Source organism: Shewanella sp. A22 (assembly GCF_053850585.1).
The window spans coordinates 1-47610 of sequence record NZ_JBSQBN010000016.1; the positions used below are offsets into that span (position 1 = coordinate 1).

A 47610-nucleotide genomic window follows, 5' to 3' on the forward strand; every position below is an offset into this window, starting at 1 on the left:
CTACATTGCTGTAGTGTCATATTACTATGAACATTCTCATCATCGAGTTAAATTTTTGATTGCCTACATTCCGAAGAACAGAAGACAATTTCGAATAACTCAATACCTGTGAATGTCCACACAGATTACTTGATAAATTGTTAAAGAGCGTTGACCGTTTCAGTTGGTCAGGGCTGCGTATTCTACGCATTCCCTTTATGGCGTCAAGTGTTTTTTCAAACTTCTTTTTGCCCGTTATCAACACCACTTAAGTGACTGTTAATAACACTAACCGGTTTTCGCTTTCGCTGTATGCCGTGTCAGTGGATGCGCATTATAGGCAGCTCAAGATTTAGTGCAAGTGATTTTAGATAAAAATATGCTCTTTTTATCATTTAACCACTTAACTACATGATACACACCATTTACCCCCATACTTATCCACAACAAACCTGTTCTATTTGGTTTTTTGCAATATTAGAAATCAAAAAGGCAGCGTATAAACGCTGCCTTTTTGATCAAGGAATAATTAGTTAACTTAATTTTCCATGACATTGTTTGTATTTTTGACCTGAACCACATGGACAAGGATCATTACGGCCAATTTTTTCACCTTCACGAATGACTGTACGTGGTGCTTCTGGTACTTTCTCGCTAGAATCAGTTAATGATTCTGCGATGCCGTGTTGGTAAGCATGCTGGATCTTTGCTTCTTCCTCACGTCGACGCTGTTCCATTTCATCAACATCTGATTGTGCTTGCACTTGCACTTTAGACAATACACTGATGACATCATTCTTTAATGATTCGAGCATTTGCTGAAATAGTTCGAATGATTCACGTTTGTATTCTTGCTTTGGATTTTTTTGCGCATAGCCACGTAAGTGAATGCCTTGACGTAAATGATCCATTGCCGCTAAATGCTCTTTCCAGAGTCCATCGAGTGTTTGCAACATTACAGCTTTCTCGAATTGGCGTAAGACTTGAGCACCAACCATTTCTTCTTTAGCTTTGTATGCTTCACTCCATGACGTGACAATTCGCTCACGTAAAGTCTCTTCATGCAAATTATCATCTTTATCTAACCATTCTTGAATAGTTAAGTTTAAGCCAAACTCATTACCCAATCGCTGTTCAAGCCCCGGAATATCCCAGAGTTCTTCAAGAGATTGTGGCGGAATATATTGGTCGACAATACCGCTTATGACGTCTTGCTCGATATTCTGAATAGTGTCTTGAATACTTTCAGCATCCATTAACTCATTACGCTGTGCATAAACAACTTGGCGTTGATCGTTAGCAACATCATCGTATTCGAGTAATTGCTTACGGATATCAAAGTTACGCGCTTCAACTTTACGTTGAGCATTTTCAATTGCACGTGACACCCAAGGGTGTTCGATAGCCTCACCATGTTCCATGCCTAGCTTTTTCATCATGCTTGACACACGGTCTGACGCGAAGATACGCATCAAGCTATCTTCCATTGATAGATAAAAACGTGAAGACCCCGCATCCCCTTGACGACCAGCACGCCCACGTAACTGATTATCGATACGACGTGATTCATGACGTTCTGTGCCTAAAATATGTAAGCCACCGGCTTCTAGGACTTTATCATGTTGAATTTGCCAATCTGCACGAATTTTAGCGATTTGCTCAGCAGTTGGATTTGCCAGAGCTTCAACTTCAACTTTCCAATTGCCACCCAATACGATATCGGTACCACGACCTGCCATGTTGGTCGCAATGGTTACTGCGCCAATGCGGCCTGCCTGAGCAATAATCTCGGCCTCTCTCTCGTGGAACTTGGCATTCAAGACGTTATGTGGGATTTTAGCTTTTTTCAATAACGATGCTAATATTTCAGATTGCTCAATAGATACTGTACCTACAAGTACTGGCTGACCACGCTCACGGCAACCTTCTATGTCTTTTATAATGGCGGCGTATTTTTCTGGAGCCGTCAGATAGACTAAATCAGCCATATCGTTACGAACCATCGGACGGTTAGTAGGAACTACAACGGTATCCAAACCATAAATATGTTGGAATTCGAATGCTTCAGTGTCTGCTGTACCAGTCATACCGGCAAGTTTTTCGTATTGACGGAAATAGTTTTGGAACGTAATTGAAGCCAGAGTCTGGTTTTCATTCTGGATCTTTGCACCTTCTTTAGCTTCAACAGCTTGATGCAAGCCTTCAGACCAGCGACGGCCAGGCATAGTACGACCTGTATGTTCGTCGACAATAATGACTTCGTCGTCTTGTACGATGTAGTCAATATCTTTCTCGAATAAGGTATGAGCACGTAAAGCAGCATTTACGTGGTGCAATAAAGAGATATTAGTAGCGGAATACAGTGAGTCGCCTTCAGCTAACATGCCTTTTTCAATAAGAAGCAATTCAACCTTTTCTTGTCCACGTTCTGTTAGGTGAACCTGCTTACCTTTTTCATCAATACTATAATCACCTTCACCTACATAATCTTCAGTGTCTTCTTTGTCTTGACGGATCAAGCTAGGGATTAATAAATTGATTTTAGCGTACAGCTCTGAACTGTCTTCAGCAGCACCAGAAATAATCAACGGAGTACGGGCTTCATCAATTAAAATTGAATCGACTTCATCGATAAGAGCATAGTGCAATGGACGTTGGACGCGTTCTTGTGGTGAAAAAGCCATGTTGTCACGTAGATAATCAAAACCAAACTCGTTGTTCGTTCCGTAGGTGATATCTGCATCGTAAGCTTGTTTCTTTTCGAATTGGCCTAGACCGGCAATATTAATTCCGACACTTAATCCTAAGAATTCAAACAACGGACGGTTATTTTCCGCATCTCGTGTTGCTAAATAATCATTGACGGTAATAATGTGAACACCTTTACCTGTTATCCCATTAAGGTAAGCAGGTAGTGTTGCTGTCAATGTTTTACCTTCACCAGTTCGCATTTCTGCAATACGATTGCTATCAAGTACCATGCCGCCGAGAAGCTGGACATCAAATGGGCGCATGTCAAACACACGCTTTGATGCTTCACGCACCACAGCAAATGCTTCGGCCATGATATCATCGAGTGTTTCGCCATTTTCTAAGCGTGTACGAAACTCCGCAGTTTTTGCTTTAAGATCTTCATCGGAAAGCTTTTCATAATCAGCTTCTAATGCATTAATTTGAATGACTATTTTTCCAAGACTTTTCAGGGTGCGGTCGTTGCGACTTCCGAATACTTTTGTCAGTAGTTTGCCTAACATTTTCATCACTTATCTGTTGTAGGTTTGGCTCATTTGAGCGCATTAACCGTTAATATTATTAACCTGCTTTGCGGTAGACGTATTTCTGTGGATCTATTTGTTGTTTACCACGCAGCACTTCGTAATGCACATGGGGGCCAGTTGAACGGCCTGTGCTTCCCATACTGGCAATTTTATCGCCTTTGGCAACGACGTCACCTACGTTTACTGACAGAGATTTATTATGTCCATACCGAGTGTGTAGACCATTTCCATGATCTATTTCAACTAGCTCGCCATATCCAAACATGCTTCCTGACCATGTTACTACGCCTGCTGCGGTCGCAATAACATCTGCCCCCTCTTTACCTGCAAAATCAATACCTTTATGCATTGTTCGGCGGCCATTAAAAGGGTCATTTCGTAAACCATAGGGCGAAGATAACCAACCTTTATCGATTGGCCGCCCTGATATATAACGCTCTTCATCTATATGGAGATTAGATGCTACCGTTTCAAGTAGTGATAGCTGAACATTATTATTATCAATTCTAGATGCCAGCTTATTCATATCATCAATAAGCTGACTTAATTCGACACCATTGCCGATTTCGCTTAACCCACCGATACCGACTTCTGTAGAAAAGTCGAACTGCTCATCGAGGAGGTTATTTTGCGCTACTTGCTGCCCAAGAGCTTCAAGTCGGGTGATTTTGGCTTGCATTTTTGCGACATGAGCAACCAGAGTTGCCAATTGGGTTTCTGTTGCCGCTTTGAGTTCTATCACTTGTTGCTTTTGCTGTTGGCGCAGTTGTTTATTTTCATCAACTTTCGCTTGTTGGTTAGCAAAACGCTCAGTGCTATATTGATATATTCCTGTGCCAGTGGCCATTAGGATAATAGGTAGGAGTAACCAACGCTTACTAGGTTGCCAGCGCGTTACACCATTTCGACCTTGGATAAAAACTGTTACACTCATAGCCTAATTCAGCCATCTTATTATCATATGAAAAAGCCCCCTCAAGATCTCAGCAACTTAGTCCATTTGTCTGGAAGACTGCCTGAACTGGCCGAGAAAGCAGAACTACTTAATAATCTGAATCATTATGTAAAACAGATGCTAAATGGTCCTGTGGCTGAGCAGCTAAAAGTCGCTAACCTCCGCCAGGGTGTTCTTGTTATTGAAACCACGTCAGCAGCATGGGCTGCGAGAATAAACTTTCAAAAGCAGAAATTATTAAAACAGCTTCAAACTGAAACTATCCCAATGCTTACCGCCATTGAGGTAAAAGTTAATCCTGGGCTTGCCTTAGCAAAAGCTCAACCTCAAGCTAATCAAAATGTGCTCAGTACCACTGCGGCACAACATATTGAAGCATTAGCTGAGCATGTCGATGGTTCTTTAGGTGAAAAACTAAAACGGCTGGCTGCATTAGCCAGCCGTAATAGGCAATCTTAACCAGTTAAGCGTGTGTTAACGCTCCTGGAACCATAAAGCTGACAGGTACATCAGCTTCTTTGTCAAAGCTAACTAACTCCCACGCATCTTGCTGAGCCAGTAATGCTCGAACAAGTTGATTATTTAATGCATGACCGGTTTTGTAAGCTGAAAACTCACCAACAATTGCATGACCAGCGACATATAAGTCCCCAAATGCATCGAGGATCTTATGCTTAACGAATTCGTCTTCATAACGCAGACCATCAGGGTTTAATACACGATACTCGTCAAGTACAACTGCATTTTCCATGCTGCCACCCAGTGCAAGATTATTCGCACGTAGGTATTCAATATCCCGCATAAAACCAAATGTTCTGGCACGACTAATGTCTTTCACAAATGCTGACGTCGAAAAATCCATAACCATGTGCTGTTGACTACGGGCAATCTCTGGGTGAGCAAAGTCAATTTTAAAATCAACTCTAAACCCTTTAAAAGGTTTTAACTCGGCCCATTTATCACCATCTTCAACTCGCACAGGCTTGGTAATTTTCAGGTATTTTTTTGCCGCGGCCTGTTCTTTAATACCTGCACTTTGCAGTAAGAACACAAATGGACTTGCACTGCCATCCATAATCGGGATTTCTGGCGCATCAACTTCGATAATGGCATTATCAATACCTAAGCCAGCAAGTGCCGCAAACAAATGCTCAATGGTTGATATTCTAATACCAGCATCATTTACTAGGGCGGTACACATAGTAGTTTCGCGCACTAAATCTGCCTTTGCTGGAATAGACACAACTGGGCTAAGATCGGTACGTTTGAGTACAATCCCTGTATTTACTGGTGCGGGCATAATGCATAGAGTCACTTTATTGCCGGAATGTAATCCAACGCCAGTGCTCTTCACCATTTTTTGAACAGTTCTTTGAAAAATCATTCAGTAACCCGTAAATATCAATATTAAACAAATAGTTGCAAAAAAACCTAAGGTTATCATGCATAACTGGTTCATCATGCTACCATAAGTTTGGCTTTTCACAAAAAAAACACCAAACTGTATTGTGCAGATCCGTGAACCCGCTTACAAAAAACCATCACTGAACTATATCGTTCATTAGTCACACAAAAACATAGCGGTTTATCCGTAGATTAATCAGCCTGTTTACGTAAAAATGCTGGAATATCAAGATAGTCTGCATCGGTACGCGGTGTTGGTTGTGGCTGTGGTACAGCATTCCCTTTTGGCACAGCATAACTTTGTTGCACAACGTCATCAACTGGCTCAGGACGAGGCTCAATGGCAACGGGTTCTGGGCGTGCCACAGGTTTGGACACCAATTGGATGTCTGGCTTTTTCTCTGCACCTATACCCGTAGCAACAACGGTCACACGTAACTCGTCGCTCATTTCAGGATCGATCACGGCACCAACAACAACGGTTGCATTATCAGATGCGTACGCTTTAACATGGTTACCCACAGTTTCAAGCTCTTCAATGGTGATGTCCATACCAGCTGTAATGTTAACTAACACACCGCGAGCTCCGGCTAGGTCGATATCTTCAAGTAATGGACTCGCAACAGCCGCTTCTGCAGCTTCTTCAGCACGGTCGTCACCACGAGCAACACCTGTCCCCATCATGGCATTACCCATTTCAGACATAACGGTTTTCACATCGGCGAAATCGACGTTAATTAAACCTGGGCGAGTAATTAGCTCAGCAATACCTTGAACAGCACCCAATAATACATTGTTAGCTGCAGCAAAGGCATCAAGCAATGAAGTGCCGCGACCCAATACTTTTAATAACTTTTCGTTGGGGATGGTAATTAATGAATCCACATGCTTGGCTAACTCGGCAATACCAACCTCGGCATATGCCATACGCTTTTTGCCTTCAAATGGAAACGGTTTTGTGACTACAGCAACGGTCAGAATACCTTCTTCACGGGCAATTTCCGCCACGACAGGCGCTGCACCAGTACCTGTTCCACCGCCCATACCTGCAGCGATAAAGATCATGTCTGATCCTTTAATTGCTGCGCGAATATTCTCGCGGTCTTCTTCAGCGGCTTGGCGACCTACATCTGGATTTGCTCCTGCTCCTAGGCCTTTGGTCACGTCGCGACCAAGTTGAATAGTTGAACCGGCACCTGATTTACGTAGTGCCTGTGCATCTGTATTTGTGACGATAAATTCAACACCTTCGATGCTGTGCTTTACCATGTGTTCGACAGCATTTCCGCCACCGCCACCGACGCCGATGACTTTAATCACCGCTTCGTCTGAATGAGTATCCATGATCTCAAACATTGTCTGATCTCCGTTTGTCTGCGTTATTAAAATTCACCTTTAAACCAACTTTTGACCCGATTCAAAAAGCTGGTAACCCCTTGACGCTCAGGTCGTTCGAACTGACGTTCGATTACTCGCCTTGCGCCATAATGAAGCAACCCTATTCCTGTAGAATAAACAGGTTGATCCACGTATTCGTATAATCCTTTTACAGGCAACGGTGATGCCACACGAACAGGCATACCAAAAGTTGCCTCTGCAATGTCTACTGCACCCGATATTGAAGACGTACCTCCAGTGAGTACAATCCCTGCTGCAATTTGATCTTCTAGACCGCTATCTTGTAACTGTTTGAGAACAAGCTCAAACAATTCTTGGTATCTTGGCTCTACCACTTCAGCCAGTGTATGTCGTGACATACTCCGTGATGGGCGCCCTCCCACCGATGGTACTTCAATACTATCTTCACGGCTTACCGTTGAACTTCTGGCGCTGGCAAACTGCACTTTAATTTGCTCGGCATGGGTTAACGGTGTTCTGAATATTTTGGCAATATCACTGGTAACTTGGTTACCCGCTACCGGAATAACTGCACAATGACGTAATGCGCCGTTGGTATATACAGCAATATCGGTCGTTCCACCACCAATATCGACGATACATACACCTAAATCTTTCTCATCATTGGTTAATACTGAGTCGGCAGAGGCAATGCCTGAAAACACTAAGTCATCAACTTTTAAACCACAGCGCTCAACACTTTTAGTAATATTTTTGGCCATGTCGTTAGCACAAGTCACAATATGCGCTTTGGCTTCCATGCGCATACCAGACATACCAATCGGGCTTTTAATACCGTCTTGCACGTCGATAGAGTATTCTTGTGGCAATACATGCAAAATACGGCGTTCAGTCGGGATCTTCACCGAGCGAGCGGTATGTATGACATTATCTACGTCTTCTTGGGTGACTTCTTCATCGTTAATGGACACCATGCCATTTTCGTTTTGACAAGCAATGTGCTTACCCGAAATGCTCAAATAAACAGATGACACTTGGCAATCAGCCATTAATTCTGCTTGATCTAGCGCTCTTTGCACGCTGCGCACAATAGAGTCAAGATCATTCACGCCGCCTTTATCCATACCGCGAGAAGGATGATTACCTAAACCAATAACACTAATTTCACCATCAGGTAATACTTCACCAATGATCACTGCGACCTTTGATGTCCCTATATCCAACCCCACGATGAGGTTTCTTTCCTGATTTTTGGTCATTTATTGTCGACTCTCTTTTTTGAATCATCCCAACCTACAGCGAACCCGGTATCGTAACGTAAATCAACGGTCGCAATTGGTTTTTCACTTTGCTTCAAAGTAGGATACACATTAATAAAACGTTGTATCCGTGACATTTTATCTTCTCGTCCAAGCTCAATCTCAATCCCGTTTGCTAGTATTGCATGCCAAGCATGGCGCGGGCTTAAACGTAAACTGGCTAACTTAAATTCATTTATTGTTAATAAATCATCTAACTGTTTATAACTTGTTAATACTTCCATTTCAGTCCCTTCTGGACCATAAAGCTGGGGCAAGGCATCATGTTCAGCATGTGCTAATGCATCAAAAATATCACCGTTTACATTGAGCCAAGACACTTGATTCCAGTGAGCGACTGCTTGCTGTTCTTGCAAAGTAACTTTAAACTTTGCCGGCCATTCTCGTCTTACTGACGCATGATAAACCCAGGGCAATGCTTCTAATGCTTTTTGTACATCCACAACATCGGCATTAAAAAAACTGTTCTGCATCATGGACTGTAATGCATTTTTGATTTCATCATCGGTGGTATAAATTCGCTCGCCTTTAATGGCAACGGCTTTTATTGGTAATGCATCGGCGTCATTGAGCAAATTGTGTAATTGCACACCACTCCACACTACGGTGCCAAGCACACAGCTTAAGAACAGTAAACCAGTACAAAAATACCAATTAACACGAGCCAGTTTATGTTTTAATTGCCGTCCTTTATCGCTCCACGACACCTTAAATCCGCCTCTGACATTGTTCCTGAGTTAACCCCCAAAAGATGGGTCATTATATCGACCTACCAAATAGGATTAAAGCTCGTTTTAAAAACAAAATAACACTATAAATCAATTGCTTTATTGTTACTCTGCCACTAAATTACAACCCAAATTATTTTGAGCTAACTCTTTCGATAAAGCACCTATGTTGCCTGCGCCCTGAGTCATAAATAAATCACCTTGTTGCAATACATCAGGTAATACTGCGGCAAGTTGATCTGGACTGGCAATAAAAATAGGGTCTAATTGACCACGCAATCTAATTGAACGACACAAAGCCCGTCCATCGGCTCCAGGTATTGGCGCTTCACCTGCGGCATAAACATCTAACAGTAGCAGGCAGTCAACTTGTGACAATACATCAACAAAGTCTTCATATAAGTCACGAGTACGGCTGTACCTGTGTGGCTGGTATGCCATGACTAAGCGTTTATCCGGCCAACCTGCTCGTGCAGCTTTTATCGTCGCTAACACTTCACTTGGGTGATGGCCATAATCATCCACTAACATCACACTGCCATTAGGTGTCTCAAATTCACCTAAATGTTGAAAGCGACGACCAATACCTTCAAATTCTGCTAATGCCTGCACAATCGCACTATCATCAATGTCATCTTCGCTGGCGACGGCTATCGCTGCCAATGCATTTAACACGTTATGCTGGCCAGGTAAATTTAACACAATGTCTAAATCATCTTTACCATGACGTTTAACAGAAAAGCTTGACTGATGACCATTTTGAGCAAAATTGATTGCCTGCACGTCGGCATCATCACTAAAACCATAGGTCACAACATGGCGACCAATACGTGGCATAATTTCGCGGATCACATCATCATCAATACACATTACCGCTACACCATAAAATGGCAGGTTATGTAAAAAATCGACAAAAGTGGTTTTCAATTTCTCAAAATCACCACCATAAGTGTCCATATGATCGGCTTCGATATTTGTGATGACACTGACCATAGGTTGCAAATGTAAAAAGCTTGCATCACTTTCATCAGCTTCTGCAATTAGGTAACGACTAGTGCCTAAACGTGCATTGGTGCCAGCGCTATTTAATAATCCGCCAATGACAAATGTTGGGTCGCGATCAGCTTGACCATATACACTGGCAATCAAACTTGTAGTCGTTGTTTTACCATGAGTGCCCGCAATGGCTACACCATGGCGATAACGCATTAACTCAGCGAGCATTTCTGCACGGCGCACAATCGGAATGCGCAATTCTTTAGCAGCAAGTATCTCTGGATTTTGTGGGTTAATGGCGGTTGACACTACAACCACATCTACCTGCTCAACGCTTTGGGCCTGATGGCCGATAATGATTTTTGCCCCTAAGCGATTTAGACGTTCAGTTACACTATTTACAGCGATATCCGAACCACTCACTTGATAACCTTCATTCACAAGCACTTCCGCAATACCACCCATGCCAGCACCACCGATGCCAACAAAATGAATGCGCTTAATTCGTCTCATTTCAGGGATCATGCTACGAAGTTGTGCATATCTTTCTGTTTTTGTCATTTCAACCCTTTCTCGCAAATGAGGCACAAATATCAGCTACTCGTTGAGTTGCATCTAATACTGCTACACCTCTTGCTTTGTGGCCCATTTGAGCCAGTTCATGTCTATTTTCAGCAAATAATTGCAGTTTTTCCGCGAGATTATCTGCATTTAAAATGGTTTGAGGCAATAAAAAACCTGCGCCAGCATCCACTAAAACGGATGCATTTACGGTTTGATGATCATCAACTGCATAGGGGTACGGTACTAAAATACTCGGCAGTCCCACTGCAGCAAGCTCTGATACAGTAAGCGCTCCAGAGCGACATACAACAACATCTGCCCAACGGTAAGCCGCTTCCATATCATCAATAAATTCAGCAACATTTACACTGTCTGATTGTCCAAGTTGTTGATAACTTGCTTTCACCGTGGCATGGTTATTCTTACCCACTTGGTGCCAAACGGTCAAAGAGTGATGCTTGCATAAATGAGCAACGACAGAAGGCATCACATCATTCAACACTTTTGCGCCTAAACTGCCACCAACAACCAGCACGCGTAATGCATCAGCTTGTGACGCTTTAATTTGAGCACCTAAGTCAATTAATTCTTGTCGAATAGGATTGCCCACAACCTCAACATTAGCCACGCTATCAGCAAAAGTATTAGGAAATGCGCACAATACCTTTTTAGCGATTTTTGATAACAGTTTGTTGGTTAACCCTGGAATCGCATTTTGCTCATGCAATACCAGCGGTACGCCGGACAACCTACCGGCAACACCACCGGGGCCGCTAGCAAATCCACCCATGCCTAAAATCACATCAGGCTGAAAATCGTCAATAACAGCTTTAGCTTGGATAATTGATCGTATAATTTTAAATAGCGCAGCTAATTTACGAATGAGTCCATTACCACGCACGCCTTTAATATCAATAAATTCAATATCAAACCCATGTTGAGGCACTAAGCGCGACTCCATACGATCGGCAGTACCTAACCAACGAACTTGCCAGCCTTTTTCAGTTAAATACTTCGCTACTGCAAGTGCAGGAAAAACATGTCCACCCGTACCACCAGCCATAATCAATATCTTAGGAGAACTGCTAATATTACTATTCATTAATGTGTTCTCCCTTGTACTGCCTGCACCAAACTCACACGACGTTCATGGTCAATCCTAACAAGTAACATCACCGCCGCGGTCATGATCCACAAACTACTGCCACCATAGCTAATAAACGGTAGAGTTAACCCTTTAGTGGGTAACATACCAATACTGGCCCCTACATTAACTACGGTCTGAAAACAAACCCAAATACCCACACCATAAGCTACATAACTTTCAAAAGGACGTTGCATTTTTAAACATAAATTACCTAGTCTAATTGCACGTATCGCAATAAAAAATAATGTACATAACACCAAAATAATCCCGATAAAACCAAGCTCCTCACCGATCACCGCGAAGATAAAATCAGTGTGTGCTTCGGGTAAATACGCTAACTTTTGAATACTGTTACCTAGCCCTTGCCCAAACCAATCACCTCGACCATAAGCCATTAAGGATTGTGTTAATTGGTAGCCGCTGCCAAATGGGTCTTCCCATGGGTCGATAAATGATATCACTCGTCGCATACGATAAGGCTCAAACAGCACCAGCAATACAAACGTTGCCACACCAAGTAATATCAACACCATAAAGTCAGTTATACGCGCACCAGCTAAAAACAGTAAGCTGACGGTACACACAAACAGCACAACAACAGTACCAAGATCTGGCTGTAACAAAATCAGCACAGCAAACAATCCGTAAACCACAATAGGTTTATAAAAACCTTTGCGGTTTTCGCGTAACTCACCATGGCGACGCACTAAATAACCGGCCATATAGACAATAAATACAAATTTCGCCATTTCAGCGACTTGGATCCTAATGGGACCGATAGACAACCAACGCCTTGCCCCGTTAACAGATGTACCGATAAACAAAACCGCTATTAATAATATCAACACAGCTAACATCAACATGCCGCTGTTTTTTTCCCAATAACTAACCTCGAACCGCAATACCACGAATGCTATCAACACGCAGCCAACAAGATAAAGCGCATGGCGGTACATAAAATAAAATGGATCACCTGTTAGCTTTGTCGCTTCGGGCATCGAAGCAGACATTACCATCACAAAGCCAAAACACATCAAGCCAACAATCGCGACTAAAAAACTACGATCATATAACTGCATACCTGGAGCATGATTATCTGATAACAACGAGGGTAAAGACCAATTAAGACCTCGCTTAAACAAGCTTAATTGCTGCTCGTTATTCGCCATCGGCTAACAACTCCACGCACTGTTTAAAATCATCACCGCGGGCCATAAAGTTTTTATACATATCTAAACTGGCACAAGCTGGAGACAACAACACTATGTCACCAGAAGTTGCTAATTCAGCGGCTTTTGTCACTGCTTCGGCCATACTAGCCACTTGCAATGAATCCGCTTTCAATTTCGCTATTTTAGGTCCATCTCGGCCCAGAGTTATCAATTGAGTAATATTGTCTAATGGTCCTGCAAGCGGGCTAAAATCGCCGCCTTTACCATCGCCACCAGCAATTAAATACAAATCACCTAAATGCGAATTGAGTCCTTCAAGTGCAGCAACTGTCGCACCAACATTGGTCGCTTTAGAGTCATTGATATAAGAAACACCTTGTTTAATCGCAATCAACTCACAACGATGACTTAAGCCAACAAAGCTTTTCGCCACTGCAATCATGGCATCTTTAGCTACACCACAAGCGTCAGCTAATGCCATAGCGGCTAATAAATTTGCATGGTTATGGCTACCAATTAACCTGACATCACTTAAATTAATAATCTCACTGTCACCATGAAAAATTTTGCCATCGCTTAATCCCCACTCATCTCCTTCAGGAACGCCTAAACCAAAATTATTTTGATTCATTGGTTCTAAGGGATAAGTCAACCGATCGTCACGGTTATACATAACAAAACGACTTTGTGTATATAAACGTAATTTGGCTTCGCGATAGGAGTTTAAGTCACTATAACGATCCATGTGGTCTTCGCTAACATTGAGACATGTTGCCGCAATACAGTTTAATGAATGAGTGGTTTCGAGTTGAAAGCTCGACAGTTCCAGTACATAAAAATCAATATTATCAGCAAGTAAATCCAAAGCAGGAGTACCAATGTTGCCACCAATCGCTACAGACATGCCGGCTGCACGCAACATGTCGTAAACCAATGTTGTCACAGTAGACTTGCCATTTGACCCCGTAATACCCACCACACAAGGTTTACGCTCGGCAAGTTCACGAGCAAATAGTTCAACATCGCCTATGACCTCAATGCCCATATCAACCGCTGCCCGAACTTCAGGAGTATCGATCGGTACACCCGGACTAATGATAATCTGCTTGGCCTGAACTAAATAACGGCAATCAAAACCGCCCGCAAGTAACTCTATATCAGCAAACTCTTGTGCCAACGCCACCGCACCAGGCGGATTACGACGGCTGTCCATCACTAAAGGCTTAATACCTTTAGCCACTAAAAAACGCACGGCTGAGAGCCCTGTTGCCCCTAAGCCTAAAACGATGTGCGTGTATTGAGTTTGCATAATACTGACCTTTATTGATTGTTTAGCGTAATTTAAGAGTCGCTAGGCCCAGTAACACTAAAAACAACGAGATAATCCAAAAGCGCACAATTACACGCGGTTCTGGCCATCCTTTTAACTCATAATGATGATGGATAGGTGCCATACGGAAAATACGTTGGCCACGCAATTTATACGAGCCCACCTGTAAGATCACCGATACGGTTTCCATTACAAATACGCCCCCCATAATCACCAATAAAATTTCTTGACGAACTAAAATGGCAATGACACCCAACGCAGCGCCTAATGCTAATGACCCCACATCACCCATAAAGACCTGTGCTGGGTATGTGTTAAACCACAAAAAGCCTAAACCAGCACCAACCATCGCCGTACACACAATCACTAACTCACCTGCCAATGGTAAATGAGGGATATGCAAATAACTGGCAAATTGTGCATGACCAGACAAATATGCAATCAATGCAAAAGCTGCCGCAACCATCACCGTTGGCATAATAGCCAAACCATCTAAACCATCGGTTAGGTTTACCGCATTACTCGCACCAACGATGGTGAAATAAGCCAATAAAATAAACATAAACCCAAGTTGTGGCATAACGTCTTTGAAAAATGGCACCACAAGTTGTGTTTCGCCGCCCATGGTTGATGAACTATATAAAAACACCGCAACCATAATCGCAGCAATAGATTGCAGCGCGTATTTCCAGCGAGCAATAAGACCCTTAGTATCTTTTTTGACGACTTTACGGTAATCATCAATAAAACCAATGGCACCAAAACTGGCTAATACAAATAAAGTGACTAATACGTAACGATTAGATAAATCGCCCCACAGCAACACACTGATAAAAATACCTGCGAGGATTAGTATTCCGCCCATGGTAGGCGTACCACGTTTGCTAAAATGCGACTCAGGGCCGTCATCGCGAACCACTTGACCAATTTGCAACATTTGCAAACGTTTGATCAAAATTGGTCCCCACCACAAACTAAATACCAATGCCGTTAACAAACCTAAAATAGCCCGAAACGTTACATATGAAAAAACGTTAAACCCAGAGTAAAATTGGGTTAAATACTCGGCTAGATAAACCAGCATCTACACTAACTCCCCACGCCCATAGGCATTTAATAAACTGTCCACAACCCGCTCCATTGCGGCGCTGCGGGAACCTTTAACTAAAACGGTAACATTACCGTTAATACTGGCTAACTGTTTTTGTAATGCCGCGATTAATGCATTCTGATCATAAAAATGTTCACTACCATAAGCCTGACTGGTATGAGACGAAAGCTGTCCACAACAAAATAAAGCCTCTATCGCTGAATCTTTAACCTGCAATCCAACACGGGTATGCAAAGGGGCAGCATTGTCGCCTAATTCACCCAAATCTCCCAGTACTAAACAACGATATCCATCACGTTGTTGCAACCAATTTATTGCTGCCGTTACCGATGTTGGATTCGCATTATAACTATCATCAATTAACAGAACACGACCAAGAACATATGGTTGCATACGTCCTTTTACTGGTTGGAGTAATACTAAGCCTTGCGCAATAACATTAAGCGGAATAGTTAATGCTATACATATCGATGCAGCGGCAAGCGCATTGCTTACTTGATGCAGACCCGCCAAAGGCAATTGCACCACGCTATGCTGTTCACCAAAGGTTAATGTGAATTGATAACACCCATTGGTATCGGTCACAATATCTGTCGCAGTCACATCTGCAACGGCATTCATTTCACGGGAAAAAAGCAGCTGTTTTCGCCCTTGCGACCGTTGCACCATAAAATCTGCATACTTATCGTCAGCATTAATCACCGCGGTGCCGTCTTTGCCCAAATGATTGAAAATTTCTGATTTAGCTTCGGCCACACCATCGAGTGAACCAAAACCTTCAAGGTGGGCACTGCCGACGTTATTAACTAACGCCACTTGGGGTTGAACTAACGAAGAGGTGTAATCAATCTCACCTCGATGATTTGCCCCTAGTTCAAATACTCCATATTCATCACCTTCACTTAAACGCAGTAAAGTTAATGGCACACCAATTTCATTGTTAAAATTACCGGCAGTAAACAACACCTGATGATGCTGCGATAAAATGGTAGCCAGCATTTCTTTAACGCTAGTTTTGCCATTAGAGCCAGTAAGGGCAACACAAATTGGGTCAATCTGTTGACGTACAAGTGCGCCAATGTTGCCCATGGATTTTTGTGTGTCGACTACAATAATTTGCGCCACATCAAAAGGCAGTAGATGATCAACTAAGAGGGCTTGTGCGCCATTTTTTATTGCGGTTTCAGCAAAATCATGGCCATCAAAACGCTCGCCTTTTAAGGCGATGAATAAACATTGAGGATCAATTTTTCGACTATCAGTGCTAACAGCACTAATCACCTGATCATCACCCGTTAAGGTACCATTGAGATGTAGCGCTAAAGCAGATAAAGATAAACGGATCATAACGCCTCCTTAGACAGCCTAAGGGCTAGAGCTCGTTCATCATAATCTATACGTTGACCAGCTATTTCTTGATAGGTTTCATGGCCTTTACCTGCAAGTAATACAATGTCATCCGCCTTGGCTAATGCTGCAACATGAGTAATAGCTTGAATACGGTCGACCTGGGTAAGCACACCTTGTGGTTGACTAATACCCTGCAAAATATCATTAATAATGGTTTGTGGATCTTCACTGCGAGCATTATCACTAGTGATCATCACTTTATCCGCATATTGCTCAGCAGCTTGTGCCATTAATGGTCGCTTGCCTTTATCACGATCGCCACCACAACCAAATACGCACCAAAGAGTACCTTTACAATGTACTCGCAATGCTCTTAATGCTTGCTCAATGGCATCTGGTGTATGGGCATAATCGACGACTAAAGTGGCTTTATTAAGTGATGAAAATCGTTCCATACGACCTGCAACTGGCACTAAATTAGGCACAACCGTTAATATTGAAGCCATTGCAGTGCCTTGCAAATACAAAGCTGCAATAACGGCAACCAGATTGGATAAATTAAATGCCCCTAATAATGGTGACTCAATTTGTGCTGATAACTGTCCATGTCCATTTAAAGATGGATAGTGTAATTTCGCAGTCACACCTGCGTCATGATACTCAATAGCATCACAATAAAAATCGGCTAAAGTATTACCTTCAATACTGAAAGATTTATTTTTTCCATCTGCCAATTCGGTCAACCATTTGGATCCGATAGCATCATCAATATTAATAACACCATGTTTTAGGCTAGGAAATTTAAATAAACGTTTTTTGGCGGCAGCGTAAGAATCCATATCGCCATGGTAATCAAGATGATCGCGGCTTAAATTGGTAAAGACCGCAATCTCAAATGGGGCTGCCTCAACACGCCCTTGTACTAAGCCATGGCTTGAGACTTCCATGGCACACAACTCTGCGCCTTGGGCAGAAAACTCGCCAAGTTGACGCATCACAGTCACAGCATCAGCCGTGGTGTTACCACTATCAACAAGTTGTCCCCATAAACCATTACCTAATGTCCCCATCACAGCGGCTTTATGCCCGAGTAAATGTACAATTTGAGCAATAATTTGGCTTACTGAGGTTTTGCCGTTGGTACCAGTTATTCCAATCAAAGATAAGGATTTGTTGTTTGATAAATAAAACTGCGCCGCAACTGCGGATAATTGGCGGCCTAATTGGAAAAAATAGACTAACGGGATAGCATATTGAATTCGATCGACTATACCGTGCTCATCAGGATTATCGGTATGCACCAGTAGTGCCGTCGCCCCCGCGTTAATCGCTTGAGGAATAAATGTTCGGCCATCCACTTTATGTCCAGGCAACGCCACAAATAAACCGCCAGATCCAACTTCACGGCTGTCTAGTGTCAGTCCGCTAATTGATTCGCGACCTGAATAATGAAACCACGGCGCTAATAGGTCATTTAATAACATCATTTTGCGCTCCCTGCGCAGCGACCAAATGAACGGCCTCCCGCTCTGAAATCGGTTCAACATTAAGCATTTGCAAAGCACCTGACATTATTTTAGCAAAAGCAGGGCCAGCGACATCGCCACCATAATATTTGTCACCTTTTGGCTCGTTAATGACAACAGAAATAGCCAAACGCGGATTATGAACAGGGGCAACACCAGCAAACAAGGCAACATAGTCATCACCATATCCCCCAGCAATTGCTTTACGGCTAGTGCCCGTTTTACCCGCAACGGGGTAACCATCAATATGTGCTTTGGTCGCCGTGCCTCCCGATTCTGTCACACCCACTAACATTTTCATCACGTCATGAGCAACTTGAGTTGAAATGACTTGTTCACCTTTAGGGGCTTGTCTTAGCTTCAAAATTGATACTGGATACAAAACGCCTCCGCTGCCAAGCGTGGCATACATGCGGGCAATTTGTAGCGGCGTCGCCGTAAAACCATAACCGAACGATAATGTGGCGCGCTCAAAATCAGACCAACGATTACGATCATGAATTAACCCAGCACTTTCACCCGTTAAATTAATGCCCGAATAATTACCTAACCCCATCGACTGATACGTGCCCAACAATTGCTGTACTGGAATAGACAACGCCAACTTACTGATACCAACGTTACTCGATTTAACTAAAATTTTAGCCAGTGACATGTCACCATAATTATGGGAATCGCGAACTTGACGACCGCCGATCCGCATCCACCCAGGAGATGTTGCTATCAATTCATTGGCTTTAACTGTGCCAGCTTCTAGCGCTGCAGCAACAACAAAGGGTTTAATGGTTGAACCAGGTTCAAATGTGTCCGTTAATGCGCGATTGCGCATTCTATGTGGTTGAAGGTTATCTCGGGCATTGGGGTTATATGAAGGAGTATTAGCCATCGCTAGCACTTCACCAGTAAGGACATCAATAACCACCACAGAGCCTGAAGTAGCCTGATAGACTTCGGTGGCACGCTTCAGTTCGCGATAAGCAAGCTGCTGAATACGTTGGTCAATGCTTAGCACGATATCGTTCGAACTTTCGCCTTCTTGAACTATATCTAAGCGTTCAACGACACTACCATCACGGGACTTACGTACTTTTTGTTTAGAGGGAGTTCCTGTTAACCAAGTATTATAAGTGTTCTCAATACCTTCAATTCCCACATCATCAATATTAGTAATACCAATTAATTGTGCTGCAATTTCACCTGAGGGGTAATAACGGCGAGATTCTGATTTAAGGTAAATCCCCCCAATTTTCAGCTGCTCAATATAATCTGCTACAGCTGATGTCACTTGGCGTTTAAGGTATACAAAGCGTTTTTTAGGATTGTTCTTAACTTTATTGACAAGTTCATTAACAGGTTCTTGCAATACATCTGCTAATGCTTGCCAACGGCGCATATCTTTAAATGCGTCTTGATCATGGGCATGTTTAGGATCGGCCCACACAGCACGAACAGGAACACTCACCGCTAACATATCGCCATTACGATCGGTTATTAACCCTCGTTGCACTTGATTGCTGGTTGTGCGCAAAGTGCGCATATCACTTTCATGCCGCAGTTTATCCGGCTCAATAATTTGAATATAAGCCGCTCGTGCAATTAGACTGCAAAATAACAACAACACGAAGCCCACCACAACGTATAAACGCCATGGAATAAGTTCGTGAGTTAATTTTTGCTTTGCTTGTCTAGCCATTATCCCTATGCTCATCGGGCTCGAATGATAACTTCCTCTTTTGGAAGCGGCCGAGCCATATTTAATTCTTTGGTTGCCATCCGCGTAACACGGCTGTGTTCAGATTGCGATTGTTCTTCTAGTAATAAATTTCGCCATTCAATATCTAAGCGATCTTGCTCTTGTAATAGTTGATCCCATTGGGTAATCAACTGACGTGTAACGTGACTGGTATAAACGACAGACACACCGCTTAACACAATTAGTACACTTAACAGCAGCACCCATTTGTGATGCCAAATATCATGTAGCACAATCCGAGGTAAATTTAATGATGATTGACTCACATTAGCCTCAGTATTTTTAATAATTTAGACGCTCGGCAACTCGTAACACCGAGCTACGTGCACGTGGATTTTGCTCTAATTCTGCATCAGAAGGTTTCATTGCTTTACCGACTGCTTTTAACTTACGTGATTTATTAATTTCGGCTTCGGTGATAGGCAGTCCGTGTGGCACGCTTTCACCTTGGCTGTGACGACGAATAAAACGCTTTACCATGCGATCTTCTAGCGAGTGAAAACTGATCACAGATAAACGTCCTTGAGGTGCTAACACCGTTAAAGCCCCCTCAAGAGCTTGATCAATTTGCTCTAGTTCACTATTGATATAAATACGAATAGCTTGGAACACTCGTGTTGCTGGGTGCTTATTACGCTCTTTATTTTTAGTAATCCGCGCAATTAAATCTGCTAAATCTTTAGTGCGTAAAAATGGCGTTTTTTCACGATCTGCGGCAATACAACGAGCAATATGGCGCGAGTTTTTTTCTTCACCGTAAGTTTTAAATACCCAAGCCATATCTTCAATCTCAGCACGGGCAATCCATTGTGCTGCAGTTTGTCCTTGGCTATTGTCCATACGCATATCAAGCGGCCCATCGCGTAAGAAACTAAAACCACGTTCAGCATCATCTAACTGTGGAGACGACACGCCAAGGTCAAGTAACACGCCATTAATTTGTCCAGTTAATCCAAGATCTTCGACATACTCAGCTAATTGGCCAAAGCCCCCATGTACGATTTGAAATCGAGGATCATCAGCAAACTGCTTTGCTGCTTCAATAGCTTGTGGATCACGATCGATTGCAATTAAACGACCCTTTTCACCCAAATGGCTTAAAACATGACGTGAATGTCCACCACGGCCAAACGTGCCATCAATGTAGATGCCATCAGTTTGGATATTGAGTCCGTCAACGGTCTCACTCAGTAATACAGATAAATGGGCAAACTCTTGGCTCATTGGGTTCATCTAACCTTTTTGGTCACTACAGTGAAAAGTTGGCCAAGCGATCATTGCTGGCTAAATCTTGGCTTTGAATGAGCACATTGCCATCATCCATTTGCTGTTGCCAAGCTGACTCTTCCCATAATTCAAATTTATTCAGTAAGCCCACCAGCATGGTTTTCTTTTCTAAACTGGCGAAACTGCGTAAAGCCGGCGGAATCACAATACGTCCGTGGCTATCTAGTTCACAATCTTGTGCGTGACCTAGTAATTTTCGTTTAAAGGAGCGTTCAAGCGGATCGGTATCAGAAAGCAATCTCAGCTTTGCCTCAACTTGCTCCCATTCATGTAATGGATAAATCAGCAAACAGGCGGCTTCAATGTCAACGGTCATAATTACGGTGCCGCCATGATCGACACGTAATGCTTCACGGTATCGCGCTGGAATAGCGATCCGTCCTTTAGCATCCATGTTGATTGCACTAGCGCCACGAAACACGTTATTACACCTCTTTTTTTAGCATTTGATCCACAATGATCCACTTTCTCCCACCAATGCTAAGTTTAGGGACTCTATGCAAGTCTTGTCAAGGGATGGATAGATATATTAAATCCAGACCCCAAGCGGGTTAGCAGCATATTAATATTAAGCAGGATTAATGATAGGGTCGCCTGTAAAAAACAGCCGAAAATCAGGGTAAATGAGTAAAACCAGAGACATAACGATCACTTTATCGACTATGACTGACACGCAAGCGTTTAAATTAATCTTATTTAATCGTTAAAACACTTCATCCTTGACTTGCCACTTTGATCAATCACCCAAGCTTGTCTTCATTAAAAACCTAAAAATGGTTAACTAAGTCAACTTTACACCGTTAAAAAGCCGCGCCATATTATGCTCATTGCCGTTATCCGGCCTAGGCTCGATGTTAATCGTCATCATATTAAAGCTTTAATGTATTCAAGATTACCTCTAACGCCATCATCATGAGGGTGTTGTATTTTATCAATGCATCTTGCAATCACAGTTAATTATTCTTAATCCCTTGAGTAAACAATTATTAACAGCTTTCAATAATGGCAGTGAATTACACAACACAAAAATAAACACTGTATTTATAAAGGTGTAGAGGAGCCACATTACTGTGCTCATGGGTGTTAATGGTCACTCATATACTAATTCCAGAAAATAATATGGTTCATATTAATCAAGAGTATCCAGTGTCAACAAAGCCATTCCCATTTAAAAAAGATTAAATTTTAATCAAACTGTGTCGATAAACAGTTATGATGATCAGCATTAACAATGGTTTCACCACGACAGGAGCACAACATGAGTATTGACAGCATATATGCCATGCTAGCTAGGCCTGTAAAAGCGGTGAGTGAGCGAAAGAGGATTGTTGAGCAAGTTAAGAATGTTAGCGCTATTAGCGCTGATAGCCATGAAGCACCTCAGTCACAATTGCCACCGAGTCATCTTCATAAAACACCCATTTTACGTCAAGAAACTCCGCGCCAAGAAAGACGCGCAAAACCGCGCACCATAGATGAAAAGAAAAATTTTGGTAGCCGAATTAAACGAATGAAAACAGACAAGCGATTCTCAACCCGTGGAGAAACCGCCAGCCACCTTATAGACATTGAAGTGTAGAAAACAGTTAAACAAGATTACACATTGGGACTGACTTGCGACACAGCCTGCTTCCATCCCTGATACAACTTAACACGAGTCTCAATGTCCATTGTCGATGTAAATTCCCGCTCAGTTGATAACATTGCTTGCAATTCATCAGTCGATTTCCACACCCCAACAGCCAAACCCGCTAAAAAAGCAGCCCCCATTGCAGTCGTTTCAGTGACTAAAGGACGGATGACTTTGGCGTCTGTAATATCAGCTTGGAATTGCATTAAAAAATCATTAGCAACCGCACCGCCATCTACACGGATTTCGGTTAATGGCACATTAGAATCTTTGCTCATGGCATCAAGCACGTCACGTGACTGATAAGCAATGGCCTCTAACGCTGCACGAATAATATGATTGCGATTAGCGCCACGAGTTAATCCTATAATGGCACCACGAGCATCGGCATCCCAATATGGTGCACCTAAGCCCACAAATGCTGGCACCAAGTAAACCCCATTTGTGTCATCCACTTTGTCGGCAAAATATTGAGTGTCACAAGCATCTGCAATAAGGCCTAACTCATCGCGCAACCACTGAATCACTGCGCCCCCCATAAATACCGAGCCTTCTAAGGCATAATTCACCTTTGTATCAGCACCAATAGCAATGGTCGTTAACAAACCATGGGTTGACTCTACAGCTTTATCGCCCGTATTCATCAACAAAAAGCATCCAGTACCATAGGTATTTTTAGCCATCCCAGGCTCAATGCACAATTGGCCAAATAACGCCGATTGTTGATCGCCTGCCATCCCAGCAACGGGCACATGATTACCTGCAAGTTCCGTATAACCGTATATTGCGCAAGAGGGTTTTACTTCAGGTAACATTGCCCTAGGTATATTAAACAGATCGAGCAGCTCTTGATCCCATTGTAGATCATGAATATTAAATAACATGGTCCGAGAAGCATTAGTCGGTTCGGTCACATGCACTTCACCTTGAGTCAACTTCCACACTAGCCAGGTATCAACAGTACCAAACAATAGATCACCTGCTTCAGCAAGTTCTCGAGCGCCTTCAACATGATCTAAAATCCACTCAATTTTTGATGCTGAAAAATACGGATCAAGTACTAGCCCGGTTTTTTGACGAACCATATCTTCCACACCTTGGGCTTTATGGCGCTGGCAAATCACTTGACTGCGACGACATTGCCAAACAATGGCGTTATAAATAGGTTTACCTGTATGCTTATTCCAGACAATCGTCGTTTCGCGCTGATTCGTAATGCCAATCGCGGCAACATCATGACGACTAATCCCCGCACGAGTCAGTACCTCAACAAGTACTGAACTTTGTGAAGACCATATCTCCATAGGGTCATGCTCTACCCAACCTGCCTGCGGATAATGTTGAGTAAATTCACGATGCGCAACGGCAACAATATTCGCTTGGTGATCAAACACAATGGCACGAGAACTTGTGGTGCCTTGATCTAATGCGACAATGTATTTTTTAGCAACCATTTGATTTCCTATACCATTTCTATATGATTATTTTTATATGATTTATCTGTTTAATAAAGAATCTCACATCGTACATCGACAGCTAGAAGTAATGCAAGCAAGTATCTACTGCAAATCTCCCCCCTCCAACATAATGAATAATACTTATCACGTTAATCATCTGATCATGTGGCTAAACCTCAAATGTAGAGACAACACAGATGCTCATTAAGCCACAATCAATAACTGTGCATAGAATAAAGTATTTCTTTAATGTCCATATGAATAGATATCACACAAAAAAGCCCCGTAAATACGAGGCCCTTTATGAGTTAAATCAAATAAAGCAATTACATTTTATAGTTTAACTGCACACCCGTTAACCACACATGACCAGTGGCTTCGCCAGCAAATTCTATAGATGCTAAGTTTACTAAATCTTGTGTTTCAGTAATTGGCGCATCACCATGAGTACGAATATAAGTCACTCCAACATCAATATTCAAATTTTTGGAGACTTGATAACCAGTACCAACACTAAACCATAAACGGTCAGAGTCAGGGATAGTTGTGGTACGATGTTTATCGTCAACGGCGGTTTTATCTAATGCCATACCCGCACGTAATGTCCACTGATCATTTAGTGTATATGTTGTACCAAGTGCATAACGCCAATTATCTTCAAAGTTCTCTTCTTTAACAACATTGGACTCTACATCACCAACAGGTTTAACGTCACCAGGAAAATAAGCAACTAACTGTTCAAACACATTCCATTCAGTCCAATTTACACTAGCATGCATCGCCCAGTTTTCGGTTAATTGATGGTAAGAAGCTAGCTCTGCAAATGCAGGTAATTCAATTGGCAAGTAGCCTTCTATTTCGATATCTTGGCCACCGTTATATATAACGCCAGCAACATGACCATCCAACTTAAGGTCTACACTGCTGTGATAAGCTAAACCAATACGGTTTGCTGAGTTAATTTGCCAGCTAGCGCCCGCTTTCCAACCGTACCCAACATCATCACCTTCCATTGATTTAAGGTCTGTCCCACCTGAGGGTAAACCAGTACTAATACTGGTAGGTAAATTAGCTTTAAGCGCATCAATCCAACCCGGCGCAGTCGCCCCCACTTCACCCTCACCGTAGACAATACGCAAGCCAGCACCTACCGAGAATGAGTCATCAAAACGATAAGCAAGACTTGGGTTAAATTCGACTGTGGTAATTGAGGTTTTACTGCCAAAAATAGCTGCGGCATCCGCCACTGGAATATCGGTAGCCAAACCATAATTTGAATTAACCGCAAGGCCCCAAGTCCACTGTTCATTCAGTTGGTTTGAATAATAAAAGTTGGGAACAAGTGCATTATCCGCAACATCGTATGCATCGGCATTTATCATTAAAGGGTCTGCGCCAAACAGCGACGACGAAATACCGATATCACCAACCACATCAACATTGGGCATAACATAAATACCACCAGCAGACACTTGGCGGCCTTCAAGGTATGACAACATCGCCGGATTACGCGCTTGAGTTGACGCATTGTCAGCGATGGCTGCTTCACCAGCAAATGCACGGCCTAAACCTGTTGCAGAATATTCTGCTAGTTGAAAACCAGCTGCGTATACTTGAGTCGTTGTCCCGAATACAATGGCGCTAATAGCCAGTGTTAACACTGTTTTTTTCATTATGATTCTCTGTGTTGTAGATTCAAACTGCATAAATCGGCCTACATAGAGTAAAAGCTCGATTTAAATGAAGCGGCCAGTTTACTGATCCGAAGAAGCTTTGCAACAACATAAAGACACACAAAAACAAGTACATCATTGGATTTAAAGTGTGATCGGGAACAAACTTTAGAATTTATCATGCGAACGATAAAGCGAAAAACGGTATAGCTGTAAACTTAATAATGAGTCAAATGATAAATAGAATATTTTTACTATTAATAACAACAATATAAATTCATTACACCGATACACGAGTAAGCTTAACGGGGTAACACATACATGTAACATTTAACTCGATTAATTCGAGAGATAAAAATAGCTGCGTAAAAATTATTACCATATAAAATAAAAAAACCTCTTCATGAGAACATAAAGAGGTTTAATACAACGCTATAATTTAGTGCTTGTCACACACGAAAGCGCTTTAATTACGCTATGTTAAGCAAACCAAGCTGGTATTTTTTCTTCATAATCACTGATCTGTTGCTCAAATGACAAGGTCAAACCGATAGCATCAAGACCATTTAGTAATTTATGTCTCGCAGACTCCACAATGGTGAAATCGAACACGCTTCCAGAAGGCGAGATTACCGTTAGCGCTTGTAAATCTACTGTAATCTGGGCACCTTCTTTGGCCGCAACTTCATCGATCAATTGCTGCACTTGAGCAGCTGTCAGCTTGACGGGTAACAAGCCATTATTAATCGAGTTGCCGTAAAAAATATCGGCGAACGTCGGCGCAATAACCACTCGAAAGCCAAAATCAGCTAATGCCCATGGAGCATGCTCTCGCGACGACCCACAGCCAAAGTTTTCTTGTGCGAGTAAAATAGATGCGCCTTTATAACGCGGCTGATTAAGTGCAAAATCAGGATTAGGCTCATCGCCTGCATCATCCAAGTAACGCCAATCATGGAATAAGTGCACTCCAAAACCGTCACGGGTGACTTTAGACAAAAATTGCTTTGGAATAATCTGATCGGTATCGATATTAGCACTATCAATGGCTACCGCTAAACCAGTATGGGCAGTAAATGCTTGCATGTATATCTCCTATCTCGGTTTAGTATGGTTTGCGAATATCAACAAAATGACCAGCCACTGCGGCAGCTGCTGCCATAGCAGGGCTAACCAAATGGGTCCGACTGCCACGACCTTGACGGCCTTCAAAATTACGGTTACTGGTTGATGCACAACGATCGCCCGCTTCTAATCGATCATCATTCATGGCAAGGCACATCGAGCAGCCTGGTAAGCGCCATTCAAAACCCGCTTCGATAAAAATTTTGTCTAACCCTTCCGCTTCCGCTTGTAACTTCACTTGGCCAGAACCAGGCACCACAATAGCGACGACACCATCAGCAACTTTACGATTTTTAGCATGTACCGCAGCAGATCGTAAATCTTCAATACGCGAGTTAGTACAAGAACCAATAAACACTTTATTAATACTAATGTCAGTCATCTTAGTGCCCGCCGAAAGGCCGATATACTCTAATGCTTTAATCATACTAGTGCGATTAGTGCTGTTGGTTTCGGCTTCTGGGTTAGGTACAACACCATCAATCGCAACCACTTGGCCAGGGTTAGTCCCCCAAGTTAACTGCGGCGCGATATCATTAGCATCTAATACCACTTCGGCATCAAAAATGGCGTCAGTATCAGTTTTAAGCTCAGACCATGCGGCAACCGCTTGCTCCCACACGTCATCTTTCGGGGCAAACTCACGACCTTTTAAATAATTAAAGGTGGTTTGGTCAGGCGCAACCATGCCGGCTTTAGCGCCCATTTCAATGGCCATGTTGCATAACGTCATTCTGCCTTCCATGGTTAGTGCCTCAATGGCTTCACCACAAAACTCAACCACGTAACCTGTGCCACCATCCATACCAAGCTTACCGATAATCGCCAGCACAATATCTTTAGCCGTAACGCCATCGGTGACTTTACCACGCACTTCCACTTTCATGGTTTTAGCTTTTAATTGGCGTAGGGTTTGCGTAGCCAATACGTGCTCAACTTCGGATGTACCAATACCAAATGCTAACGCACCAAATGCACCATGAGTTGCCGTATGCGAATCTCCACACACAATAACAGTCCCTGGTAAGGTAATGCCTAATTCTGGCCCCATCACATGGACAATACCTTGATTAGGATGATGAATGTCGTACAGGAGCACGCCAAATTCTTTACAGTTTTGCGCTAGGGTTTCTACTTGCGTTCGCGCCATTGGGCTTAACGCATCTAAACTCGCGCTACGTGTAGAGGTATTGTGATCCATCGTGGCAAAGGTTTTCTGTGGCGCACGTAGTTTACGTCCAGCCACTTTTAAACCACTAAAGGCTTGTGGTGATGTCACCTCATGCACCAAATGACGATCAACATACACAACTGGCGCTTCGCCTTCTGGGCTGGCAACAATGTGTGAGTCCCACACTTTTTCGTATAAGGTTTTACCTGTCACTTTAGCCATTACACACCTTCCTTTACTGCTTGAGCGATAAAATCACCCATTTGTGCTGTCGATTTAGCCTCACTGCGTTTGTTTGCAGCAAGTAACTCACCGGTTAGGTAACCACTTGCCAATGCTTTTGTTACAGCACGTTCAATAGCACTTGCCGCCTCTTCTTGCTTTAGACTGTGGCGTAGCATTAATGCAGCAGACAAAATCTGCGCTACCGGGTTAGCAATACCTTGGCCAGCAATATCTGGCGCACTGCCACCTGCGGGTTCAAATAAACCAAAACCGGTGCTGTTCATACTTGCCGACGATAATAGCCCCATAGAGCCTGTTAACATGGCAATCTCATCCGACAAAATATCACCAAATAAGTTTGAACATAGCATTACGTCAAACTCATCAGGACGACGTAATAGCTGCATAGTCGCGTTATCAATATAGATGTGTTCTAAAGTGACATCAGGAAAGTCTTTTGCGACCTCTTCCACCACTTGGCGCCATAATACTGAACAGGCCAATACGTTAGCCTTATCTACTGAAGTGACCTTATTTTTACGCCCACGCGCCGCTTCAAAAGCGATACGCGCGATACGGCTAATTTCGCGGCGACTATAACGCATGGTATCAAAGGCTTCTTCATCGTTGCCTTCACCTTGGCGCCCTTTCGGCTTGCCAAAGTAAATACCACCGGTTAATTCACGCACACACAATACGTCAAAACCACGGGCTGATATATCACTACGAAGCGGTGACATATGTTCTAAGCCGTCATGTAATTTTGCTGGGCGTAAATTACAAAATAGCTCAAAGTGACCGCGCAACGGCAATAATGCGCCGCGTTCAGGTTGATCATTGGGTGGTAAATGCTCCCACTTAGGGCCACCCACACTACCAAATAAAATCGCATCAGCTGCTTCGCAGCCTTTTAAGGTCACGTCAGGTAAAGGACAGCCATGGTTATCAATGGCAATACCGCCGACATCAAATTCGGTGTATTGAATATCCAGTCCAAAACGTATTTCAACAGCATTAAGCACTTTACGCGCTTCAGCCATCACTTCAGGACCAATACCATCACCCGACAAAACTGCTATTTGATAACTCATACGCCACCTAACTCCCTTTCTTTATAGATCTGTTGTTTAAAATCAGCCACTTTATCTGCGCGGTACACTAAGTTCATCACATGCACTAACGCTTGAGCTGATGCTTCAACGACGTCTGTTGCTAAACCAACACCGTGGAACATTTGTTCATGATATTTTGCAGTAATATCAACTTGTCCAAGCGCATTTTGACCTTCGCCTTTCGCGCTTAACTTATAATTAGTAATATTAATTTTACGGTTCGTCGCACGAGCGATGGCATTATATGCCGCATCCACTGGACCATTACCTGTTGCCGCCTCAGTAATATCTTTGCCATCAACAGCAATACGTACCGTTGCGGTTGCCACACCTTCAGTTGAATCAGAATGCACCATCATGTGCTGAAGCTGGTACTTATCGTCATCTTGCGCCTGCGACTCCATAAACACCAATGCTTCTAAGTCATAATCAAACACTTGGCCTTTTTTATCGGCCAGAGTCAAAAACTGCTCGTAAAGGCTGTCCATGTCATAATCGCTTGACTGGTAACCCATTTCTTCCATGCGATGCTTAATCACATGGCGACCAGAGCGGGACGTCATGTTCAAGTTATTACGATTTAAGCCAATGCTTTCTGGCGTCATAATCTCGTAAGTATTTTTGGCTTTTAGCATGCCGTCTTGATGAATGCCCGATGAGTGAGAGAATGCATTGGTCCCCACAATCGCCTTATTGGCTTGGATCGGCATGTTACATAACTGGCTAACTAACGATGACGTACGGTGAATTTCTTTAGCGTTAATACCACAGTCTAAATCCAACAAACCTTTACGAGTAGCAAGGATCATCGCGATTTCTTCTAACGAACAGTTACCTGCACGTTCGCCAATACCATTAATGGTACATTCAATTTGACGCGCCCCCATTTCAACGGCGGCGATAGAGTTAGCAACCGACAAACCTAGATCGTCATGACAATGAACCGAGATCACTGCTTGATCAATATTGGGCACTCGGTTAAATAAGGTTTGAATAATGCCACCAAACTCACTTGGCACTGTATAACCCACAGTGTCAGGAATATTAATGGTTCGAGCACCCGCTTTAATTGCCTCTTCTACCATACGACATAAATTATCGATTGGGGTACGGCCAGCATCTTCACACGAAAATTCGACATCATCAGTAAAACGTCTGGCGTATTTAACCGCATTAACGGCCATTTCTAACACATCGTCGAAAGAACGCTTTAATTTACTTTCTACATGAATGGTCGAGGTAGAAATAAAGGTATGAATTCGAAACTGATCAGCTACAGACAAAGCTTGGGCTGCAGCATCAATATCTTTTTCAAGTGCACGAGATAACGCACACACTCGACTATTTTTAATGGTTTTTGCAATCGTCTGCACTGACTGAAAATCCCCTGGAGATGAAACAGGAAAACCGACTTCCATAACATCTACACCCAAACGTTCAAGAGCTAAGGCAATTTGTAGCTTTTCTTTAACGGTTAAACTGGCTGCAAGCGCTTGTTCACCATCACGTAAGGTAGTATCAAAAATTATGACTCTATTGGACATCGAATTTCTCCATCGACCATTATGTTTATTTAAACGAGCTGCAGACTCACAACTGATTCATTTTAAAAGGGCTAAAAAAAACCCCGCGGCTGTTAGCGCGGGGTTTGTGTATGCTTAATGAATTATTTTGCATGTAACACAAAGGACTCCGCGCAGGATATGCGAGAGAGGAGAAGGAGTCCGAGTAATAGTGTCTGTGTATTCATAACAATAATATTCACTTAATGTAACTAACTATGCTAAATGTACGACGTGTAAATATGTCAGTGCTTAATAAATAACGCGACCAGCCCTCTGTGTCAACCCTAATTTGGTCAAGGTGAAAAAGTTGATGGCGTACTAGTGCTTCATTACAGCAAAACTAGCATTTAATTAGCTTGTGCTAAACGACTCACTACCCCATGTAAATCATGTCAATAAATACAACGAAACTCAGACCTAAGTCACTGCGCCAGTTATATTATTATATCTCTCGATATAAATAATCGTATAATGTTACCCCCCATGTTAAGTAGATGTATGACGATGATGTTATCAAAAAAGAATATTACGTATCACTTTAGTCGTATTGTTACATTAATCTTGGGTCTAACTCTGTATTTAGTCGTATCCCCTGCTTTCGCTCAACCATCACAACGTTTATTACTCTCCGACGACATCATCGACCAAACTCAACAACTGAGCATTCTTGAACAACTTAATGTGATAAACAATATCAATTCTCAACGATCAGACGAGGCAAAAGCACTCATTGATTCACTGGAACAACAACATGCTAACCGGCCATTATCAGACATAAATATATTGCGATTAAGCTTGTTACGTTGTTTTAATTTATTAGAGTTTGGTGAGTTTAATCAAGCGATAATCTTAGCGAAACAAGGAGAAATGAATGCAAGAGAATTTAAATACGACACAGCTCGCCCATATTTTCTACAATGTGAAGCTTCAGCACATCAAAGTCTTGGTAATACACTTCAAGAGCAACAACTCACAGAAGAAGCTCTTCGCTTAGCAAAGCGTTATTCTGAAAAGCAAGCTATTGTAAATAGTCTTTATGCCAGAAGTAGGCAAAATACTAGCTTAGAAAATTTTAATTCTGCCATTGAAGATTTACGTTATGCGCTAGATATTTTTGATGCGTCACAGACACAATTTCAGAATTGGTATTTATTGCCCAAATCGTATCTACAAGCAGAAATAGCCAACGTATTTTTCTCTATGGGCGATGTTGAAGAAGCATTACACTTTGCAGAACTCGCTTATAAAAACTCATCAACCTTTGGTAAACTTAGTTTTGCATTTGCGATTAATTTAGCGCGAATTAATATGGTGAAAACAGATAAAGCTCAAGTGTTATATTTCCTCAACAAAGCAGAAGCTGAAAATAACAAAAATACATCAGAAAGAGACCTCGCAACCGGTAATGCCTTATTGGCAAGTATTCGTCTATACGTTGGCGACCATGACATCGCCGAACAACTCTCACTATCAAGCATTGAGCTCTTCACTAAATATCAAGAACCCATTTATGTCATGCGCATCAAGCGTACATTGGCTAAGGTGTATTTTGCACAGCATAAAGATAACCAAGCCTTGTCTCTGTTAAATGACATCATTACACAAGCCACTGAGCTTAAGCAGTTTTCAGATTTAGAAGAGTTTAATCAAATACTCAGCCAATATTACGCAGAGCAGAATCAATTTGAAGAGGCTTATCAATTTCAAGTACAGCGTTTTGAAGCCGCTAAACAAGCTACTGCCAAGTTAAATAATGCCCACTTCATGCAATATAAAGCCAGAATAACTGCACAAAGCGAAGCTAGCATACCAGCAGAAAAACCACTGAGTCCTACCAATCAAAACTTGATTATGACAGCCCTTATTATCTTGTTACTGTCAATTGGATTGATACTCTTTTTGATACGAAAACCTAGGCCATCAGCTGTGGAACATGAGGAAGACAATCAACAACAACAGATTAATAGCATGCTCGATAATGCTAAACGCGGACATTACCAGCTAAGTATGTTACTCATCGACACAAGCCATATTCATCAAGCAGACATGCCATTTATTACGCCGCAACTGAAAAATACACTTAGAGAACAAGATCAGTTATTTCGCCATAGCGAAAATGAACTCATTATCATTCTGCCGCATACATCTTCAATTGGCGCAGAGAAAGTCGCTAATCAAATATCGCAAGTTCTCGGAACATGGCGAACCGAAGGAAGAGTCAATATAGGTGTAGCCAGTTTACAACAACTTGACAGCTTTGAGGTTTTGTTAAAAAAAGCGGTGTTAAATCAATTAAGCAAAATCAAATCCCAAGACCATAACAATCAGTTGTGATTGGAAAACAATTGTTAACCCTGCGTAAGATAATCGGATATTTCATCTAAAAAATCACCACCAAACCGATCAAGTTTAATCTGCCCAACGCCGTTTACAGCTAACATTTCGCTAGGGCTTGTGGGCAACATGACTGACATTTCTGCTAAAGTTGCATCGTTAAAGACTAAATAAGGTGGAATATCATTTTTCTCTGCCAGTTCACGACGCAATAGCTTTAAACGTGCAAACAATTTACGGTCATATTGCTGTGGCGTACGGGAGTTAGGCTTACGTTTAATATCAATTAATTGTATCCGAGGTTCAGCCAGCATGAGTGACACTTCTGCTTTCAATACTGGCCTTGCTGCTGGATTTAGTTTAATCGCTGAACCACGGGTAATATCCTGACTCATCAATCCTAAATGGATTAACTGGCGGATAACACTGAGCCAAAACTCAGTTGACTTATCTTTGCCTATTCCCCATGTAGATAACTTATCATGACCTCTTTCGACGATATTAGCCGCTTTGGAGCCACGTAATACTTCAATGACATGGTGGATCCCAAAGCGTTGCTGCAAACGATAAATACAAGACAATACCTTTTGCGCATCTTCAGTGCCATCATATCGCTTAGGTGGATCAAGACAGATATCACAGTTACCACATGGTTCAGATGCCACTTCATCAAAATAATTTAACAATACTTGACGTCGGCAGGTCTGCGCTTCAGCAAATGCAGCCATAGTATGTAATTTATGAAATTCGACTTGTTGTTGAGGTCCAGGTTCAGATTGCTCAATCAAATGCCTAACACGGCCAATATCCGCAGGATCAAACAACATATAGGCTTCTGCCTCTAGGCCATCTCGCCCCGCTCGACCCGTTTCTTGATAATAGGCTTCTATACTTTTAGGGATATCATAGTGCACAACAAAACGTACATTTGACTTGTTAATCCCCATGCCAAAAGCAACCGTCGCTACCACGATGTCAATTTGATCTTTTAAAAACTTGTCTTGAACGTTAGCACGCTCTTCTTGGCTCAAACCAGCATGATACGCCTGAGCATTAAATCCTTGTAAACGTAAACGCTCAGCGACCTCGTCAACTCGACGCCGGCTACTGCAATACACAATGCCGCTGGCCCCATTTTGTATCGTCAGAAACTGTCGTAGTTGATTAGTTGCATTAAGCTTTTCTGCCACAGTATAACGAATATTGGGTCGATCAAAACTCGACAATAAAGTATATGGTGTTACGCCTAAGCGTTCGCATATACTTAAACGCGTCGCATGATCAGCCGTTGCTGTTAAGGCCATTAAAGGTAAATAAGGAAAATACTGTTTTAACTGCCCTAATGCTGCATATTCCGGCCTAAAGTCATGTCCCCATTGGCTAATACAATGCGCTTCATCAACAGCAAACATCGAAAGTTCAACTGATTGCAGGCGTTCAATAAAATCCGGACGCAATAAACGTTCTGGAGATACATACAACAACTTAATCTCGCCAGCGTGAAGCTTACGAAGTACCTCAGCACTTTGCTCCCGCAGCAAAGAAGAATTGAGATAAGCAGCCGATACACCACTTTGTAATAAGCTATCGACTTGATCTTTCATCAATGAAATCAATGGCGACACCACTACTGTCACCCCTGGCAGGACAATAGCTGGCAATTGATAACACATACTTTTACCGCCGCCGGTAGGCATAATGACTAATGTATCTTGGCCTTGCAAACTTTGCTCAATGACTTCTCGCTGCCCTTCACGAAAGGCACGATAACCAAAAACTTGCTGTAAGCTTACCGATAATACATCTTGCTCGGTCGCGGCAGCATCAAGGGTTGAAATAGGTGTAGAAGTCAGAATATCCATTCACACTATGATGTCATATGGGGGACCGTCATTTTAAAGCACTCAGCCACAGATGTCTTGAAGCAAAATACGATTACTCGTAATTAGCAAACCAATGATGATTGAGTCTCACGCACTTTAGGGTTAGATTAATTACTCTATGTCAGTGATGACAACACCCTAAAACAAACACAATAATAAAAACTCGACAAGGATTGCTCATGACCTCATCTATTCAAACTCAAGTTTTACAACATGTTGCAGAAATATTCGATCAACAAGTTCCATTTCATAATTTACTCGGATTAGATATTAAACATTACGACATCGACGGGGTTGAGGTTGTCATAAAAATGAAACCTGAACTCATCGGCAATATTCATCAAAATATTCTTCATGGCGGTGTCACCGCTACATTACTTGATGTCGTCGGCGGATTAACGGTATTTGCAGGATTAGTTGCCAGTAAAGATGACTGGACAATAGAAGAACTACAACAACGCCTTACTACGCTCGGTACGATTGATATGCGGGTAGACTTTTTACGCCCTGGTCGTGGTGACATTTTCACTGGTACAGGCAGTGTTATTCGGTCAGGTAATCGTGTATCTGTATGTCGAATGGAATTACATAATGAACAAGGCGTTCACATTGCATTCGGTACAGGAACTTATATGGTGGGATAAAATAAGTACAGTGCCAATAAACCTGACATGCGCCCTATAAAAGAATTCGCTTAATCACTTGTGTCATCCAAAGTGGCGACCTACAATCGCCCTCTCTTTTCGTTTTACACATAATTGACTCACTATGCCTGATTTAGAATACCGTAAAGGGGTTTTTCTGGCAGTTTGCGCTTACGTTATTTGGGGTGTTGCGCCACTGTACTTTAAACTTTTACATGATGTCCCTGCGACAGATATATTAATGCACCGAGTCATTTGGTCATTTTTATTTATGATAATCATGATGCAGTTTATTGGTGGATTTGGTCGTCTGCGTCTTATCCTTAAGCAACCCAAACAACTTTTAGTATTGTTTGTCACATCGGTGCTAATTGCCGCCAATTGGCTTATTTTCATTTGGGCGGTCAACAACGACCATATGCTTGATGCAAGCCTTGGTTACTTTATAAACCCTCTGTTTAACGTACTCCTTGGCATGTTATTTTTAGGTGAGCGCTTGCGCAAGCTCCAATGGCTTGCGGTAAGTTTAGCAAGTGCAGGAGTACTGGTTCAATTGATCTCTTTTGGTTCAATTCCATTAGTATCGTTGGCACTAGCCGCCAGTTTTGGGTTTTATGGCTTATTGCGTAAAAAGGTAAACATTGATGCTAAATCTGGCTTATTGGTCGAAACTGCCATTTTATTACCCGTTGCACTCGGCTACTTATTGATAACGATAGACAGTTCACCTGTTAGCATGCTAACCAATAACCTCGATCTCAATTTACTCCTAGTGGCCGCGGGCATTGTTACCACCATTCCCCTTTTATGTTTTGCGGGGTCAGCAGTCAGAATTCCATTTTCGATTTTGGGGTTCTTTCAATACATTGGCCCGAGTATCATGTTTATCTTAGCGGTCAAATTGTTTGATGAGCCTTTCGACATAGAGAAAGGCATTACCTTTTGCTTTATCTGGGGAGCACTGGTGATATTTATTAGCGACATGGTACTGCAACGCCAGCGTCAACATGTTGCCACGAAAAAAGCCGCCGCAAAGGCTTAATCAATAGGCTTTTGATGCAGAAGCGCTGGCACGCAACTTTACTAGCGCTTTATCTGCATCGATTACGCTAACCATAATCATTTTATCTTGGCGAATGGGTAACATAATCACCTGGGCAGGCTTCGTTACCGACAATAAGGCTTTATCGCCATTATTTAATGAAAACCATCCCAAAGAATATCCTGGCATGCCCAAACCATTTGTGCGCCACTTAGCCGCGTATTCAGGCTCTTTAAGCAGGTTAACGACGCGAGCTTGTGCAAAGCCCACTTGATTAATCTCAATGGTATTTGAATACAGTGGAATATTAACCTGCAACTGTTTGTCATCCCACGAAATTGTACTACTAAACGACTGATAAAACGTAAATACAAATAAGCCCATTAAAGGTAACATTATCCCCAACGTTAAATACTTAGCGTTACTGGGAATGGGTTTGAAAAAAATAAATACCGTTAAACCAAGTAACCCTAACAACAGTGCAATAAAACTATATATCGCTCCAGAATCAAGAGGAGCCAGCTCGATAGCATTCATATAACCTCTTTATACTAATCCTTATTATACCAATCCTATTAAATATGTGATCTTTCAGCGGGAGTTCAAAGTGCTGTAGGCAAGGCAGATGATTGAAGCGAATAGTGGTTCTCGGTAACAAGCTCCTGCGTTACTCTACCTCCAGCATCTGACCGCCATGGATGGTGGGAATGTCTTATTTTTTATGGAAAAAAATAGACCATGCCGTCGTATTTTGAAAGCATCTAACGAAGCATAAAGGACTTTGAAACCCGCCAGAATGGAGTCTCTCAGGTATTCCACTTCTGTGTTACATCGATTTAAAAGGGAACAATTTCTACATCAATGTGCCTTGAATTGAAAAACCTGAGAGACTCTGAACTGACCAGATATTTAATGAGATTGGTATAATTGTAAGTGAATACTCACTATAACAATAAAGGCTCGCTCATGTAGCGGGCTTTTGCTGTTAACTCATAGGCAAGTTTTGGCTTGTTAGTTATTACTCACTTAATTTGTCGGCCAATAGTTCAAGTCGGTCTTGTCCCCAAAACTGTTCGTTATTAAATACATAAGCGGGAACCCCCAGAATACCGTTTTCGATAGCCGCCGCAGTATTAGCTTCGTATATGGCCTCTACATCGGCAGAATGTGCTTGTTGCAGTACGTTACTGGCATCAATATTAAGCGAGGTGAGTATTTGTTGAATAACGGCATCGTCTGCAATGTTGAGATCTTTTGCCCAACAAGCCGCCAATATTTGTGCTAAAAATCCAGCGACATTTTGCTGTGTTTGTTGCAGCACAATAGCGCACTTGTCGGCTAGGCTTGGGTCTGTGGGGAAAAAAGCAGGATGTAAATTCAATGCCAAAGCACGTTTTTTTGACCAACGAGTTAACTCAACCAAACGGTAATTTTGACGATTTTGAGGACGCTGTTTAACTGGCAACACCCCTAATTCAGCAAATAATTTAGGCAGCTTAATGGGTTTGTAATTGATACCCGCTTTGTGCTGTGCTGCCAACAAGGTAAATGTGTTGTTGCCTAAATAGGTATAAGGGGAAAGGCTGGTAAAATAATAATCTATTGCCGTCGTCATCGTTCGGGTTACCTTTGTTGTGGTTTATTTCTTTAGCATTAGGCCTTACACGCTCACCGTTAGTTCATCACAAGTGGGTAATACTAACTCCTGCACAATGATATTAATCAGTTAGAACAGTTTGTACCACAGGTATTTGATGGAAAGTAGATCACTTAGCGTCGACCAATAATGGCGTTAATATTGACAAGCGCCCATCAATAGGCTCGGTTATGGTTAACCCTAAAATATGTGCAATAAGTGGATACAAATGTATATTTTCAGCTTGGTCTATATGGTGCTCGTTAAATGCTGGACCTTGGGCATATAACACGGTGTTCATATCGCTAATGACATTTACATCATAACCATGCTTACCCACTAAACCTGGTGATGCATCGGTACTGGTTATGTAATGTTGGTTGCTCATTAATATTGCGTCACCAATCGATGGATTGTTGTTAAAGTGCAAATAAGTCGGGATGTCTTTCTGAAGATAAAATTGCAAACCAGGGATGTTTTTTACTATTGTTGCTAATGCAGCCAAATCTTGCTGCTTATGCTCCCCTGTTGCGGTTACTAATGAAAAAGCAGCATCATTATTAAAGCTAAACTTATCTTGTAAAGCCTCATTACCGGCAAATAACCTGTCGGTATATAAACGTTCAAACCCCTCAACATTTGCCATGCCATGATCGGATGTAATAATCACATTAACCTTAAATGGTAGCGCGTTTATTCCTGCCAATAGTTGCCCTATAGCTTGATCAACGTTCTTTACAGCTTGATGAGTGTTTTTCGATTCTGGACCATACAGGTGCCCTGCAGTGTCAACATCTGAAAAATATAATGTCACTAATTGAGGCCGTTGCTCTTCAGGTAAGTTAAACCACTGGAGTACTTTTTCTACTCGTTGATTATTTGGCGCATCGTCATTATATGGTAGCCAGTAGTCTGGTCGCTGACCTGCGATTTTAGCCTCTGAACCAGGCCAAAAATAGGTGGCACTTTTTAATCCCTGCTGGCCCGCTAATGACCATAGAGGTACCCCCTTATAAAAACGTCCGTCGGTGACGGCTTGTTTAATCTTCATGCTATAAGATTGCTGTAAAGCATGATTATAAAAATGGTTCGACACTATGCCGTGATGGGCAGGATAAAGCCCTGTAACCAAAGTAAAATGATTAGGAAACGTTATCGTTGGAAAAGACGGTTTAAAATGAGTAACTTGAGCAGCATGCTGAGCAAACTCAGTTAAATAATGTGGTTTATGTAAACTATTGTAATCGTATCGATAACCATCAATAGAGACTAATAATACATAGGGTTTTTCAAGCCGTGAAGACGCGGTGTCTACTGGCTTAGCCAGTACTAGGCTACTGTAAAATAAACAGCTAATAAGTACACATAAAATGGATGTTACACGCATGATGATTTTCTCAATAATTAGACACCATTATGATATCGGTTAAATGTGACAGCTTTATTGATCTTTACAGTAACGTTATTAAAGTTTGAAACTTACTCAATGCTACTTCTAAACGTAAAATAAGCCGTGAAGACCGCATTAGCAGCTTCAATTTGTGGATAGTGGCCTAAAGTGGGCATTTCGGTGATATTAGCATTAGGGATCAATTGACGATAACGATCAATCATATGTTTACCCGAAATCGGATCTAACGCACCCGCTATTAATTTTACTGGTATCGTACTATTAATCATCGCCCCTACCCAGCGCGCTCGGTATTGCTGCCGTTGAGTAATATAATGAATCAATTTATGCATCACCGACAGACCATCATTATGGTTTAGTAATTGCCATAGCGTGTTAATAACCTCTGGAGTAGGCTGTGTCGTCGGTCCAAATATACGTTGTAAGTTAGTGGCAAATTTTTGTTTGTTAATTAATTTACTGATCCAAGGTCCTAACGGTGACAACAATAAAGTCTGAATAAATAGCGGTTTATGGGTTTCAGGAAACAAGCCTCCATTTAAAAAACACACGCTTGCGATGTGCATATCATGATGACCATCGACTTGCCTTGCAAGTAACTCTTGCGCAACAGTGTCTCCGTAATCGTGAGCTAAAATATGATACTCATTGACACCTAGCTTGTGTAAAAACGCTTGATATATATCGGCTTGTTGGCTGATAAGATAGCGTGCGTCTTTAGGTTTGTCTGAAAAACCAAACCCCAACATGTCGAGTGTAATCACATAATAGTGCCGAGTAAGCGCATTCCACATACCTTCCCAGTCCCAACATGCACTAGGATAACCATGAATTAACAATAACGCTGGCGCTTGTTTACTTCCCGCCTGACGAGTAAATATTTGTTGACCGTTAATCTGCTCGAATTGTCCCTGCAGCTGCCATTCACTCAATGTTATCATTGTGACATTATTCCTTTAATCCGCTATCCTAATCATGCTGTCGGGGTCTGTTCATCTGCACAACATTCATCTTGTAAAAAGCCAATCACTGTTTGCAAAATATCATATTCGGCAATACAAAAAAGCGTTCTCCCTTCGCGGCGCTGAGAAATTAAACCCGCAGACACTAAACCAGATATATGATGAGATAATGTCGAGCCGGGTATTGCCAGCTTTTCTTGTAACCCACCCACAGCAATACCTTTATACCCAGCACGTACTACCAACTTATAAATCAACAAGCGAGTCGGATGCCCTAGTTCTTTCAATGCCTTAGCAATCGCTTCAATATCCATAAAAACATCCCAATCAACTCTATATTTCGATATTACTAGAAATATCTTGATTAAGCCATCAAACACATTTATATTTCGGTAATTCTAGAAATATAGATTTATATAATGCTAACCAATAATATGCTACAAGAAACATTAAATATGTTTGTTTTTTTAACGTTAGAGTTAACTACGCTCTTTCTACTAATTAGTTATTTAGTCGGTGTATTACAGATCTATATTCCGCCAGAAAAAATCCAATCAATACTCAGTGATAAACATGGAAAAGGCTATATTATCGCGGGGTTTCTAGGGGCTATCACGCCTTTTTGTTCTTGTTCAACTATCCCATTTTTAAAAGGTTTATTAAGAGCAAAAGCAGGTTTTGGCACCATGATGGTATTTCTTTTTGCAAGTCCGTTACTCAACCCAATGATTATTGGCTTATTTGCGGTGACTTTTGGCGTAACCGTAACTTTATTCTATTTTATGGTGGCAATGGGTGTGGCAATTATTGCCGGTTACAGCTTAGAAAAGCTGGGATTTGAAAAATACATTAGGCCCGAAGCCTACTTAACTCCTGCAACGAAAAGCGGTACAACTTCGTGCTGTGGAAAAGTAGAGCCTGCCAATAAATGGAAAGACATTTGGAATACCACTTGGGCTGACTTTAAAAAGGTACTTCCTTATTTAATTGGCGGTATTGCTGTTGGCTCGTTAATTTACGGATTTATGCCCACAGAGATCGTGGCTAAATATGCTAATGATAATAACCTGTTTGCGGTTCCTGTGGCGGCTGTTATTGGTATTCCATTATATATACGTGCCGAAGCGGTTATTCCGTTAAGTGCTGCATTGGCAGCCAAAGGGATGGGGCTTGGGGCTGTGATGGCATTAATTATTGGTAGCGCTGGAGCCAGTTTAACTGAAGTTATTTTACTTAAAGCCATTTTTAAAAATGCACTGGTGGCCACATTTCTTGCAGTGATCCTGTCAATGGCTATTTTATCAGGCTATCTATATCAAATTTTGTTTTAACGAATAACCTGTGTTTAAGAAGATATGAATTTTACAACTGTGCGTGGCAATGAAATACGGGGTAAAATTGTTAACATACCTTGTTCGATATGTGTCAGCAATAGCGCTGAAAAAATATACCACACAGGCTGGCTAAACGGTTTTTTTCACCTTTATAACTTAAGTTTGTTGCAAAGTACAGCTCCTGTTAGCGCATAAGTTGTTAATATATTTGCAGCCTTGTTATATAAAATTCAAGTCAGTTAACTCAAACTATTTTTATCCACAAAGAACAGTCGCCAATATAAGCAATACTTAATAATCATCTCGAAATTAGTATTTTTGAATATTAGACATATACTTATTGTTATCATTCATTTTGGCTGCATATTATTGATGAAAGCGCAGGTTGATCCACATGTATTAAATGACCATTTAAAATTACTATACCAAAATTCTATTCCTGGTATTGCTATTACGATTATAGCTTCTGCGGGGTTAGCGTTTGGGTTTGAAGGTAATTCGGAAGATTATCATAAATTGTTATGGTGGTTATTTGTGTCGGGGTTAATGTGTTTGCGAATCATTGATACGGTTTTGTGGTTTCGGCGATTCAATAAAGGCTTATTAGGTTGTCAAAATGACTTATATCGTTTTGCTACAGGTGTATTATTAAGCGCATTTTTATGGGCATTTTACTGTGTTCATTTTTATAACAAATCCACCATTGACGAATTATTTTTTTCCTTGGTGATTGTCTCCGCAATGGCTGGCGGTGCCGCCACTGTATTATCTGGCAACAAATTGCTCTCGCAAATCTATACTCTACTGCTATTAATGCCCTATTCATTACAAATGATACTTGGCGATAACCCTGCTCACCTACTTTTAGGCTTTCTAGGCCTCGCTTACGCAGTTGTCATGCTATCGGTGGCCAATACCGCGGCCAATTTTACTAAGCATTCTATTATGTTACGTAATAAGCATAATGAATTATTAAAAACCATGGAGCAAAAGGTACAACAGAGAACCGAAAAAATTACTGAATTAAGCCAATATGATTCGCTCACTCAATTATTAAATCGACGCGCATTTTTAGAAACAGCAAAGCAACAGTTGTCGCTAATAGGCACTAACAGTCAATATGCTATTTTCTTTCTTGATTTAGATGGCTTTAAACAGGTTAATGATAATTTTGGTCACCGGGTAGGTGACGAAGTGCTTATCGAAGTGGTAAAGCGCATTAAACAAGCTTGTCAGCACAATGAAATTATCTGCCGCTGGGGGGGTGATGAGTTTATTATCATGGCTCACCAAAGCCCTCTTTATCGTTTTGAAGAGCTTGCCATTATGCTAAAAAAGCACATCAACAAAGCGATTGTTACAACGCAACATGTCATTAATATGGATTGTTCCATTGGGATCGCGATGTACCCAGAACATGGGAAATCTATCTCCGATTTAATCAGTTTGGCCGATCTGTCTATGTATAGCCGTAAAGGTGTCGGCATTGATGATTTTGTGATGTTTAGTGGTGAGCTAGAGCAAAAAATAAAACATGAAATGCACTTAGGCAAAGGGATTGCTCAAGCTGTAAACGAGCAACAATTACGTTTAGTGTTTCAACCTATCATTGATGCCACTACAGGCAATATCGCATCCGTTGAAGCATTGCTGAGATGGGACTTTGAAGGAAATGCCATTCCTCCAGACGTATTTATTCCATTAGCTGAAAAAAATGGCGCCATTAAAGAAATAGGTTACTGGGTATTAACGGAGTCAATGCGCAAACTATCAGAATTACACGAACTCAAACAAGATTTAAAGATATGTATTAATGTGTCGGTGATTCAATTCGATGACGTCGATTTTGTCGCCAACATACACAATATTATTAACCAATACGCTATTTTGCCAGACCAGGTGCACTTAGAAATCACGGAGTCAGTATTCTCCCAAGACAAGCTAAAATTAATTGCAACAGTGAAAGAATTGCAGTTACTGGGCTTTATGATTTCAATAGATGATTTTGGTACGGGTTATTCATCACTATCGGTTATCCAAGACTTACACGTAAATACGGTGAAAATTGACCGTTCTTTTATTAATAATCTTCATCTTAATGGCATCGATATTGTTAAAGCCGTTATGGTAATGTCTCACGGCCTTGGCTACCATATTGTTGCCGAAGGTGTAGAAAACCAGCAACAAGCCGATACACTTACCTCTCTAGGCATTCATTATTTACAGGGTTACTTATTTGATAAACCTTTAGAATTTAATATATTAAAACAAAAGTTATTGTCTAACATCCCCGAGTTACCCGTGCCAGCTACTATACATCCGCTGAACACTTAACCTAACTTGTCTACAAAAATTAGCTGACAAGTTTGTAAAGGTCAGTGATATTATCCCAATAGACAAGACAATTCCTAAGTGGTAAATCAGGAGCACTGGTGTTAATAGACCCTTTATTTTGGTTAGTTGCGATTCCAGCAGTGTTGATCACCGGGATTTCTAAATCGGGCTTTGCTGGCGGCGCTGGTGGATTAACCGTTCCTTTACTCGCCCTAGCAATTAGCCCTGCTGCCGCTGCGGCGGTAATGTTACCCCTGTTGGTTTATATGGACTTTTTAAGTGTGCGCTCTTGGTGGGGAAAGCAAAACACAGCACAATTATGGGTTTTATTGCCTACTGCCATCATAGGAATCGTGATGGCTTATCTTGTATTTGAGCAACTAAATGAGCAATATTTACGCGGTATACTAGGGGGGATCTCACTAGGTTTTGGTGTTTACGGACTAACATTGGGGGAATGGTCACAACGTACACCATCCACATTTATTGGCCGAGTTTGCGGCACAATTGCGGGCTTCACTAGTTTTGTTGCACATGCCGGTGGACCACCATTAAATGCTTATTTAATTCCACTGCGTTTACCCAAAACAGAATACTTAGGCACTGCTGTGGTCTTTTTTGCCGTGGTCAATGCTGTAAAGTTAATCCCCTACAGTATGCTTGGACAAATTAACCTCGACAACTTATCGGTGTCAGCCATTCTTGCCCCAATCGCTTGGATAGGGGTTAAATTAGGGTTACGCATTCAAGATACATTCAATGAAACACAATTTAAGAAAATCATTCTTGGGTTGATGATAGTCGTCGGCCTGCGGTTATTGTGGACCGCTTTTATATCGTCGTAATGCATTATTAAAAGGACACGTTATGAGCACTAACAAGCGATTTTTTTATGAACCTAACAAAGGTCATGGCCTGCCACATAATCCACTTAATGCCATTATTGGTCCGCGTCCAATAGGCTGGATTTCATCGCGTAACGCCCAAGGCCAGCGAAATCTTGCGCCTTATAGTTTCTTTAATTGCTTTAATTACGATCCGCCAATTATAGGTTTTGCCAGCACTGGCTGGAAAGACAGTGTCGCCAATATTGTTGAAACAGGCGAATTTATCTGGAACCTCACCACTCGCAGTTTAGCCGAGAAAATGAATCAAACTTCGGCGGCGTTACCCCGCGGCGAAGATGAATTTGAATTTGCCGAGTTAACTCCTATTGCTGGCAACATTGTGAAAGCGGATAGAATTGCACAAAGTCCAGTCAACTTTGAATGCAAGCTGTCACAATGCATTCAATTAACGACCGCTAATGGTGGCAATATTGACACTTGGTTAGTGCTGGGTGAGGTGGTTGCTGTACATATTGAAAAACAATTACTAAGTGAAGATGGCATTTATCAAACAGCATTAGCTGAACCAGTATTGCGCGCTGGCGGTCCCTCTGCTTACTATGGTATTTCAGACGAGCTGCGTTTTGATTTGCATCGTCCGACCCTAGGTTAAGGATCACTAGCGGGCAATATATCAACCCAAATCACTTTAACGAGACGGCTTTGAATATTCCAAATAGTCTTTCACAACAAATTAGCCACTCAATTGCGGCGACAGCTGTCACCCATGTTGAAATTATTCAGCCACTTTGGGGCGGTTATGGACAACTATTTCGAGCATATGTAACGGACAAACCGTACTCATCTGTCATTGTTAAACACATTTGTTTACCTCAACCAACATCACACCCTAAAGGTTGGAACACCCCGTTATCACATCAACGCAAGCTAAAATCTTACCAAGTAGAAGTGAATTGGTATCAACACTATGCCAACGTTCATGCTGAACACTCAATGAGTCCATTACCGAGCTGTTTGCACGTTGAGCAACACGCCAATGAAATACTATTAGTGTTACAAGACTTGCAGACTATCGGTTTTACTCAAATCAGAAAAACCGCCACACAAGCAACAGTACATGCTTGTTTATCATGGTTAGGACATTTTCATGCGAAGTACATGCATGTAAAACCTAAAGCACTATGGCCAATTGGCACATACTGGCATTTAGATACACGGCCAGACGAGTTTGAAGCTTTGGCAGATGGCCCACTCAAATCGTCAGCAGGCCTTATCGATCAGGCTTTAAAGCAATGTCATTACCAAACCTTGGTGCATGGTGATGCAAAATTAGCTAACTTTTGTTTTAGTTCCAACAACCTTGCGGCTGCAGTAGACTTTCAATATGTCGGCCAAGGGTGTGGAATGAAAGACGTAATTATGCTGCTTAGCAGCGTATTGAATTATAACGAATCAGACAGTGTGATTAATCAATATCTTGAGCATTATTTTGCCGCGCTAACACAGGGGCTAGAAACGTTTCAGGCTCACATCAACCCGCTTGAAGTGCAGCAAGCATGGCGTCCTTTATATTGCGTGGCATGGGCTGATTTTCAGCGCTTTGTTAAAGGTTGGAGTGTTGAGCATGTTAAAATTAACGCTTACACCGAAGCATTAACTGACCAAGCAATTAAGCAATTAAGCAAAATGTGAAGCCAATCGGCAGCGTTTATATTACAGCTAACCACGTGTCTCACAACGAGAACAAGCTAGCTAAAGTGAGAAACGTATTATTGTTAACTCTTCGTTCCTCGCTCTCAACCTCAACTAGAATAATAACGTTTTTATTATTCTAGTTGGTATTATACCAATCCTATTAAATATGTGATCTTTCAGCGGGAGTTCAAAGTGCTGTAGGCAAGGCAGATGATTGAAGCGAATAGTGATCCTCGGTAACAAGCTCCTGCGTTACTCTACCTCCAGCATC

Annotated in this window: 39 protein-coding genes; 10 read left to right on the forward strand and 29 right to left on the reverse strand. The window is 41.9% G+C overall.

The features are described from left to right. Window positions 1-512 precede the first annotated feature (512 nt). Together secA and ACWXWT_RS04845 are read right to left on the reverse strand one after the other, a co-directional pair. Complete coding sequence (gene secA / locus ACWXWT_RS04840; protein ID WP_456040487.1) at window positions 513-3233, reverse strand: preprotein translocase subunit SecA; 2721 nt, start codon at window positions 3231-3233, stop codon at window positions 513-515. A gap of 58 nt (window positions 3234-3291) precedes the next feature. Beyond that, the gene (locus ACWXWT_RS04845) at window positions 3292-4191 is read right to left on the reverse strand and encodes a M23 family metallopeptidase (RefSeq protein WP_456040488.1); all 900 of its coding nucleotides are present in this window, start codon (window positions 4189-4191) and stop codon (window positions 3292-3294) included. Window positions 4192-4218: 27 nt separating this feature from the next. Here ACWXWT_RS04845 and ACWXWT_RS04850 point away from each other — a divergent pair, with 27 nt between their 5' ends. Further along, the gene (locus ACWXWT_RS04850) at window positions 4219-4671 is read left to right on the forward strand and encodes a DUF721 domain-containing protein (protein ID WP_456040489.1); all 453 of its coding nucleotides are present in this window, start codon (window positions 4219-4221) and stop codon (window positions 4669-4671) included. Window positions 4672-4675: 4 nt separating this feature from the next. On the opposite strand, the gene lpxC is transcribed toward ACWXWT_RS04850, so the two are convergent. From lpxC to mraZ, 15 genes are all read right to left on the reverse strand, one after another. Beyond that, a complete protein-coding gene (gene lpxC, locus ACWXWT_RS04855) occupies window positions 4676-5596 on the reverse strand; it encodes a UDP-3-O-acyl-N-acetylglucosamine deacetylase (protein ID WP_456040490.1) in 921 nt (306 codons plus the stop codon). Between the two features lie 212 nt (window positions 5597-5808). Continuing rightward, window positions 5809-6972 (reverse strand): cell division protein FtsZ, encoded by a 1164-nt coding sequence (gene ftsZ, locus ACWXWT_RS04860; protein WP_456040491.1) that lies wholly within the window; start codon window positions 6970-6972, stop codon window positions 5809-5811. A gap of 26 nt (window positions 6973-6998) precedes the next feature. Next, the gene (ftsA, locus tag ACWXWT_RS04865) at window positions 6999-8234 is read right to left on the reverse strand and encodes a cell division protein FtsA (protein WP_456040492.1); all 1236 of its coding nucleotides are present in this window, start codon (window positions 8232-8234) and stop codon (window positions 6999-7001) included. Continuing rightward, window positions 8231-9001 (reverse strand): cell division protein FtsQ/DivIB, encoded by a 771-nt coding sequence (locus ACWXWT_RS04870; RefSeq protein WP_456040493.1) that lies wholly within the window; start codon window positions 8999-9001, stop codon window positions 8231-8233. The genes ftsA and ACWXWT_RS04870 overlap by 4 nt, the downstream gene beginning before the upstream one ends. Window positions 9002-9127: 126 nt before the next feature. Beyond that, window positions 9128-10579, reverse strand: a complete 1452-nt coding sequence (gene murC / locus ACWXWT_RS04875) for a UDP-N-acetylmuramate--L-alanine ligase (protein WP_456040494.1) — start codon at window positions 10577-10579, stop codon at window positions 9128-9130. 1 nt (window position 10580) lies between these two features. Then, window positions 10581-11684, reverse strand: coding sequence for an undecaprenyldiphospho-muramoylpentapeptide beta-N-acetylglucosaminyltransferase (murG, locus tag ACWXWT_RS04880; protein ID WP_456040495.1), 1104 nt, complete (start codon window positions 11682-11684; stop codon window positions 10581-10583). Continuing rightward, complete coding sequence (gene ftsW / locus ACWXWT_RS04885) at window positions 11684-12898, reverse strand: cell division protein FtsW (RefSeq protein ID WP_456040496.1); 1215 nt, start codon at window positions 12896-12898, stop codon at window positions 11684-11686. The genes murG and ftsW overlap by 1 nt, the downstream gene beginning before the upstream one ends. Next, window positions 12888-14210, reverse strand: coding sequence for a UDP-N-acetylmuramoyl-L-alanine--D-glutamate ligase (gene murD / locus ACWXWT_RS04890; protein WP_456040497.1), 1323 nt, complete (start codon window positions 14208-14210; stop codon window positions 12888-12890). Before murD ends, ftsW begins: the two co-directional genes overlap by 11 nt. Before the next feature lie 22 nt (window positions 14211-14232). Next, window positions 14233-15315, reverse strand: a complete 1083-nt coding sequence (gene mraY / locus ACWXWT_RS04895) for a phospho-N-acetylmuramoyl-pentapeptide-transferase (protein WP_456040498.1) — start codon at window positions 15313-15315, stop codon at window positions 14233-14235. Then, on the reverse strand, window positions 15316-16689 hold the full coding sequence (locus tag ACWXWT_RS04900; RefSeq protein ID WP_456040499.1) for a UDP-N-acetylmuramoyl-tripeptide--D-alanyl-D-alanine ligase: 1374 nt from the start codon (window positions 16687-16689) through the stop codon (window positions 15316-15318). It abuts the gene before it with no gap. Beyond that, on the reverse strand, window positions 16686-18179 hold the full coding sequence (murE, locus tag ACWXWT_RS04905) for a UDP-N-acetylmuramoyl-L-alanyl-D-glutamate--2,6-diaminopimelate ligase (protein WP_456040500.1): 1494 nt from the start codon (window positions 18177-18179) through the stop codon (window positions 16686-16688). Before murE ends, ACWXWT_RS04900 begins: the two co-directional genes overlap by 4 nt. Beyond that, window positions 18163-19911, reverse strand: a complete 1749-nt coding sequence (locus ACWXWT_RS04910; protein WP_456040501.1) for a peptidoglycan D,D-transpeptidase FtsI family protein — start codon at window positions 19909-19911, stop codon at window positions 18163-18165. Before ACWXWT_RS04910 ends, murE begins: the two co-directional genes overlap by 17 nt. Window positions 19912-19922: 11 nt before the next feature. After that, window positions 19923-20237, reverse strand: coding sequence for a cell division protein FtsL (ftsL, locus tag ACWXWT_RS04915; RefSeq protein ID WP_456040502.1), 315 nt, complete (start codon window positions 20235-20237; stop codon window positions 19923-19925). A 16-nt stretch (window positions 20238-20253) separates the two neighbouring features. Beyond that, complete coding sequence (gene rsmH / locus ACWXWT_RS04920; RefSeq protein ID WP_456040524.1) at window positions 20254-21195, reverse strand: 16S rRNA (cytosine(1402)-N(4))-methyltransferase RsmH; 942 nt, start codon at window positions 21193-21195, stop codon at window positions 20254-20256. A 25-nt stretch (window positions 21196-21220) separates the two neighbouring features. Then, window positions 21221-21679, reverse strand: a complete 459-nt coding sequence (gene mraZ / locus ACWXWT_RS04925; protein WP_456040503.1) for a division/cell wall cluster transcriptional repressor MraZ — start codon at window positions 21677-21679, stop codon at window positions 21221-21223. 837 nt (window positions 21680-22516) lie between these two features. On the opposite strand from mraZ, the gene ACWXWT_RS04930 reads away from it, so the two are divergent. Next, window positions 22517-22837: a hypothetical protein gene (locus ACWXWT_RS04930; protein WP_456040504.1), complete on the forward strand. Its 321-nt coding sequence runs from the start codon at window positions 22517-22519 to the stop codon at window positions 22835-22837. A 17-nt stretch (window positions 22838-22854) separates the two neighbouring features. Here the strand turns inward: ACWXWT_RS04930 and glpK are convergent, their stop codons facing one another. The 6 genes from glpK to leuA form a co-directional block, all read right to left on the reverse strand. Next, window positions 22855-24342 carry a glycerol kinase GlpK gene (gene glpK / locus ACWXWT_RS04935; protein WP_456040505.1) on the reverse strand — a complete coding sequence of 496 codons (1488 nt, stop codon included), beginning with the start codon at window positions 24340-24342 and terminating at the stop codon, window positions 22855-22857. Between the two features lie 329 nt (window positions 24343-24671). Further along, a complete protein-coding gene (locus tag ACWXWT_RS04940) occupies window positions 24672-26018 on the reverse strand; it encodes an outer membrane protein transport protein (RefSeq protein ID WP_456040506.1) in 1347 nt (448 codons plus the stop codon). Window positions 26019-26498: 480 nt separating this feature from the next. After that, window positions 26499-27104 carry a 3-isopropylmalate dehydratase small subunit gene (gene leuD, locus ACWXWT_RS04945; RefSeq protein WP_456040507.1) on the reverse strand — a complete coding sequence of 202 codons (606 nt, stop codon included), beginning with the start codon at window positions 27102-27104 and terminating at the stop codon, window positions 26499-26501. Window positions 27105-27123: 19 nt separating this feature from the next. Continuing rightward, complete coding sequence (leuC, locus tag ACWXWT_RS04950; RefSeq protein WP_456040508.1) at window positions 27124-28536, reverse strand: 3-isopropylmalate dehydratase large subunit; 1413 nt, start codon at window positions 28534-28536, stop codon at window positions 27124-27126. Then, window positions 28536-29630, reverse strand: a complete 1095-nt coding sequence (leuB, locus tag ACWXWT_RS04955; protein ID WP_456040509.1) for a 3-isopropylmalate dehydrogenase — start codon at window positions 29628-29630, stop codon at window positions 28536-28538. Before leuB ends, leuC begins: the two co-directional genes overlap by 1 nt. Then, window positions 29627-31195 carry a 2-isopropylmalate synthase gene (gene leuA, locus ACWXWT_RS04960; protein WP_456040510.1) on the reverse strand — a complete coding sequence of 523 codons (1569 nt, stop codon included), beginning with the start codon at window positions 31193-31195 and terminating at the stop codon, window positions 29627-29629. The genes leuB and leuA overlap by 4 nt, the downstream gene beginning before the upstream one ends. Window positions 31196-31720: 525 nt before the next feature. Between leuA and ACWXWT_RS04965 the strand changes: the two genes are divergently transcribed. Further along, window positions 31721-33550, forward strand: coding sequence for a hypothetical protein (locus ACWXWT_RS04965; protein WP_456040511.1), 1830 nt, complete (start codon window positions 31721-31723; stop codon window positions 33548-33550). 14 nt (window positions 33551-33564) lie between these two features. Here ACWXWT_RS04965 and recQ read toward each other — a convergent pair whose 3' ends face one another. Next, window positions 33565-35412, reverse strand: coding sequence for a DNA helicase RecQ (gene recQ, locus ACWXWT_RS04970; RefSeq protein WP_456040512.1), 1848 nt, complete (start codon window positions 35410-35412; stop codon window positions 33565-33567). 200 nt (window positions 35413-35612) lie between these two features. Between recQ and ACWXWT_RS04975 the strand changes: the two genes are divergently transcribed. Together ACWXWT_RS04975 and rarD are read left to right on the forward strand one after the other, a co-directional pair. After that, window positions 35613-36077 carry a thioesterase family protein gene (locus ACWXWT_RS04975; protein ID WP_456040513.1) on the forward strand — a complete coding sequence of 155 codons (465 nt, stop codon included), beginning with the start codon at window positions 35613-35615 and terminating at the stop codon, window positions 36075-36077. A 124-nt stretch (window positions 36078-36201) separates the two neighbouring features. Next, window positions 36202-37119, forward strand: coding sequence for an EamA family transporter RarD (rarD, locus tag ACWXWT_RS04980; protein ID WP_456040514.1), 918 nt, complete (start codon window positions 36202-36204; stop codon window positions 37117-37119). Here rarD and ACWXWT_RS04985 read toward each other — a convergent pair whose 3' ends face one another. The 5 genes from ACWXWT_RS04985 to ACWXWT_RS05005 form a co-directional block, all read right to left on the reverse strand. Then, complete coding sequence (locus ACWXWT_RS04985) at window positions 37120-37656, reverse strand: PH domain-containing protein (RefSeq protein ID WP_456040515.1); 537 nt, start codon at window positions 37654-37656, stop codon at window positions 37120-37122. A gap of 481 nt (window positions 37657-38137) precedes the next feature. After that, on the reverse strand, window positions 38138-38734 hold the full coding sequence (locus ACWXWT_RS04990) for a DsbA family protein (protein WP_456040516.1): 597 nt from the start codon (window positions 38732-38734) through the stop codon (window positions 38138-38140). Window positions 38735-38885: 151 nt separating this feature from the next. Further along, window positions 38886-40142: an alkaline phosphatase family protein gene (locus ACWXWT_RS04995; protein WP_456040517.1), complete on the reverse strand. Its 1257-nt coding sequence runs from the start codon at window positions 40140-40142 to the stop codon at window positions 38886-38888. A 92-nt stretch (window positions 40143-40234) separates the two neighbouring features. Next, on the reverse strand, window positions 40235-41107 hold the full coding sequence (locus ACWXWT_RS05000; RefSeq protein ID WP_456040518.1) for an alpha/beta fold hydrolase: 873 nt from the start codon (window positions 41105-41107) through the stop codon (window positions 40235-40237). Window positions 41108-41139: 32 nt separating this feature from the next. Beyond that, window positions 41140-41442, reverse strand: coding sequence for an ArsR/SmtB family transcription factor (locus ACWXWT_RS05005; RefSeq protein WP_456040519.1), 303 nt, complete (start codon window positions 41440-41442; stop codon window positions 41140-41142). 105 nt (window positions 41443-41547) lie between these two features. Here ACWXWT_RS05005 and ACWXWT_RS05010 point away from each other — a divergent pair, with 105 nt between their 5' ends. From ACWXWT_RS05010 to ACWXWT_RS05030, 5 genes are all read left to right on the forward strand, one after another. Further along, window positions 41548-42459, forward strand: coding sequence for a permease (locus ACWXWT_RS05010; RefSeq protein ID WP_456040520.1), 912 nt, complete (start codon window positions 41548-41550; stop codon window positions 42457-42459). A 375-nt stretch (window positions 42460-42834) separates the two neighbouring features. Continuing rightward, window positions 42835-44796 (forward strand): putative bifunctional diguanylate cyclase/phosphodiesterase, encoded by a 1962-nt coding sequence (locus ACWXWT_RS05015; protein ID WP_456040525.1) that lies wholly within the window; start codon window positions 42835-42837, stop codon window positions 44794-44796. Between the two features lie 98 nt (window positions 44797-44894). After that, on the forward strand, window positions 44895-45641 hold the full coding sequence (locus ACWXWT_RS05020) for a sulfite exporter TauE/SafE family protein (RefSeq protein ID WP_456040521.1): 747 nt from the start codon (window positions 44895-44897) through the stop codon (window positions 45639-45641). Window positions 45642-45663: 22 nt separating this feature from the next. Continuing rightward, window positions 45664-46296, forward strand: a complete 633-nt coding sequence (locus tag ACWXWT_RS05025; RefSeq protein ID WP_456040522.1) for a flavin reductase family protein — start codon at window positions 45664-45666, stop codon at window positions 46294-46296. A 50-nt stretch (window positions 46297-46346) separates the two neighbouring features. After that, on the forward strand, window positions 46347-47336 hold the full coding sequence (locus tag ACWXWT_RS05030; protein WP_456040523.1) for a phosphotransferase: 990 nt from the start codon (window positions 46347-46349) through the stop codon (window positions 47334-47336). Window positions 47337-47610 lie beyond the last annotated feature (274 nt).

Bases quoted from the DNA above. Each gene is read 5' to 3' on its own strand.
- secA (WP_456040487.1), bottom strand. From the start codon at position 3,233: ATGTTAGGCAAACTACTGACAAAAGTATTCGGAAGTCGCAACGACCGC.
- ACWXWT_RS04845 (WP_456040488.1), bottom strand. From the start codon at position 4,191: ATGAGTGTAACAGTTTTTATCCAAGGTCGAAATGGTGTAACGCGCTGG.
- ACWXWT_RS04850 (WP_456040489.1), top strand. From the start codon at position 4,219: ATGAAAAAGCCCCCTCAAGATCTCAGCAACTTAGTCCATTTGTCTGGA.
- lpxC (WP_456040490.1), bottom strand. From the start codon at position 5,596: ATGATTTTTCAAAGAACTGTTCAAAAAATGGTGAAGAGCACTGGCGTT.
- ftsZ (WP_456040491.1), bottom strand. From the start codon at position 6,972: ATGTTTGAGATCATGGATACTCATTCAGACGAAGCGGTGATTAAAGTC.
- ftsA (WP_456040492.1), bottom strand. From the start codon at position 8,234: ATGACCAAAAATCAGGAAAGAAACCTCATCGTGGGGTTGGATATAGGG.
- murC (WP_456040494.1), bottom strand. From the start codon at position 10,579: ATGACAAAAACAGAAAGATATGCACAACTTCGTAGCATGATCCCTGAA.
- murG (WP_456040495.1), bottom strand. From the start codon at position 11,684: ATGAATAGTAATATTAGCAGTTCTCCTAAGATATTGATTATGGCTGGT.
- ftsW (WP_456040496.1), bottom strand. From the start codon at position 12,898: ATGGCGAATAACGAGCAGCAATTAAGCTTGTTTAAGCGAGGTCTTAAT.
- murD (WP_456040497.1), bottom strand. From the start codon at position 14,210: ATGCAAACTCAATACACGCACATCGTTTTAGGCTTAGGGGCAACAGGG.
- mraY (WP_456040498.1), bottom strand. From the start codon at position 15,315: ATGCTGGTTTATCTAGCCGAGTATTTAACCCAATTTTACTCTGGGTTT.
- ACWXWT_RS04900 (WP_456040499.1), bottom strand. From the start codon at position 16,689: ATGATCCGTTTATCTTTATCTGCTTTAGCGCTACATCTCAATGGTACC.
- murE (WP_456040500.1), bottom strand. From the start codon at position 18,179: ATGATGTTATTAAATGACCTATTAGCGCCGTGGTTTCATTATTCAGGT.
- ACWXWT_RS04910 (WP_456040501.1), bottom strand. From the start codon at position 19,911: ATGGCTAGACAAGCAAAGCAAAAATTAACTCACGAACTTATTCCATGG.
- rsmH (WP_456040524.1), bottom strand. From the start codon at position 21,195: ATGAGCCAAGAGTTTGCCCATTTATCTGTATTACTGAGTGAGACCGTT.
- ACWXWT_RS04930 (WP_456040504.1), top strand. From the start codon at position 22,517: ATGAGTATTGACAGCATATATGCCATGCTAGCTAGGCCTGTAAAAGCG.
- glpK (WP_456040505.1), bottom strand. From the start codon at position 24,342: ATGGTTGCTAAAAAATACATTGTCGCATTAGATCAAGGCACCACAAGT.
- ACWXWT_RS04940 (WP_456040506.1), bottom strand. From the start codon at position 26,018: ATGAAAAAAACAGTGTTAACACTGGCTATTAGCGCCATTGTATTCGGG.
- leuD (WP_456040507.1), bottom strand. From the start codon at position 27,104: ATGCAAGCATTTACTGCCCATACTGGTTTAGCGGTAGCCATTGATAGT.
- leuC (WP_456040508.1), bottom strand. From the start codon at position 28,536: ATGGCTAAAGTGACAGGTAAAACCTTATACGAAAAAGTGTGGGACTCA.
- leuB (WP_456040509.1), bottom strand. From the start codon at position 29,630: ATGAGTTATCAAATAGCAGTTTTGTCGGGTGATGGTATTGGTCCTGAA.
- leuA (WP_456040510.1), bottom strand. From the start codon at position 31,195: ATGTCCAATAGAGTCATAATTTTTGATACTACCTTACGTGATGGTGAA.
- ACWXWT_RS04965 (WP_456040511.1), top strand. From the start codon at position 31,721: ATGATGTTATCAAAAAAGAATATTACGTATCACTTTAGTCGTATTGTT.
- recQ (WP_456040512.1), bottom strand. From the start codon at position 35,412: ATGGATATTCTGACTTCTACACCTATTTCAACCCTTGATGCTGCCGCG.
- ACWXWT_RS04975 (WP_456040513.1), top strand. From the start codon at position 35,613: ATGACCTCATCTATTCAAACTCAAGTTTTACAACATGTTGCAGAAATA.
- rarD (WP_456040514.1), top strand. From the start codon at position 36,202: ATGCCTGATTTAGAATACCGTAAAGGGGTTTTTCTGGCAGTTTGCGCT.
- ACWXWT_RS04985 (WP_456040515.1), bottom strand. From the start codon at position 37,656: ATGAATGCTATCGAGCTGGCTCCTCTTGATTCTGGAGCGATATATAGT.
- ACWXWT_RS04990 (WP_456040516.1), bottom strand. From the start codon at position 38,734: ATGACGACGGCAATAGATTATTATTTTACCAGCCTTTCCCCTTATACC.
- ACWXWT_RS04995 (WP_456040517.1), bottom strand. From the start codon at position 40,142: ATGCGTGTAACATCCATTTTATGTGTACTTATTAGCTGTTTATTTTAC.
- ACWXWT_RS05000 (WP_456040518.1), bottom strand. From the start codon at position 41,107: ATGATAACATTGAGTGAATGGCAGCTGCAGGGACAATTCGAGCAGATT.
- ACWXWT_RS05005 (WP_456040519.1), bottom strand. From the start codon at position 41,442: ATGGATATTGAAGCGATTGCTAAGGCATTGAAAGAACTAGGGCATCCG.
- ACWXWT_RS05010 (WP_456040520.1), top strand. From the start codon at position 41,548: ATGCTAACCAATAATATGCTACAAGAAACATTAAATATGTTTGTTTTT.
- ACWXWT_RS05015 (WP_456040525.1), top strand. From the start codon at position 42,835: ATGAAAGCGCAGGTTGATCCACATGTATTAAATGACCATTTAAAATTA.
- ACWXWT_RS05025 (WP_456040522.1), top strand. From the start codon at position 45,664: ATGAGCACTAACAAGCGATTTTTTTATGAACCTAACAAAGGTCATGGC.